We start from the raw sequence: 48,798 nt of genomic DNA, 5'->3' as shown, positions 1-48,798 counted from the left end.
CGGCGGACAGCCGATCCCGCTCGCCCAGGGCATCACCGACGCCCAGTCCCAGGCGGCCAAGGCCAAGCAGGCCGCCGCCGAGGCCGACGCCGCCGCGGCACGGGCCACCCGGGCCGCGGGCACCGCCCAGACCCTGGCCAACCGGGCCGCCGCCGCCGCCCGCGTGGCACGCGACGCCGCCAACAGCGCCGCCGACCACGCCGACAATGCCGCCGCCGCGGCCGACGAGGCTGCGGCGCACGCGGGCCAGGCGGTCGAGTACGCCAAGCGGTCCACCACCTACGCCGCGGCCGCGGTGCAGGCCGCCACCACGGCCGCCAACGCGGTCAAGGAAGCCCAGGAAGTGGAGCAGGCGGCCCGTGATGCGGAGACCGCCCGCATCGCCGAGGACACCGAATTCGGCATCCAGATGGCGCGTCTGCTGGCTCAGGCCGAGACCGACGACGCCAACCGGGCCAACCAGGAGCGCACACAGGCGGACCGGACCGCCACGGAGATCAAGGACCTCATCGCCGCCGCGGAGACGGCGTTGCGGGCCGGAGACACCGCCACGGCTGTCACGACCGGCCGGAAGGCCGCCGTCAAACTCCTCGACTCCAGCGGCACATGGACCCGGGAAGCGGCCGAGTTCGCACTCGCCGGCGCCGACCAGGACATGGTCAACTGGATCGACACCGACCGCGCCCTCGCCCAGCAGCAGGACGACCGTGAGAACGTCCTGACCCTCGCCCAGAGCTCCACGGCCGGTGTCGCCGACGCCGCCCACCAGACGCTGGCCAGTGACGATCCGGGCGCCGCCCGCACCTTCCTCGGCCAAGGGGTCATCGAGGCGGCGGCCACCGAACACCGCCTCACCGTGTTCAAGATCCTGGCCGAGAACCCGGGCACGGCCGTCAAGGCGAAGGCCGAGGCGGCGCTGAACGACGGAAGCGCGACGGCTCTGCACCGCTTCCTCGCCGTCGAACTGGGCCCGGCGGTCAAGGAGGACGACAGCGTCGAGGTGCTCCGTCTCCTCAACACCGGCGGCCCCTACATGCGGTCGGCGGCGCAGATCGTCCTGGAGGGCTCCGCCCGGATGCGGCGTGCCTTCGTCAGCCACGACAAGTACAACATCGCGCGCCTCGACCAGGACCGCGCCGCCCACATCGCCGCCATGCGCGCCGCCATCGCGCACGCCGCGAAGGTCGCCGCGAAGGCGCTGGAGGATGCCGCCCTGGCGTCCAAGGCGGCGGCCGAGGCCCGCCAGGCGGCGGCTGAGGCGACCGAGTGGGCGGCGAAGGCGCAGGACTACGCGGCGGACGCCGCGGATTCGGCGCTGGAGGCGAAGGCGAACGCCGACGCCGCCGACCGGTCGGCAGCCGAAGCGGCCCAGTCGGCGACGAGCGCGAAGCAGGCGGCGACCGTGGCGCGCGGAGCGGCCAAGTCGGCGAACTACTCGATGCGGCAGGCCCTGACGTCCGCCCAGCAGGCGGTGTCGTACGCGTCGGACGCGCAGGCCTCCGCCGCCAGCGCGCGGGCCTCCGCGATCCAGGCCGGCCAGGACGCGAAGGCCGCCGCCGACGCCGCCAGCGAGGCCCACAAGATCGTCATGGCGAAGCGGAAGGCCGAGGCCGCGGAGGCGGCGCGCAAGGCCGCCGAGGCGGCGAAGCAGCACAAGGCGAACGGGACCAGCCCCGTCGACACCGACGGGGACACCAAGTACTGGGGCATGTGGCCCGAGGACGTCTCGGACGCCAAGGACTGGGCGTCAGCCTTCGGGCACTGGAGCACGGTCGCGGGCGGAATCGCCGTCGTGGCCGGTGTGGCGGCCATTTGGTTCCCTCCGGCCGGCGCGGTCGCCGTGGTGGCCGGTGTCGTGTCGTGGGGCCTCCAGGGCGCGAGTGCCATCGCGAGCGGAATCGGGTACGGCTGGAACAGCAGCGAGTTCCACACGGCGCTCGGCCTGTTCGCGCTCGGTGGCCTTTTCGTCGGCAAGGGGTGGCTGTTCAGGAAGATGGGTCTGGGTGACGGGGTCACCACGCTTGCCGAGACGGTCGGCGGGAAGATCTCGGGCGTCGCAGAGGACGTGACGACCACGGTGATCGGCTGGGTCACCTGGTAGTCGGCCCGTGTACGCCGGTGGGGTGGAGCGGGATACGCTCTCGCGCCACCCCACCCGGCCTGCTCGTCCGCGATGGCGAGGAGACGGCATTCATGAGGAGACGGAATTCATGCTGACATCGACGTTCTCCGTCACCGAGTGGTGGATGGCGGCCATCGTGTCCGGCATCGCCCTCGCCCTGGCGGCACGGTCCACCGCGATCACGAAACGGGAGAAGCTGATCGCGACGTCCGTCCCGCTCGTTCTGTGCGCCTTCATGGCCCTGAGTCCGTCGGCACGCGGGGACGAGGAACCGACGCCGCTGATGCTGTACACCCTGACCGCGCTCACCCTGTCGATCCTGAGGGTCGTCTTCTCCAGGTACTTCACCCGTCAGCTCGACCTGAAGCGCTCGGGAAAGCCGATGGAGGAGATGACGGGCAAACAGGTCACGGTCTTCTTCGCCACGTTCGTCGCCGTTGCGGTCTGCATAGCTGTCACTCTGTGAAAAAGGCCGGCGGGAGACGGGGGCGGGGCGTAGGGGCGATGGCCCCCGCCTCCCATGGCCGGGTGCGGTGCCCGGCTCTCAGGTGCCCACGCTGACCTGGAGTTCCTTGATGCCGTTCAGCCAGGCCGCGCGCAGCCGGCGCGGGTCGCCCGCAAGCCGCAGGTCCGGCAGGGCGTCGGCGATGGCGCTGAAGATGAGGTCGATCTCCTGGATGGCGAGGGACTTCCCGAGGCAGAAGTGGGGGCCTCCGCCGCCGAAGCCGAGGTGGGGGTTGGGGTCGCGGGTGATGTCGAAGACCTCCGGCCGTTCGAAGACCTCGGGGTCGTTGTTGGCCGAGGAGTAGAACAGCCCGATCCGGTCGCCCTTCTTGACCTTCTGGCCGCCCAGCTCGGTGTCCTGGGTCGCCGTGCGCTGGAACGAGACGACGGGCGTCGCCCACCGCACGATCTCCTCGGCGGCCGTCGCCGGGCGCTCCCGCTTGTAGAGCTCCCACTGGTCGGGGTGGGTGAGGAACGCGTGCATGCCGTGGCTGATGGCGTTGCGGGTCGTCTCGTTGCCGGCGACCGCGAGCAGCAGCACGAAGAAGCCGAACTCGTCGGAGGACAGGTTGCCTTCGCCCTCCGCCGCGACGAGCTGCGAGACGATGTCCTTCGCCGGACACTGCTTGCGGTCGGCGGCCATGTTCATGGAGTAGCCGATGAGCTCCATGGCGGCCTCGGCGCCGATCTCCTCGGTGATGGCGTACTCGGGGTCGTCGTACGCCACCATCTTGTTCGACCAGTCGAAGATCCGGGCCCGGTCCTCCTGGGGGATGCCGATGAGCTCGGCGATCGCCTGGAGCGGCAGCTCCACGGCGATCCTGGTGACGAAGTCGAAGCTGCCGTCGGCGGCTGCGCTCTCCTTCGCCTCCGCGACGATCTTCCGGGCGCGGTCGCGGAGTGCGGCCTCCAGGCCGCGGATCGCCCGCGGGGTGAAGCCGCGCTGGACGATCCCGCGGACCCGGGTGTGCTCGGGCGGGTCCATGTTGAGCATGATCAGGCGCTGGACCTCGATCTGGTCACGGCTGATGTGCTCGTTGAAGCGGATGACGGCCGTGTTCTCGTAGGACGAGAACAACTCCGGGTGCGTGGAGACGTACTTGACGTCCGCGTGCCGTGTGACGACCCAGTAGCCCTCGTCGTCGAAGCCGGTGGCGCCGCGGGGCTGCGGGCACCACCAGACCGGTGCGGTCTGCCGCAGCTGAGCGAACTCCGGGAAGGGTATGCGGCTCTGGAGGAGGTCGGGGTCGGTGGCGTCGAACCCTTCGGGCAGCGCTGGACAGGGCATGGGGCAACTCCATTGTCTGACGGCCCATCAGAATTGCCCGCAAGGTAGTAACGGGTTCTACAACTGGCAAGGGTCATGGCGGGATCTGTTGCGTGCAAGGTGCGTGCACGACCCTTGCGTACCGGGGGTAAGCCTCATAAGACTGCTCAGAGAACTAGAACGCGTACTAGTTCTTCGCCGTACGCCGCGCGGGGCGCCGGGACGCCCCGTCGATGTACGCCGGCTGTGCGAAGAGAGGACGAGCTCATGGCCGCGGAACCCGTCATCGTCGAAGCCGTACGCACCCCCATAGGCAAGCGCGGCGGCGCGCTCGCCAATCTGCATCCCGCCTATCTGCTGGGCGAGACCTACCGTGAACTTCTCGGCCGCACCGGCATCCACGCCGACTGCGTCGAACAGATCGTCGGCGGCACGGTGACCCACGCCGGCGAGCAGTCCATGAACCCCGCGCGCAACGCCTGGCTCGCGATGGGGCTTCCGTACGAGACCGCCGCGACGACGGTGGACTGTCAGTGCGGTTCGTCGCAGCAGGCGAGCCATATGACCGCGAACATGATCGCGGCCGGCGTCATCGACGTCGGCATCAGCTGCGGGGTCGAGGCCATGTCGCGTGTACCGCTGGGCAGCGGGTCCAAACACGGGCCGGGCAAGCCGTGGCCGGACGAGTGGAACGTCGATCTCCCGAACCAGTTCGAGGCGGCCGAGCGCATCGCGCGCCATCGCGGACTGTCGCGGGAGCGGGTCGACTCGCTGGGGCTGCTGTCGCAGGAGCGGGCCGCCGCCGCCTGGTCCGAGGAGCGCTTCAAACGGGAGACGTTCGCCGTCCAGGTGCCCACGACGGAGGAGGAGCAGCACGCCGGGCAGGGGATGTGGCGGCTCGTGGACCGTGACGAGGGGCTGCGGGACACGTCGATGGAGGCGCTGGCCGGGCTGAAGCCGGTCATGCCCACCGCGATCCACACGGCCGGCAACTCCTCACAGATCTCGGACGGGGCCGCGGCGATCATGTGGGCGTCCAAGCGGATGGCGCGGGCGCTGAAGCTGAAGCCGCGCGCCCGGATCGTCGCCCAGGCGCTCGTCGGGGCGGACCCGCACTACCACCTGGACGGGCCGATCGACGCGACGCGGGCGGTGCTGGGCAAGGCGGGGATGTCGCTCAGGGACATCGATCTCGTCGAGATCAACGAGGCGTTCGCCTCGGTGGTGCTGAGCTGGGCACAGGTCTTCGACCAGGACCTGGAGAAGGTCAACGTCAACGGCGGGGCCATCGCGCTCGGTCATCCGGTGGGGGCGACGGGGGCGCGGCTCATCACGACGGCGCTGCACGAGCTGGAGCGCAGGGACAAGGAGTTCGCGCTGGTGACGATGTGCGCGGGCGGGGCGCTGGCGACGGGGACGATTCTGCAGCGGCTCTGAGGGGCGTCTGCGGGATGCCCGGCACGGATGGTGTACCCGGTACGGGGCGGCGACCCCGTACCGGGCGGTCGGCCCGGGTGTCCGTCCTCAAGCGCCGGACGGGCTGGGTGGTCGGGGTGTGCGTGGGGGCTCGCGCCTGGTGGACTCCTCCTCAGGCCGAGCGGGTGAGCTCGTCGGCGCCGACCCCGTGGGCGAAGGGCAGGCCTGTGGCGTAGCGCTCCACCTCGTCGATCGCCCAGTGCGCCATGCGGCCCAGCTCGTTGCCGAGCGAGCCGGCGATGTGCGGCGTGAGCAGCACGTTGGGCAGTGCGTACAGCGGTGATGCGGCGGGCAGCACCTCGGGCTCCGTGACATCGAGGACGGCGTGGATCCGGCCGGTGACCAGCTGCTCGGTGAGGGCGTCGGTGTCGACGAGAGCGCCGCGTGCCGTGTTGACGAGGGTGGCGCCGTCGCGCAGCAGGGCGATGCGCCGGGCGTCGAACATGTGCCGGGTCTCGGGGAGCTCGGGCGCGTGGATGGACACCACGTGGCTGCGCCGCACGAGCTCGTCGAGCCCGACGAGCTCGGCCCCGAGCCCGGCGGCCTCGGCCGCGCCCAGATACGGGTCGTGCAGCAGGACGTGCAGGTCCAGCGGCCGCAGCAGCTCCAGGACACGGCGACCGATGCGCGAGGCGCCGACGATGCCGACGGTGCGGTGGTAGTTGCCGTGGCCCGCGAAGTACGGCAGGACGGGCACTCCCGCGCGCAGCTCCCGGTAGTGCCTGGCACTGTCCAGCACCCGCTTGTTGGCGAACAGGATCGCGGCCAGGGTGAATTCGGCGACCGGCAGGGCGTTGGCCGCCGCGGCGGTGGAGACCGCGATCCCGCGCTCCCAGACCGCCTCGGTGACATGATGCTTGACCGATCCCGCGGCATGGACGACGGCCCGCAGCCGCGGCATCCTGCGCAGCGCCTCCGCGGTGAGCCGCGGGGCGCCCCAGTGCGTGAAGAGCACTTCGGCCGCGCCGAGGACGGAGTCGTCGACGCCCCCGAAGTCGCTGACGCACTCCGCGACGTCCACCGCCGCGATGCGCGGCAGCCGGTCGAGCGCGCCTTCGGCGAGCAGCTGGGCGTGGGCCTCGCGGCCCATGGCGAGCAGCGTGTACGGACGGCGCGGGGGCGGGGCGGGAAGAGGGTCGTTCAGGACGGTTCTTTCCGGGACGGCGCTTTCCGGTACGAGCATGGTCACTTGCCCTTGAGGTCCGGCAGGGAGGTCTTCATGCCGCCCGCGGACCAGTCGTCCCAGTAGCCCGCGACCTTCCTGGACGTGGCGTCGTCGACGGCTGCGATGGCGGCGATGCGGAACGAACGTGAAGTGCGCGACATTGCACGGCTCCTGCGTGGGACCTCGTACGGAGAGGGGCGAACGCAGGACATCATTTGCGCGAACCCGGTCGTCGTCAAGAGAAAATGAGCAAGACAATCAAAACGATCGATTTCCGATCACGTCGAAGGTTCGCCTTGATTGCCGCCGCACGAAGCGCGCACCCTCAGCTCGGGCAGCAGGTCCAGGTGCTGGCGCGGCGCCGGAACGCGCCCCGTCCTGCGCTCGGCCAGCCGCTGCAGCAGCAGTTTCGCCGCCAGTTCGCCGACCGACCGCTTCGGCGGGGCGATCGCGGTCAGGGGCAGATCGGCGAGACCGGCCACCTCGTCGTCGTACGCGATCAGTGCCAGGTCACCCGGCACGCCGATGCCGCGCGCCTGCAACCTGGGCACCAGCACGATCGCGTCCTCGTCGCTGTGCACCAGGGCCGCCGTGACCCCGTGCTCCGCCATGGCCTTGGCGAGGTACTCCACCGCCTCGTCGTACTCCCCGTGGCCACGAATCATCGGTGAGCCCGGCACCGTCTCGAGGCCCAGGGCCTCCACCGACGCCTGGTAACCCGCCGTGATACCCGCTGTGTGCGGGCCGTCCTGCAGCACGGCGGCGATAGAGCGGTGTCCGAGGGATGCGAGATGGCTCACCGCCAGCGCGGCACCGTGCGCCCGGTCGGTGCGCACCCGGTCGAGCGCCGCCGCCGGATTGCCGGCCGGAGCCGAGCGCTCGACGAGCACGGTCGGCGCCTCGCATTCGAGGAGCCACTTCACCTGGCCGCCGGCGGGTACCCCGCCGAACCAGCTGGGGGCCACGAGGAGCCCCTCGGCCCCACTGGACAGCAGGTGCTGCGCCTGCACCGGGTCCTCGCTCGCGACATAGCCGGTCATGCCGAGCACCAGCCTGCCGCCCTGTGCCTCGACGGCCTCCCGGGCCCCCCGCACGATGTCCGCGAAGATGAAGTTGGTGGTGGGAACGATCATTCCGATCACGGCGCCGCCCGCACCCGGTACGCTCACCCGCTCGTCGGCGGTGGACCCGCCCGGCCAGACCACCGCGCCGTGCATGCGCTGCACCTTGCCCTGGGCGGCCAGGGCCTCCACGTCCCTGCGCAACGTCACGGCGGAGACGCCGAGTTCGGCCGCGAGCTCGGCGACCCGGAGGCTGCCGCGCTCCCGGACGAGTTCGAGCACCCGCTCGTGGCGCTGGTCGACATGCAGCCGCATGGGCTCCCCCTGCTCGCGATGGCCGGACGGAAACACGGAGAGTGACTCCGCGCACGTCACTGTACGCCGTAATCGATTCGATCGGCTGCGATCAATTCGATCGCCGGCTGGTTGGATGCGGCGGGGCAGGCGTGGGGCGTGAGGGGGCGTGGGGGGCGTCAGCCCCCGCACATGGCGCAAGGCCCCGAAGCGGTGTCGCTTCGGGGCCTTGTGTGCCCTCGGGGTGCTGCGTTGCCGGCCTGCGGCTCAGTGGCTCAGTACCAGTGGTTGGTCTGCCAGAAGTTCCAGGCGCCACACGGGCTGCCGTAGCGCTCGTTCATGTACTGCAGACCCCACTTGATCTGGGTCTTCGGGTTGGTCTTCCAGTCGGCGCCCGCCGAGGCCATCTTGCCGCCCGGCAGGGCCTGGACCAGGCCGTAGGCGCCGGAGGAGGCGTTGGTCGCGGTGTGGTTCCAGTTGGACTCGTGCGTCACGATCTTGTCGAAGCACTGGAACTGGTCGGCGGGCATCATCTGCTTCGCGATCTCCTGGGGGGTCGCGCCGGCGGCCGAGGCCGTCGAGGTCGTCCCCAGCACCGCACCGGCCGCACCGAGGAGCACGGCGGTGCCGGCGACAACGGACTTGTTGCGGGCGGCGAAGCGGTTCATCAGCGAGCGAGACAAGGCAGTACCTAACGTCGGGGACGAGGGAGTCACGAGGGCGGGTCCGAGAGCGAACCGTGTGCCGGGCTCGAAGCCCTGCGGTGCCTTGCGACGAGAACAGTTGTAGCGGCGGCGCCAGGGCCCCCGCCGTGACCGGGCTCACCCCGTAGATACGACGTAGAAGGAATATGGCAGGACTAAAGTCCCGAACCGGGCATATCGGGTTTGCGTGCAGGTCAGAATGGGTCGTAAGGGGACGAACGTCCCCAGGATTCGCCTACTAAGCCCGATCGTTTCGGGACCAAGGTCCTGTGGGCCGCCTCACCCCTCCGGAACCCTCCCGGGGGCCTCGAATGTGACCTGGGCCTCGAAGGCCGCGCGACGCGTGGCCCGGCGCAGCGCCTTGAGGAGCGTGGATCCGACGGTCAGGGTCAGTACGGCCGTGAGGACCGCACGCCCCAGGTCCCAGCCGAGCGAGGTCGCCAGGCAGTAGGCCAGGAAACGGACCAGGTTCTCGTGCACCGGGTCGCCGGCGTGGAAGGAGACCCCCGAGGCCAGGCCGGGCACGAGCGTCCAGCCGTACAGGTTCATGACCGTGCCGTACGCGAAGGCCGCGGCGAAACCGTATCCGGCGAGCATCAGCAGCTCCGCGCGGCCCCGGAGGCGGCCCGGGCCGGGGAGCAGCCCCGCGGCCATCGTGAACCAGCCCATCGCGAGCATCTGGAACGGCATCCACGGCCCGACACCGCCCGTGAGCAGCGCGGACGCGAACATCGTCACCGAGCCGAGTACGAATCCGAAGCCGGGGCCGAGGACGCGGCCGCTCAGCACCATCAGGAAGAACATGGGCTCGAGGCCCGCGGTGCCCGCGCCCAGCGGGCGCAGCGCGGCGCCCACGGCCGCGAGGACGCCGAGCATCGCGACGGCCTTCGCATCCATACCGCCGTCGGAGATCGTCGCGACGACGACGGCGACGAGGAGCGGGAGCAGCGCGGCGAAGAGCCACGGGGCGTCCTGGGCGTGGTCCGTGACGGCCGCGTCCGCGTCGGCCAGCAGCGGCCAGCCGAAGGCGACGACACCGATCGCGCTGATCAGGACGAGAGCGGCGAGCGAGCGGGGCCCGAGCCGGACGGGGCGCGCCGTCACAGGGCCTCCTCGACCTGGGCCACGGTCAGCCAGCGCTCCGGGGCGAGGATCTTGGCGACCTGCGGGGCGAAGGCGGGCGAGGAGACCACGACGTCGGCCGTCGGGCCGTCCGCCACGACCTCGCCGTCCGCGAGGATCACCACCCGGTGCGCCAGCTCGGCCGCGAGCTCCACGTCGTGCGTGGCCAGCACGATGGCGTGCCCCGCGGCCGCGAGGCCCCGCAGCACGGTGACCAGGCGGGCCTTCGCGGCGTAGTCGAGCCCGCGGGTCGGCTCGTCGAGAAGGATGAGCGGTGGGCGGGCGGTGAGCACGAGCGCGAGGGCGAGCGCCAGGCGCTGGCCCTCGGACAGATCCCGGGGATGCGTCGCGTCGGGCACGCCGGGCAGGAGCGCGGTGACGAGCTCCCGGCAGGTCCCGGGCGCGGCGCCCGCGTCCGCGTCCGCGGCTGCGCACTCGGCGGCCACGGTGTCCGCGTACAGCAGGTCCCGCGGCTCCTGCGGTACGAGCCCGACCTGCCGGACGAGCTCGCGGGGCGGGGTGCGATGCGGTACGCGCCCGCCGGCGAGGACGCTGCCGGACGTGGGCTCGATCATCCCGACGAGCGCGCCGAGCAGCGTGGACTTCCCGGCACCGTTGCGGCCCATGAGCGCGACGGCCTCGCCGGCTGCGACGGTCAGGTCGACGCGCCGGAGCGCCTCGACACGCCCGCGCCGCACCCCGAGCCCCCGCACCTCGGCCGCGGGGCGACTGCGCCGGTTGGCCGGTGCGGGCGGGTGTGAGGACGGGGTTCCCTCCCGAATCACCGGTGCCCCGCCGGCGGTAGGTGACTCGCCGTCTGCGGCCGCCGGTCCGTATGGCCCGGCAGGAGGCTCCGTCGGCGCCGGGGCCCTACCGCCCTCGGCGGCCGCGGGGCGGCCGCGCCGGAGCAGCTTGCCGAGCATGGTTCGGGCGGCGGACGCCGTCGCGCGGGGTCCGGCGGCCGGCCAAGTCGGTGCCGCTTGACCGCCCCCGCGAGGGAGGCCGGGAGACATGTCCCCGCCGTCGGCGGTCGCCGGGCGGCCGACGGCCGACGGAGTCGGCGACGCCGTGCCCGACCCGCGACGGGGGGCCGGTGGCTTGCCCCCCACGCGGAGGAGCCGCATGTCGACATTGCCGGGACGGGGCGGGGTGGGGGAAGGAACCGCGGCCGCACCGGACAGCCGCGCCCGCAGCCCACCCGCGCGGCGCCGCGCGTCCCGCACCGACAGGGGCAGCGGGGCCCAGCCCGCCAGGCGGCCCAGCGCCACCACCGGCGGGTGGACCGGTGAGACCGCCATCACGTCGGCAGGGGTGCCCACGACCGGCGGCTCGCCGGGACCGGGGAGGAGGATGACCTGGTCCGCGTACTGGACCACGCGCTCCAGGCGGTGCTCCGCCATCAGGACCGTCGTGCCGAGGTCGTGGACCAGGCGCTGGAGCACCGCCAGCACCTCCTCCGCCGCCGCCGGGTCCAGCGCCGACGTGGGCTCGTCGAGGACCAGGACCTTCGGGTGCGGGGTCAGCACCGAGCCGATCGCGACCCGCTGCTGCTGCCCGCCGGAGAGCGTGGCGATCGGACGGTCGCGCAGATCGGCGAGGCCGAGCAGGTCGAGGGTCTCCTCGACCCGTCGGCGCATCACATCGGGGGCGAGGCCCAGCGACTCCATGCCGTACGCCAGTTCGTCCTCGACCGTGTCGGTGACGAAGTGGGCGAGCGGATCCTGGCCCACCGTGCCGACGAGGTCGGCGAGTTCGCGCGGCTTGTGGGTGCGGGTGTCGCGGCCGTCGACCGTGACCCGGCCCCGCAGGACCCCGCCCGTGAAGTGCGGGACCAGCCCGGAGACGGCACCCAGCAGTGTCGACTTGCCGACACCCGACGGGCCCACGAGCAGGACCAGTTCGCCCTCGGGGACCGTCAGATCGATCCCCTGGACGGTGGGCGCCGCGGCGTCGGCGTACGTCACCGAGACGTTCTCGAAGCGGATCACGACGACTCCTTCGGCGATACCGATTCCGATTCCGATGCTGATCCCGATCCCGACACCGGCACGGGAGCTACGAACGCGGGCAGCAGGCCCACCAGAACCGACGCCGCCGGCAGCAGCGGCAGGGTCGGCGCGACCAGCGGTACGACGCCGGGGTGCAGCGCCTCCGGGGCGTACGAACCCGCCCGGATCATCAGCGCCGCGACCGCGACACCCGACCCGGCCACCAGCCACGCCCGCGCACCCCAGCGGTCGGGGCGGTAGCGCGTACGGACCTGCCGGCGCCCGCCGAGCCACAGCCCGGTCAGCGCCGCCGCGAACCCGCCCACCAGCACCGGCAGTCCGTACCCGGCACCCTCGGCCGCGAGCAGTCCGTACGAGCCCGCGCACACCCCGAGCAGCCCGCCCAGGGTCAGCGCCGTGGTCGTGTGCCGTACGGCCGGCGGCACCGCGGCCGTACGCCCGTATCCGCGCGCGTCCATCGACGCGGCCACCGCGACGGAGCGTTCGAGCGCGCCCTCCAGGACCGGCAGGCCGATCTGGAGGATCGCCCTGACACCGCCGGTCGGGCGGCCGCGCAGCCTGCGTGCGGTACGCAGCCGCACCACGTCCGCGACCAGGTTCGGCGCGAACGTCATGGCCACGACGACGGCGACCCCGGCCTCGTACAGCGCGCCCGGCAGCGACTTCAGCAGCCGCGCGGGGTTCGCGAGGGCGTTCGCCGCGCCCACGCAGATCAGCAGCGTGGCCAGCTTCGCCCCGTCGTACAGCGCGAACACCAGCTGCTCGGCCGTCACCCGGCCGCCGATTCTGATGCCCTGCGCCCAGTCGGGCAACGGCACTTCGGGGAGGGCGACGACGGTATGCGTCCCGGGGATCGGCGAGCCGAGGACGACCGAGAAGACGAGACGGATCGCGATGACCGCGAGGCCGAGCTTGAGGAACGCGCCGTACGAGCGGGCCCACGGGGCGTCGGTCCGGCGCGCCGCGACGACGTACCCGGCGACGCCGACCAGCAGCCCGAGCAGCAGGGGATTGGAGGTCCGGGACGCGGCGGTCGCGAGCCCCAGGGCCCACACCCACCACGCCCCGGCGTGCAGCGCGTTGCTCCGGTTCGCCTCGGGCGCGCGCAGGGCTCTGCCGCGGGGCGCCCGCGGCGGGCTCTGGTTCCGCCCCGCCCCCTCCCGGACCGGCGGCTCCGCCCCCGAACGCCCGCGCCTCAAGTGCAGGCGGGGCCGGGATTCCGGGGCTTCGCCCCGAGCCCCTCCCCCTACGCCCTGGCGGGCGTGGGGCTTGGGTTCCTTCGGAGCCGGTCCGGCGATCGAGGACACGGCCGACGGTCGTAGGGGGCCTGGGGCAGCGCCCCCCACGCGGCGGAGCCGCACATCGACACAGTGGGAAGGGCGGGGCGGGGAAGAATCCGCCGCCCGCGCATCCGCGGGCGTCATCCGCGGCGGCGGCGGGACTGCCAGAACGCCGCCGCGCCCAGCGCGAGTACGGCCACGACGCCCGCGACGATGCCGACCGAGGGGCCGGTGGTCTCCTCCGCGGAGGCCTCAGGGGCGGGCGAGGCACCCGGCCCCGACGAGTCGCCCGGCCCCGACGAGTCGATCGGTCCGGACGACTTCGGGGCTGCCGCCGACACCTGCTCGCCGCAGCCCGACCTCGGGTAGGCCGAGATCGCGCAGAGCAGCGCATCGCTGTTGTAGCGCAGCGGCTTCGCGACCGCGGCCAGGGCGTCGGCGCTCGTGGCGGACGGGTCGACCTGGGCGCAGGCGGTGCGCCGGTCGGGCGACGGCGGCGTTTCGCCCTGCGGCGCGTCCGCCGGGGTGCCGAAGTCGATGACGATGCCGACCCGCTTGGTGCCCGCCTTCGCGGGCGTGCCCGCGCAGACGGAGGTGAAGTCCGGGGCGGTGCGCGGCTTCGCCGAGTCCGCGGAGTCGGTGCTGACCGAGAAGCGGAAGCCGTGCACCTCGCCGTCGGCGGGCCGGGCGGTGGCCGGGCCCTGAGTGGCGTACGTCCAGGCGCCGCCGCCGGATCGGCCGTCGGACTGCCAGAACGACCAGTACCGGTAGCCGGCCGCCTGTGCGGGCAACGCCACCAGCAGGGCGAGAGCCGCGCCGAGGACCAGGGCCGCCGTGAATCGCCCCGGTCGCCCTGGTCGCCCTGGTCGCCCTCGTCGTCCTGGTCGCCTGGGCGTCACTGCCTGCTCGGGTGTCACTGCTTGTTCTTCCGGCGGCCGCTGATCACGAAGCCGATGCCCACGCCCGCCGCGAGGCCCGCGCCGATGATCCACCAGATGCCGGCGCTGTCGCCGCCGGAGACCTCGGCCTTGTCGTCGTTCCCGTCCTGCGCGGCCGGCGTCGGCGCGACGGTGGACGCGGGCGCGGGGCCGGTCGCGTTCAGCTGCGCGACCAGGTCGGCGCCGCCGAAGTGCCGCGGGTCGGCGCCGTACGCGTGCGCGGCGAGGACCAGCTGCGCGTAGGCGGCCGGGCCGCCCTCCTTCGCCCAGGCGGCGGAGTTCTTCTCCAGCCAGGCGACGGACGCGGCCGCCTTGTCCTTGTGCCCGGCGGCTGCGAGCGCGACCACCGCGTCCGCGGTGTTGCCGAAGTCGGGCTGCGGGGTGGGGTCGGCGGCGCCGGGCAGCGGCGGGGAGTCGAGGTGGCCGGTCGTGGCGAGAGCCGTCGCGAGGTAGGCCGCGCCGTTACGGGCGGACTGCTCCGGGGTCGCCTCGGCGGGGGTGTCGCACTTGGGGGCGCCGCCCGGCTTCGGGCCCTTGACGACCATGCCGCGGCCGAGCCCGGCGAGCACGCCCGCCGCGGTCGCGTCGCCGTTCGCGAGCAGCTTGCCCGCCTTGTCCGGCTGGTACGCGAACGCCCCGCCGCCCGCCTTGTCCGCGCACGGGATCGCGAACGACACGAGCGCGTCGTACGGGTTCTTTCCGCTGCTCGACGTGATCGTGGCCGGTCGCGCGTCCGCGACCGCGAGGGCGCCGATCACGATCGAGGTGGAGTTGGCGTCGGACGGCATACCGGGGTTGTAGCTCCAGCCGCCGTCCGCGTTCTGCACGGACTTCAGCCAGGAGATGCCCTTTTCGACCTCGGCCTTGTGCCCACCGATCGCGGCCAGGGCCTGCAGCGCCGCGGCGGTGGCGTTGGTGTCCAGCATCGTCTTGGTGTCGCAGGCCTTGGCGACGTCCGCGCGGTAGGACGCGAAGCCGCCGTCCGCGCACTGCTGCCCGGTCAGCCAGGCCACGGCCGTCGCCGCGGGCACTTCCTTCATGGCGTCCTGCGCGAGCAGCGCCAGCGACTGCCGCCAGACACCGTCGTACGTCGGGTCCTTCGTGCCGTAGAGCCCCGAAGGGATCGCGGGCGTCGGCGTGGGCACGGGAGAGGACGCGGCAGTCGCGGCCGGGGCCCAGGCCACGGCCCCACACAGCACGGCGGAAGCGGCGGCGAGCGCGGCTGCGCTGCGGCGAACGTTCATGGCGGGCAGTGCCTCTCCTGTGGGGAGCCGGGCACAGGCGCGCGTTGGCACCAGGCTCCGGCCCCGTATACCTCGACGGTGCCTCCGCCGCCGGGGTGGTCCCGGTGGCAGGAGCCGGTCACGTCCCGGTGCGAGGCATTCCGACTCACCGCCTGCGACGGCGGCTCACGGCTGCGGGTCAGTGCCGGATTCGCACCGGCTTCCCCCCGTACGGGCATGATGACGACTCGCACACTCTACCGGCCCGTATCCGGACGGCCCCTGGGTGGACGGCGGGGCGTGGGTCACACCGCCACGTACGTCACCGGCGCGCTGCCCGGCACCGCCTCCGCCCGCCCCAGCTTCACCAGACGGCGCAGATGGGACTCCGCCTCCGAGACGGCGATGTTGCGCGAGCCGTAGGGGATCTGGTCCCAGGGGCGGTTCCACTCCATGCGCTCGGCGAGCTGCCAGGGGGTCAGCGGCATGGCGAGGAGGTCCAGCAGGCCGGTGAGGCGGGCCTCGTGGTGGGCGAGGAGCTCCCGCACCCGCGCCGGGGCGTCGGTGAAGGCGTGCTGGTGGGCCGGGAGGACCTCGGCGACGCCGAGGCGGCCCACGCGCTCCAGCGAGTCCAGGTAGTCGCCGAGGGGGTCGGTGACGGTGGAGTCGTCCGGGTCCTCGTAGAGGCCGATGTGCGGGGAGATCCCCGGCAGGAGATGGTCGCCGGAGAAGAGGCGGCCGCGGCCCGGGAGGTTCGCCGGATGGTCCTCCTCCAGGTGGAGGCAGACATGGCCGGGGGTGTGTCCGGGCGTCCATATCGCGCGGAGCCGGCGTCCCGCCAGGTCCAGCAGCTCCCCGGGGACGATCTCCCGGTCGGGCAGGGCGGCCCGCAGACCGGGCAGGGTCCGCATCCGGCCGGAGTCGCGGGCCGCGCGCAGCGGGGCGAGGTGCTCCTCGGGGGCGCCGACCGTGGCGAGCTTGCCGGCCAGGTAGTCGAGCCAGGCACCCGGCCGGGCCTCGCGGGTGCGGCGTACGACGTCGGTGTCGGCGGCGTGCATGGCGATCCAGGCGCCGGACGCCTCGCGCACCTGGCCCGACAGCCCGTGGTGGTCGGGGTGGTGGTGGGTGATGACGACGCCGTGGATGTCGGCGACCGAGGTGCCGAGGGCGGTGAGGCCCTCGGTGAGCGCGGTCCAGGAGGCGGGGTCGTCCCAGCCGGTGTCGACGAGGACCGGGCCGCGGTCCGTCTCGAGGACGTGGACCAGGGTGTGGCCGAGCGGGTTGTCCGGGATGGGGACCTGGAGGGACCAGACGCCTCCGCCGTGCTCCGTCACCTGTGGCATACGTCCTCGTCTCCCCTGTGCGGCACGGCCATGGCTCACTATAACGAGAACTGATGGGCCGTCAGAAGTGCCTGGTGGGAACTCGGTACGCACCCTGCTGACCAGCGTCGGGGCGTCGTCATCGGTCGACCGGCCTCGCCCCGACCGTCTTCTGGCTGCTCGCCGTGGGGTTGCAGGCAAGTCTTCCTGTTCCTCGCCCTCTGTGTGCTCCACCGCACCCGGCTCTGGCGGAAGCTGCGCGACGACGCTCTCGATGACCGATGACCGATGACCGATGACCGATGACCGATGACCGATGACCGATGACCGGGCGCCCGGAGCGGCGGTACGGGCGGGTGGGTCGGGACGCTAGCGGAGCTCGTACTCGACCGACTCACGGATCTCGTCCGGCAGGCCGTCGTACGTGGCGAGCCGGGCGAGGGCGGCGCGGCTCTCGGGTACGGACTTGGTGCTGCTGAGCGCGCCCACGGCTTTCGCGGCGGCCATGCCGCGCTGGACGTAGAGCTCGGCGAGGTCCATGAGCCAGGGCGTGAGGGCGGCCTCGTCGTCGACCATGAGGCCGCACCAGTACAGGGTCTGCTCGGCGATCCAGGCGGTGATGCGGCGGGTCCAGACCTCCTGGAAGCCGGTCGTGTCGAGCCCCCGACGGGCGCACTCGGCCTCGGCGTCGGCCATGCGCTCGGCCGTCACGTACCGGGCGTAGGGCATGCGCTCGCGCAGGACGGCACGGATCCCGGTCCACTCGGGGTACTCCTCGTCGGAGGAGTCGTGGACGACCGCCTCCTCCGGCGGCTCGGGCTCGGCGAGCGGCTCGGGCGGCAGGCAGGCTTCCAGCACGGCCCGCGCATAGGCGAGCGTCTCCGCGTCCTCCCTCTCCGAGGTCCAGATGAAGCCGTTGTCCCACGAGTACGGGTAGGCCCGCAGCACCTCCGGCAGCAGCGGCGTTTCGTCGGCGGCGGTCACTTGACTCCCAGGTATTCCATCGCGCTCTTGGGGTCGTTCATCTTGCCGGAGTCCAGCGCCGCCTGCTTGTCGGCGTCGCTCTTGGCGTTCCAGGCGTCGTCCATGGCCTTGATCTGCTGCGGGGTGAAGTCCTGCCCGGCGATGCGGACGTTGAGACCGTTCTCGGCGAAGGTACGGGCCGGGGTGCCCTCGGGGGTGACGTTGTTCTTCCGGTCCGTCTGGTAGCCGTCGAAGATCTTGTGCCAGTCCTTCTGCTGCTCGATCTCGTAGCGGGCGACCCGCGGCGGGGTGGCGCCGTCCTGCTTGGCCCAGTCGGCGAGCCGCTTCGCCTGGGCCGGGACGGTGTACTTGGTGGCGGCGTTGGCGGTGTTCTTGACCTCGACAGCGTGGACGTTGCCGTCCTTCCCCTTGTAGAGGACGTCGACGTCGTCGACATCGCTGACGTCGACCGTGGTTCCGTCGCCCATGTCGACGGACTGGCGGCCCTTCTTGGCACCGACCGCGCCGTAGACCTTGGTGCCGTCGGCGGCCTCGGCCGTGGCCCGCACGGCCGCCCGGACCTCGGCCATCGCCTCGGCCAGCTGGTGCCGGTTGCCGGCCTTGAGGACCGTGGAGGCGAGGGACCCGCGGGTTTGGCTGTCGATGCCCTTGTTCTTGAGCATCCCGTCGAGGTCGTTCAGCGCGGAGGCCAGTTCCTCCTTGCTGTACTCGCCCTTGCTGAGGTCCGGGTCGTCCTTCGCCTTCGCAACCAGCTTGTCGATGCCGCCCTCGTTGAGGTTGAAGCGGTCCTCCTTGGGCGTCTTCTGCTTGTCGCGGCCGTCGACGATCGTCTGCTTGACCTTGTCCGCCACGTCGCCGAGCTCCGCCGCGTCCGCGACCCTGTCGGCCTCGTCGGCCTCCTTCTGCGCCTCGCGGGCGTCGTCCGACTCCGCGCCCTTGCACGGTTCGACGTCCTCCGCGGCGAAGGCCACCGGCATCGACGTCGGCGGGGCCGCGAGGACGCCGGTGCCGTTGCCGGGGACGCCGAGAGGGCGTGGGGTACCGCCGCCGTACGGGACGAGGCGCGCGCCGCCGAGGGCGACGAGCTTGCACTCGCCGGCCTCCTCGACCTTCTTCTTCGCGTCGTCCGCGATCTCCTGCGCTTCGTCGGCCGCGTCCCGCGCGGCCTTGGCGTCGCCCGCGTCCAAGGCCTTCCGGGCCTTGCCGGTCGCGTCCTTGGCCTTGTCGACGGCCTCGGTGATGGCGCCGGCGATCTTGCCGAGGCGGCCGAGCTTGCCCAGCTTGGCCGCGGCCTTGGCCTCGCCGTAGCCGGGGATGAAGAGCGAGCCGACGTTCCAGATGACGTTGGTGACCGCCTGGGTCTCCTCGCCGCGGTTCCAGGTGTCGCGCACGTCGTCGCCGATGAACATGTCGTCCAGCGGCTTCAGGACGACGTCGACACCGCTCCCGCCCCAGTCGGTGAGCGCGTCCCAGTACTCGCCCTTGTCCCACTTCTCCCCGGCGTCCTCGGTGCCCTCGGTCCAGATGTCGCCGAGACTTCCGAAGTAGTCGCCGAGACCCGTGATGCTGTCGATCGGGTGGATGATCGTGTTCCAGGTGTCGGTGAGGTCGCCCCAGATGCCGTCGACGAACAGGCCCTCCAGGACCTGGCCGCCGTAGTCGAAGGTGCAGCCCCAGAAGCCCGAGCAGTCCTCCTTCTTGTCGTCGCCGCCCTTGTCGCCGTCGTCGTCCTTGCTCCCGCTGTCGCCGATCGGCTCGTACGGGTCGGTGGGATCGCCGCCCTCGTCGTCGTCCTCGGAGCCGGGCAGGCCGTTGCCGGATCCGTCCTGGGTGGAGCCGTCGGGGTTCGTGGTGCCCGGGCCCCCGGTCGTACCACCGGTCGCGCCCTCGTCCGTGCCGTCACCCGTGCCGCCGTCCGCGCCGTTGCCGGCACCGCCGTCGGCGCCGTCACCAGTACCCCCGTCCGCGCCGCCGTCGGTGCCGTCGCCCGCCTGGGTCGTCTCGCCGCTGCCGTCGTCGGCCGGGCAGGACTCGCCGACGACGGAGCAGATGGCCTCCTTGATCTCCCCGGAGATCCGTCCGCCTACGCCGCTCAGCAGCAGCGAGGCGATGATGGCGACGACGAGCACGATCAGGCCGGTGTACTCCAGCGCCGTCTGACCGCGGTCGCGACGCCAGGTGATCATGTGCGAGAGGGAGAACCGCGGCCGCTCCTGGCGTTCGGACGGCGCCGAACGGAACCACTCCCGCGTGTCCTTCATGCACAGGAAGACCAGGATCACGACGGGCAGCAGGAGTTGGGTGAGGCCCTGGAGCGAGCCCTCCCGCAAGTTGGCCATGGCGCCGGAAATCAGCCACGCCTGTACGGCGATCAGCCCCCAGCGGATCCCGTTGCCACCCGTCCACGCCCGGCGTGCGAGCAGCCATCCGGCGACGCCGGGGGCCGCCGCGTGCAGCAGGGTGCCGAGCACCAGGCCGCCCAGCGCGTCCACTTGTGCGGCGGAGAGCAGCAGGCCGAGGCCACCCACGATCGTCGCGCCGAACAGGACGTACAACAGCCAGCGCGCGACCACCAGTTGCTGCGGCATGGCGCGTCGCGCGGCTCCGCCCGCACCCGCCGGTCCGGCGACATCAACGTAGAAGGACATGCTCGGTCACCCCCCCCGATCGGCCGAGAATAGATCAGCCGAGCGAGTGCCGCATGGGTCCTCGGACCCAAACGTGGTCCCAATCCCGTTTGTCAGGGCGCTACTTGGCGTGACGTCCCGCGACGAATCCTTGAGGCCGCCCTCCGCTCGTGACCGCGGCCCCGGCTGAGTTTTCAACGAGGACTGATGTGGCGTCAGAATGGCCAGGAGGAGTTTGCCGGAATTCCCGGCCGGCCTGCGCGTCGCCCGCCGTGCCTGTTGAAGGGGACGCCCCCTGGGTCCCGACGGGCGGAAGACCGGTGGCCCGGTGCGCGGGCCGCCCACCGGGCCGCCACCGGCTCCTTTCGGCTCAGGAAGCCGTGGTGTTCGCGGCGTCGGCCTCGGCGGCGTCGGCCTTGGCAGCGTCGGCCTCGGCCTCGGCAGCGGCGGCCTCGGCCGCCCGGCGCTCGCCCGCGGCCTGTGAGCGCTTGGCATACAGGGCGGTCCACACGGCCAGCAGGCCGAGCACGCCGTAGATCATGACGGGGCTGACCACCACCATGGCCTTGGTGGGCAGCGCGTACGCCAGCGCGATCCGCGCCCCCGCCTCGGCGAGGTACGCCACGCCCCAGACCGTGGTCATCACGTTCATGGTCCGGCGGAAGCCCTCGTACTGCCACAGGCCGTTCCACCAGGCGGTGCTCTGGGGGGTGCCATCGGTGGCGAACTTCCGGCCGAAGTAGAACATCAGCGGCCTCGAAGCGAGCAGGGTGGTCAGGCAGAGCAGCCCGAACAGCCCGGTCACTGCGGAGTCCTTGATCAGCAGGGCCCGGGCGGACTGCGTGCCGACCAGCGAGACCACGGCCGTGATCACCAGGAAGACGAGGGTGACGACGGCGAACTCGTCGAGCTTGCGGCGCCAGGCCACATGGACGGCGGTGTCGAGGACGGGCCAGGCGCCACTGACCAGCAGCGCCGAGAACTCGCTCCAGCCCTGGTCGACGAGCGCGTTGTACGTGAGGATCGGCGCAACGACGTTGAGGCCGATGGTCAGGACCCAGCCGAGCGCGGCGGCGGATCCGGAACGGGCGGGCGGCGCCGGGCGCGCCGGAGCGGTGGACATGCTTCCCCCTGAGAAGTGCCTGATGAGTGCGGTCAGGGGGACGCTAGGGGCACCGTGCGGCCCGGCCAAGGGCCCAGCGCCTCAAATGATCACCAAACTGTCCGGAATCCGCGCTTCCCCCGGACAGAGCCCCGCGGCCCATCGAGCCCCGGAACCCGTACCGGTCGTAGGCCGCCGGTCTCCGGGCCATCCGGCTGCACGATGCCCGGCACGGCCGCGCGACGCTGCTCACCGCGGCCGGGGCGGCTACTCGCGTCCTGATGGAGATCGTCGGGCACGGTCGGATCGCCGTGACGATGAACGTCCAGCAGATGGACGCCGCCTGAGCGTCAGCCCGGCCCGCAGACCCGGTGCTCGGTCACCTCGGGCTGCCCGGCCCCGAGCCGCACCCGGAAGGCGGTCGAGGGTACGTACCGGACGGCTGGTGAGGCGCACGACGGCCCAGGCACGGCCCAGGCGGCATGGGCAGGCCCCCGCCGGCGGCAAAGATGCTGGTGGGGGCATATTCGGTCCCGAGTCTGGCTTAGTTCAACTAGAACTGGTATCAGTTCTGAAACAGTGTCAGAAGATCCCAGGGAGATCCCGGCAGCCCCGGCAGATCCCCCGTAGATCCCCGGTGCGCGGGAGGCGGACGTCATGACCGAGCTGGTCGAGCACGGAAAGCTGTACATCGGCGGGGAGTTGGTCGATCCCCTGGGCGCGGACACCATCGAGGTCATCTCCCCGCACACCGAGCAGGTCATCGGCCGTGTCCCGCATGCGTCCGAGGCGGACGTCGACCGCGCGGTCGCGACGGCGCGCGCCGCGTTCGACGACGGGCCCTGGCCGCGGATGACGCTCGACGAGCGGATCGAGGTCGTCGGTCGGATCAAGGACGCCATCGCCGTACGGCACGAGGAGATCGCCCGTTCGATCAGCTCGCAGAACGGCTCCCCGTACTCCTGGAGCGTTCTCGCCCAGGCCCTCGGCGCGATGATGGTCTGGGACGCTGCCATCACCGTCGCCCGGGACTTCACGCACGAGGAGCACCGCACCGGTGTCCTCGGGCCGATCCTCGTGCGGCGCGAGCCCGTCGGGGTCGTCGCGGCCGTCGTGCCGTGGAACGTCCCGCAGTTCGTCACCGCTGCGAAGCTCGCGCCCGCGCTGCTCGCCGGCTGCACCGTCGTCCTCAAGCCGTCGCCGGAGGCGCCGCTCGACGCGTACATCCTGGGTGACATCGCCCGGGAGGCGGGGCTGCCGGACGGCGTGCTGTCGATCCTCCCCGCGGACCGCGAGGTCAGCGAGCACCTCGTCGGGCACCCGGGCGTCGACAAGGTGTCGTTCACGGGCTCCGTCGCCGCGGGCAGGCGCGTGATGGAGGTCGCCGCCCGCAATCTCACCCGCGTCACGCTGGAGCTGGGCGGCAAGTCCGCCGCCGTGATCCTGCCGGACGCCGATCTGGACGCCACCGTCCAGGGCATCGTCCCGGCGGCCTGGATGAACAACGGCCAGGCCTGTGTCGCCCAGACCCGCATCCTCGTCCCGGACTCCCGCTACGACGAGATCGCCGAGGCCTTCGCCGCGGCGGCGGGGGCGCTCGTGGTCGGCGACCCACTGGACCCGGCGACGCAGGTCGGCCCGCTGGTGGCACAGCGCCAGCAGCGGCGTTCCCTCGACTACATCAGGATCGGCCAGGAGGAAGGCGCCAAGATCCTCACCGGCGGCGGCCGCCCGGCCGGCCTCGACCGCGGCTGGTACGTCGAGCCGACCCTCTTCGGCGGCGTCGACAACTCGATGCGGATCGCCCGCGAGGAGATCTTCGGACCGGTCATCTGCCTCCTGCCGTACGGCGACGAGGGCGAGGCGGCCAAGATCGCCAACGACTCCGACTACGGGCTCAGCGGCAGCGTGTGGACGGCCGACGTCGAACACGGCATCGACTTTGCGCGGCAGGTCAGGACGGGGACGTACAACGTGAACACGTTCAGCCTCGACATGCTCGGGCCATTCGGTGGATACAAGAACTCCGGTCTGGGGCGGGAGTTCGGTCCCGAGGGATTCGGCGCGTACTTTGAGCACAAAATGATCCATTTGCCGTCCGGATACGGGAGTGAGAGCTGATGGGTGACCGCTGGCACGTCGAGGTGGACCGGGATGTATGCATCGGCTCCGGGATGTGTGTGAACCACGCGCCGGACGGATTCAAGCTGGACTCGGCCCGCCAGTCGCACCCCCAGGCCGCCGACACCGACGCCAACGAACAGATCCTCGCCGCGGCGGAGGGCTGCCCCGTCGAGGCCATCATGATCACGCTGCCGGACACCGGTGAGGCGGTGTTCCCGCCCGAGGAGTAGCCTCCTGCGGTCCGGTAACGGTGACCAGGGTGGGTAGCGGTGAAGAAGTCCGAGGCCAAGCGGCTGCTGAAGCGTGCACAGGACGCGTTCGACGCCGAGGAGTGGCAGGAGTGCGCGGAGACGTACGAGCAGGTCCTCGCGCACTACCCGGACGAGAGGTCCAGCGCCGCGTGGTGGTACGACGCCGCGCTCGCGTACAAGTTCCTCCGCGACTGGCCCAAGGCGTACGAACTGGGGCGCGAGGCGGCGGCCCGGGCGAAGCGCGGCGACGGGGACCCGGCCTTCTGGAACCTGGGCATCGCCGCCACGATCCTGCGCGAGTGGGAGGTGGCGCGCGACGCCTGGGAGGGCTTCGGTATTCCCCTGCCCGAGGGCGAGGGGCCGGTCGACGTCGACGGTGCGTTCGGCTATGCCTGCGTGCGGCTGGACACGGACGGCGAGCAGGAGGTCGTGTGGGCACGGCGGCTCTGCCCGACCCGGGCGCAGGTGGTGAACGTGCCCTTCACGGAGGGGCGGCGGTTCGGCGAGGTCGTCGTGCACGACGGGGAGCCGAAGGGGGAGCGGGTCTTCAAGGGGCAGAGTGTCAGCGTCTTCGACGAGCTGGTCCTCTTCGAGCCGTCGGCGCTGCCGACGCTGGAGGTGACCGTGAACGCGGCGGAGGTCGCGGACGTCCAGGCGCTGGTCGAGCTGTTCTCCGACCGCGACTTCGGTGCCGAGCCGACGAGCAGCTTCACCATGCACTGCAGGTGCTGCAGCGAGGGCAGCATCGAGTACGAGGAGGGCGGCGGCGTGCACGCGGGTGCGCAGACGGTCGCCCTCGCCGCGCCGGAGGCCGACGCACGGCACCTGCTCGACCAGTGGGCCGCCGCCGTGACGATCGGCCGGAGCTGGAGCGGGCTTCAGCTGATCGGCTGACCGGTGCCGCGGGCCTGCCGCCCGGTTCCGGTGCCGGTTCCGGTGCCCGTGCCGTCGGCCGGCCGACCGGTGCCGGTACCGGCACCGGTATCCCTGCCCGTGCTCGTGCCGCCGGCCGGCCGGCCGGTACCGGCCTGGCGCTGCGGGTCCGTCAGGTCGATCAGCCGGCACACCGTCTCGATGTCGATCTTCACCTGGGCGATCGACGCACGCCCCGAGAGCCAGGTGATCAGCGCCGAGTGCCAGGTGTGCTCGATGACCCGGACCGCGGAGAGCTGTTGCGGTGTCGGGTTCTCCAGGCCCATCGCGTCCAGGATGATCGCCGTCGTCTGGCGCGAGACGGTGTCCACCTCGGGGCTGACGCTGCGGTCGGCGAAGGTCAGCGCCCGGACCATCGCGTCCGCGAGATGCGGCTCGCGCTGCAGCGCGCGGAAGGCCCGCATCAACGTCTCGGCGACCCGCTCCGCCGAGCCGTCCGCGGCAGGCGGCCGCTTGCGCAGGGTCGTGTGGAGGTGCTGGAGCTGGTCCTGCATCGTGGCGACCAGCAGATGGATCTTCGAAGGGAAGTACCGGTACAGCGTGCCCAGCGCGACCTCGGCGGCCTCGGCGACCTCGCGCATCTGCACGGCGTCGAAACCGCCCCGGCTGGCCAGCTGGGCGCTGGCGTGCAGGATGCGGCGGCGGCGGGCCTCCTGGCGCTCCGTCAGGGGAGGGGACGCCGGAGTGGCTGCCTTGGCTTCCGCGGTCATGTCTCCCGTTCCCTGAGTTCCCCGAGTGTCCCCGGGTGCGGACGGACCGTGCAGGACGGCACAGCATGGCAGGCGTCGTGCCGTGGCGCGAATCACCTGATCCAGGCCTTACAGCCGGGCTACCTGCCGGTAGATTCGATGCTCCTTGAGCGATCAAGAACGATCAAGTGTGGAACTTGTTCTAGATTAGCGCGAGCGGTTACGCTCCGGCGGAAGTGCAGTGAGAAGGGGGCCGTGAGTGACCGCTGAGGCCATAGCCGCCGGGCCCCGTGCGGGTGTCGGTGCGGCTGCCGCCGGTGCGGGTGCCGTCGGCGCCGGTGACCGACCACTGCGCATCGCTCTCCTCACGTACAAGGGCAACCCGTTCTGCGGGGGCCAGGGCGTGTACGTACGGCATCTTTCGCGGGAGCTCGCCCGCCTCGGGCACAGCGTCGAGGTCATCGGCGCACAGCCGTACCCCGTGCTCGACGAGGGCGTACCGCTCACCGAGCTGCCCAGCCTCGACCTGTACCGGCAGCCCGACCCCTTCCGCACGCCGAAGCGCGACGAGTACCGGGACTGGATCGACGGGCTGGAGGTCGCCACGATGTGGACCGGTGGCTTCCCGGAGCCGCTGACCTTCTCGCTGCGGGCGCGGCGGCACCTGGCCGCGCGGCGCGGGGAGTTCGACGTCGTCCACGACAACCAGACGCTCGGGTACGGACTGCTCGGCGACATCGGCGGCGCCCCGCTCGTCACCACGATCCACCACCCCATCACCGTCGACCGGCAGCTGGAGCTCGACGCGGCGGCCGACTGGAAGCGGCGCGCCTCCGTGCGCCGCTGGTACAGCTTCACGCGCATGCAGAAGCGCGTCGCACGGCGGCTGCCGTCCGTGCTGACCGTCTCCGGCTCCTCGCAGCAGGAGATCGTCGAGCACCTCGGGGTGCGGCCGGAGCGGATCCGGGTCGTGCACATCGGAGCGGACACCGACCTCTTCTCTCCCGACCCGTCGGTCGCCGAGGTGCCCGGGCGGATCGTCACCACGTCCAGCGCCGATGTCCCGCTCAAGGGCCTCGTGTTCCTCGTCGAGGCGCTCGCCAAACTCCGTACGGAACACCCGGACGCACACCTGGTCGTCGTCGGCAAGCGCGCCGAGGACGGGCCCGTGGCACGGATGATCGAACGGTACGGGCTGGAAGGCGCCGTCCGGTTCGTGAAGGGCATCTCCGACGCGGAGCTCGTGGACCTCGTGCGCAGCGCGCAGGTGGCGTGCGTGCCGTCGCTGTACGAAGGCTTCTCGCTGCCCGCCGCCGAGGCCATGGCGACGGGGACGCCCCTCGTCGCCACGACGGGCGGGGCGATCCCGGAGGTCGCCGGGCCCGACGGCGAGACGTGCCTGGCGGTACCGCCGGGCGACGCGGGGGCGCTGGCCGCGGGCATCGGCAGGCTGCTGGGCGACCCCGCGCTGCGCCGCCGCGTCGGCGCGGCGGGCCGGGAGCGCGTCCTCGCCCGCTTCACCTGGGCCCGCGCGGCCCAGGGCACGGCAGACCTCTACCGCGAGGCGATCGCCGCGCGCGCGGCCGCCGGGGGTGCGCGGTGACGTTCCGGCGCCCCGGATACGGAGGCCTCCGGCCCAGGGCCCCCGAGCGCTCCGCGCTCCCGTGTCCCGGCCGCTCCGCGGCCCCGGGAGGTGTGGACCAGAGGTCCGCGAACACAGCAAGGGGCGCCTCTCGTCAGAGCGCCGTCAACCATTCGGAAAGGCCGGGCCCGTGCTGACCGTCGACTTCTCCCGCTTCCCGCTCGCCCCGGGCGACCGCGTGCTCGACCTGGGCTGTGGGGCCGGGCGGCACGCGTTCGAGTGCTACCGGCGCGGCGCGCAGGTCGTCGCCCTGGACCGCAACGGCGAGGAGATCCGCGAGGTCGCCAAGTGGTTCGCGGCGATGAAGGAGGCCGGGGAGGCCCCCGAGGGCGCGAGCGCCACCGCGATGGAGGGGGACGCGCTGAACCTCCCCTTCCCCGACGAGTCGTTCGACGTCGTGATCATCTCCGAGGTGATGGAGCACATCCCGGACGACAAGGGCGTGCTCGCCGAGATGGTCCGGGTGCTCAAGCCGGGCGGCCGGATCGCCGTCACCGTCCCGCGCTACGGCCCCGAGAAGATCTGCTGGGCGCTGTCGGACGCGTACCACGAGGTCGAGGGCGGACACATCCGTATCTACAAGGCCGACGAGCTGCTCGCGAAGATGCGCGAGGCGGGCCTCAAGCCGTACGGCACGCACCACGCGCACGCGCTGCACTCCCCGTACTGGTGGCTGAAGTGCGCGTTCGGCGTCGACAACGACAAGGCGCTGCCGGTCCGCGCGTACCACAAGCTGCTGGTCTGGGACATCATGAAGAAGCCCCTGGTCACCCGGCTCGCCGAGCAGGCGCTCAACCCGGTTGTCGGCAAGAGCTTCGTGGCGTACGCGACCAAGCCGCACACGCCGAAGGTGGGCGCGTGACCTTCACCGGGGGTGCCCCCGGCGAAGCCAGGGGGAGTACTGAGCACCTCGTCCTGCCCGGGGTCCTCACCGCGGAGCAGGCCGCCGAGACCGTCGCCGGGATCCTCGGTGTCCAGCGTGAGGACGGGGCGATCCCCTGGTTCCGCGGGCACCACCTCGACCCGTGGGACCACACGGAGGCGGCCATGGCGCTGGACGCGGCCGGCGAGCACGCCGCCGCGGCCCGCGCGTACGACTGGCTGGCGCGGCACCAGCTCGCGGACGGGTCCTGGTACGCCGCGTACCACGACGGCAACGCCGACGAGCCGACGGACCGCGGCCGCGAGAGCAACTTCTGCGCGTACATAGCCGTCGGCGTCTGGCACCACTACCTCGCCACCGGCGACGACGCGTTCCTGGACCGGATGTGGCCGACGGTCTACGCCGCGATCGAGTTCGTGCTGCGCCTGCAGCAGCCGGGCGGCCAGGTCGGCTGGAAGCGCGAGTCCCCCGAGGACGGGGACACGCCCGTCGAGGACGCCCTGCTGACAGGCAACTCGTCGATCCACCACGCCCTGCGCTGCGCCCTCGCGATCGCCGAGGAGCGCGAGGAGCCGCAGCCCGACTGGGAGCTGGCCACGGGCGCGCTCGCCCATGCGATACGCAGCCACCCGGAGCGGTTCCTCGACAAGTCCCGCTACTCGATGGACTGGTACTACCCGGTCCTCGGCGGCGCGCTCACGGGCGCCGAGGCGAAGGCGCGGATCGAGGAGTACTGGGACGCGTTCGTGGTCCCCGGGCTCGGCGTGCGGTGCGTGCTGCCGAACCCGTGGGTGACGGGCGGCGAGAGCTGCGAACTGGCGCTCGCGCTCTGGGCGATGGGCGAGTCCGACCGGGCGCTGGAGATCCTCCAGTCGATCCAGCACCTGCGCGCCGAAGACGGCATGTACTGGACGGGCTACGTCTTCGAGGGCAACCGGGCCGTCTGGCCCGAGGAACTCACCACCTGGACGGCGGGGTCCCTGCTGCTGGCCGTGGCTGCGCTGGGGGGAGACGAGGCGACGACGGCGGTGTTCGGCGGGGAGCGCCTGCCGCGCGGGCTCGAGCCCGACTGCTGCGCGTGAACACTTCGGGGGGCGGACGCCCCCCGAACCGCCGCAGCCGCACGGGCTGATCCGGACCTGAGCCGGCGCTGCGCCCCGGCGGGAGGCTGGACGGGCTGCACCCGCCCCGCCCCCGAATCCGACGAGGGCTGGACGGGCTGCGCCCTGAAACCGCCTGTCGCGGGGGTGGATTCGGGGATGGGCCGTGTGGCCCTTGGCGCGGCGCCGGCTCGGGAGCCGTCGCTTCCCCCGGAGCGCACCCGGGCGCGGGCAGTCAGTGCCGGCGCAGGCGGCCGGCCAGGGTGTGGCCGACGACGAGGTAGACGACGGCGGCGAGGCCGTAGCCTGCCACGACCCGCGCCCATGCCTCGTCGAACGTGAACAGGTCGTGCGACCAGCCGGCCAGCCAGCCGGCGACGTCCTGGACGAACATCACCAGGTCGTTGGCCCGGTTCGCGTCCAGCACGTACATAAGGATCCACAGGCCGAGGATGACGGCCATGACATCGGCGACAACAGTGATGACCGTCGCCGCCTGGTGACTTCCACTGCGTTGGCGAAAGGACATAAGCATCGGCTTGCCGTTTCGCGTTGAACCAAACCCGTACCGGGTCGCCCGAGTGGCGGAACGGCCCCTCCCGGGTGACGCTGGCGCGAGAAGCCTCGGGGAGGTCAGGGAGGTCTGCCATGCCCACTCCGGGTCCGATACGCCGCACGGCCCTTGCGTTGCTGCTCTGCTGCGCGCTGCTCGGCACCGCCACTGCCTGCGGCGGCGGTGCCGCCCAAGCGGGCGGTTCGGCCACGCCCACCAGCTCGGCGGAGAAGCAGAAGTACGCCAAGGCCCGCTTCGTGGCCAACGCGGGTCTTGCGGCGGGTGCGACGTACCAGTGGATCGTCAAGCCGTACCGCGCGGGCAAGTTCAAGAAGGGCGCGGAGGGCCAGAAGCTCGCCCTCGTGAAGGCGGGCCTCGCAGCCACGTTCGCGTACAACAGGCTCAAGGCCGCGTCGAACAACGCCAAGGGCGATCCGCTGCTCTCGAAGGCGATCGCGCCGATCACGGCCGGCATCGAGTCGCTGAAGGGCCTCAGTGCCAAACTCCGCAACGGCCAGGCGGGCGATGCCGACATCGGTGCCTTCGAGAACGTCATCAGCCAGGTCAAGGACGCGGGCCAGAGCGCGGGCGCCGAGGTGAAGGACAAGGTGCCGTCGGCCTCGCAGCTCAGCGGCGGCTAGCGCCTTGACCGGCAAGGTTTGCGGGGGGGAGTGAGAGTCGGTGGTGCTGCCCCGGCCTAATCGGCGGACGGGACGCCCACGGAGGGCGAGAGCGGCTGATGCGTCGTGCGCGTGCGGCCCTCGGTCAGCAGCAGGACGGCGGTCAGTACGACGATGGCGGCCGCCGATACATGAACGCTCAGCGCCGTGGTGACCGTGCCGCCATGGGTGACGACCGCGAGCGCGTCACCGAGCGGTATGACGGCGTCGATGAGCACCACCCAGCCGAGGGTCCGGCGCTGCCGACGTCGAGTTCGGCGGCGAGGCCTCACGCGCCCCACTGAAGGCGGCCTTCGGTGAACTCCTCAGCGCGGTCGAGCCGTTTGCCGCCGACCGCGACTCCGACGCGGAGACGCTCACCGAGGTGGTCTGGAGCGCTCTGCAGGGCCTGGCCGCGCTCACCGAGGGCAGCCGACTGCGCCCGCATGAGCACCGGGCACGGGTGGAACTGCTGGTCGACATGGTGGCGGCGGGGGCCTGAAGGTCCGGCGGCGCTCCGGCGCCCCGGCGCAGCGGGTCACCCAAGGAATTCGGTGAGGTCGATGGCGTGGACACGCAGCGGCACGCCGTAAACCGGATGCGTCGTCTCGCGCTCCGGCGCCATGCCGAGCTTGCGCATGACGTTCTCGGAGGCGACGTTGCTGATGTGGGCGATGCCGATGACCCTGTCCAGTCCACGGTCCTGAAGCGCGAACTCCAGGGCGGCGTGGGCGGCTTCGGAGGCGTATCCCTGGCCCCAGAACGGCCTTCCGAGGCGCCAGCCGATCTCCACGGCGGGCAGCACCTCCGGCAGGTACTCCGGGACGGACAGACCCGCGAAGCCGATCAGCTCGCCGGAGGCAATGAGCTCGACGGCGAAGAGTCCGAAGCCCTCCTCGTCCCACTCCTCCTCCCACCGCTCGATGTCCTCGGCCGTCTGTTCCAGGTTCCGGACCGAACCGTCGTCGATCCAGCGCATGACCGCGGGATCCGCATTGATCTCGGCCATGGGGACAAGGTCGTCGTCGGTCCAGCGGCGGAGGATGAGGCGGGGCGTGCGGATCTCGGTCATGGCACCCATCCTGTCGAACACAGCCCCGCGACGGTAATCGGCGGCTGCCACGGCAGGCTCGATCAGGCATTCGCTGTTGGGCCGATCTCGAATCCGGATGCGTCCGCACCTCGCTGCGTTGTCGTCGGTCACCGACTCCCCCGTAGCCCTTCGGGCACGGGAGGTGCCCCCACCGCGTCGATTTCTCCCCCTGCCTTCGGCGGGGGACCCTCACCTCCGCCTTGCGATGTACGGCACCGGACCCCGCTCACTGATCCGGCCTGATCGACCGGACAGGACCTAGGCGTTCAGCTCCGCCAGTACGCGCAGGGTGTGGGGGTCCGGGGCGGTGACCAGAAGGTCCGTCACCGGGCCCTTGCGCCACAACTCCAGGCGTTCGGCGATGCGTTCGCGCGGGCCTACGAGCGAGATCTCGTCGGCGAAGGCGTCCGGGACCGCGAGCACCGCCTCCTCGCGCCGGCCGTCGGCGAACAGCCGCTGGATGTGCCGGGCTTCGTCCTCGTACCCCATCCGTGCCATCAGGTCGGCATGGAAGTTGCGGGCGGAGTGGCCCATGCCGCCGATGTAGAAACCGAGCATCGCCTTGACCGGCAGCAGTCCTTCGGCGACGTCGTCGCAGACGGCGGCCCGTGCCATCGGCGCGATCATGAAGTTGGCGGGGGTGTCGGTCAGCGACGCCTGGTAGACGTCCGTCCGGAGCGGGGACCAGTACAGCGGGAGCCAGCCGTCGGCGATCCGGGTCGTCTGGGCGATGTTCTTCGGCCCTTCCGCGCCGAGCAGGACGGGCAGGTCGGCGCGGAGGGGATGGGTGATCGGCTTGAGCGGCTTGCCGAGGCCGATGCCGTCCTCGCCGGCGTACGGGTGCGTGTGGAAGCGGCCGGCGAGCTCCACGGGGGCCTCGCGACGCAGGACCTGGCGGATGACGTCCACGTACTCCCGGGTCGCCGTCAGCGGGCTCTGCGGGAACGGGCGGCCGTACCACCCCTCCACCACCTGCGGTCCCGACAGCCCGAGGCCGAGCATCATCCGCCCGCCCGAGAGATGGTCGAGGGTGAGCGCGTGCATCGCCGTGGCGGTGGGGGTGCGGGCGGCCATCTGGGCGACCGCCGTGCCCAGCTTGATACGGGACGTGTGGGCGGCGATCCAGGTCAGCGGGGTGAAGGCGTCGGAGCCCCAGGCCTCGGCGGTCCAGACCGAGTCGTAGCCGAGGTGCTCGGCCTCACGGGCGAGGTCGAGGTGGGCGGGGTTCGGGCCGCGCCCCCAGTAGCCGAGTGCGAGTCCGAGCCGCATGCCCCGCTCCTTCGCTGACGGACCGTCAGTTCATTGCCGGGGGGCGACTGTACGGCAACGGCCCCCCGCCCGGAAGGGCGAGGGGCCGCTATGCGCGTGAGCGTCAGCCGCGCTGGATGCCGGACGTGTCCTGGAGGACACCGCGCCGGCCGTCCTGCGTCTGGGCCACCAGGCCGGGACCGCGCTGCTCGACCGCGAGGTACCAGGTGCCGGGCGCGAGCTCGGCGATCGGCGTCGGGGAGCCGTCCTCGGCGAACAGCGGCCGGGCCACCGGCACCGCGAACCAGAACGGCGCGAAGTCCCCTGCCGGGGCGGGCCCGCCCTGCTGCGGCTGGGGCTGGGGCTGACCGGGCTGGGCGCCCTGCTGCGGGTGGCCACCGTACGGCTGCGGCTGACCCGGCTGACCCGGCTGTCCCGGCTGCATGCCGTACGGCTGCTGCTGGGCGCCCGGGTAGCCGTAACCGCCCTGCGGCTGCGCACCGTACGGCTGCGGGGCCTGCGGGCGCGGGGCGGGGAGGAGCGGCGCCTTGAGGGCGGGGACGAGCGGGGAGGCGATGGCCGCGGCGGCGAGCACGATGGTGGAGAGCAGGCCGAGGATCATGCCGGCGCCCGCGTCCGCATCCATGTCGATGATCGTCCAGAACGCCGTCCACAGCGAGAAGACGGAGAACGCCACACCGAACTGGCCGAGGTCGAGGCCCGCGACCTTACGCCCCGGCATGCCGCGGCCGACCACGATCAGCGCGGCCCCGATGATCCCGGAGAGGAACATGCTCATCAGGAGGCCCAGCGAGTCCCAGGCGTTGGCCCGTTCGAAGTTCGAGCAGTCGATGCCGGTCGGGCAATCGACGCTGGCGAGGCTGAGGAACGAGGCGATGAACAGCACCACCGCTGCTCCGATCACCACGCCATCGCCTCGAGTGAGGGAGCGGATGTTCACGTGTAGGTCCTTAGTCCGTTGCGTCTCGTCGGGGCGGTCGTCGGTGCCGCCGGTCGGCGGTGCACAGCGCGAAGCTCGGGGGCGGCACCATCGTACGGATGCATCGTCGCCTGCCCGCAACTACCCCTTCAGGTACATGCTGATGCCGTCCGCGATGCCCTGCGCCGCCTTCTGCCGCCATGCCGGGCTCTTGAGCAGCTTCGCGTCCTTCGCGTCACGCATGTTGCCGCATTCGATGAACACCTTGGGAACGGTGGACAGGTTCAGGCCGCCGAGGTCGTCGCGCACGTCCAACCCGGTGTTCTTTCCTACATAGTTGGAGGGCGCGCTGCCGGTGGCGGCGGTGAACGCCCCCGCGATGCGCTCGCCGAGCCCGCGCGACGGACCGACGATCTTCGAGGTGTCGGCGGCGCCGTCCTTCACCAGGGCGGGGAGGATCACATGGAACCCGCGGTTCCCGGTCGCGGAGCCGTCCGCGTGCACGGAGATCACGGCGTCCGCGGCGGCCTTGTTCCCGATGCGGGCGCGTTCGTCCACGCACGGGCCGAAGGGGCGGTCGTTGTCCTGGGTGAATCGGACCGTTGCTCCCTGTTTCTCCAGCAGGGTGCGAAGACGGTGTGAAACATCGAGGGTGAATTCTGCCTCGGTGTAACCGTCATTGGTGGACGTGCCCGTGGTGTCGCATTCCTTGCTGTTTGTTCCGATGTCCACGAGCTTGGCGATCTCGCGGGTGTGCCGGAAGTTACCGGGGTTGTGGCCGGGGTCGACGACGACGACCTTTCCGGCGAGAGGGCGGCCCGACGCGGCCTGTCCGGCCGGGGGGCTGCCCGGCGGGACGTCGTCGGACGTGGCCGATGTGCTCGGTGCGGCCGGCGTGCCGGAGGTGGGCCGCGTCGTCGACGGACTCCCCACCCCGGCGCATCCGGCCAGGCAGGCCACCGCCAGCCCGGCAACGGCGAAGCGGGCGCCACCACGGGCGGGGCGGCGCCTGTTCTGGTCGTACGGCACGTTCGTCGTCCCGTCGGTCGGCACGTTGGTCGGCACGTCGCGATGCTAGTCGGACCGGGTCAGAACCCCGGCCCCGTGCGACGCAGGACACGCAGCGAGTCCGTCACCGAGACCTCCGTGAACGCGCCGGACTCCAGCGCCCTGAGGTAGATCCGGTACGGAGCCTGGCCGGTCCATTCGTCCACCGGGTCCGGGAACACGTCGTGGATGACGAGGAGGCCGCCCTCGGCGATGTGCGGGGCCCAGCCCTCGTAGTCGTTCGTGGCGTGCTCGTCGGTGTGCCCGCCGTCGATGAAGACCAGCCCGACCTCCCGGCCCCACACCCGCGCGACCTGCGGCGACCGCCCGACGACCGCGATCACGTGGTCCTCCAGGCCGGCCTTGTGCAGGGTGCGACGGAAGGCCGGCAGCGTGTCCATCCGGCCCACCTCCGGGTCCACGACCGTCGGGTCGTGGTACTCCCAGCCAGGCTGCTGCTCCTCGCTGCCCCGGTGGTGATCGACGGTGACGGCGACGGTCCCGGCCTCGCGGGCGGCGTCCGCGAGCAGGATGGTGGACCGCCCGCAGTACGTCCCGACCTCAAGGAGGGGGAGCCCGAGCGCCCCCGCCTCGGCGGCCGCCGCGTACAGGGCGAGCCCCTCCCGTACGGGCATGAAGCCCTTGGCGGCCTCGAAGGCGGCGAGGACCTCCGGCTTGGGGGCGGCGGGGGCGGCAGCCATGGAGTTCCTCCGGCTCGTACACGTGTCTGGGCGGTTCACATCGTAGGCGGCTCGGTCCCTGGCGTCGCACTCGAACCGCACCGTCTTGCCGCGCACCCATCACCGGGTGGACGCGCGGTGGCGTCCGTGTCGGCGGGCGGCGTGGCGATCCCGTACGGCGTGATCCCGTACGGCGAGGCTGGGGCCCATGGACGCCGTACTGCACGCCCTGGCCCTCGCCGGGTCCATGGCCTGGGAGATCACCTGGGCCCTGATCCTGGGCTTCACGCTGTCCGCCGTCGTGCAGGCAGTCGTCCGCAAGTCCACCGTCGTGTCACTCCTCGGCGACGACAGCCCCCACAGCCTGACTGTCGCGGCCGGGCTCGGCATCGCCTCGTCGTCATGCTCTTACGCGGCCGTAGCCCTCGCGCGCTCGCTCTTCCGCAAGGGTGCGAACTTCACAGCGGCGATGGCCTTCGAGATCGCGTCGACCAATCTCGTCGTCGAGCTGGGCGTGATCCTGGCGCTGCTGATGGGGTGGCAGTTCACCGCGGCCGAGTTCACCGGTGGCCCGATCATGATCGTCGTGCTGGCGGTGCTGTTCCGGCTGTTCCTGCGTGAAAGCCTGCTGAGGCAGGCGCGCGAGCAGGCCGAACGCGGGCTGGCGGGCTCCATGGAGGGCCACGCGGCCATGGACATGTCCATCCCGAGCGAGGGCTCCTTCTGGCAGCGGCTGCTGTCCCGCGCGGGCTTCACCGCCACGGCCCATGTCTTCGTCATGGAGTGGGCGGCGATCCTGCGTGACCTCGTCCTGGGCCTGCTGATCGCCGGGGCGGTCGCCGCCTGGGTGCCGGACTCCTTCTGGAGCGCGTTCTTCTTCGAGGGGCATCCGCTGGCCGCGAAGCTCTGGGGGCCGCTGATCGGGCCGCTCGTCGCCATCGCGTCGTTCGTCTGCTCGGTCGGCAACGTGCCGCTCGCCGTGGTGCTGTGGAAGGGCGGGATCAGCTTCGGAGGGGTGATCGCCTTCATCTTCGCCGACCTGCTGATCGTGCCGATCCTGAACATCTACCGGAAGTACTACGGGGCGCGGATGGCCGCGTTCATCCTCGCCACGTTCTACGTCGCCATCGTCGTCGCCGCCTACGCCGTCGAGGTCGTCTTCGGCGCCCTCGGGATCATCCCGGACCACTCGGACGCGAGGATCCCCGACGAAGGGGTGTCCTGGAACTACACGACCTGGCTCAACATCGCCTTCCTGCTGCTCGCGGCGGCGTTCGTCGTGCGCTTCGTGCGCACCGGCGGGCCGGGGATGCTCCGGGTGATGGGCGGTGCGCCCGCCGCCCACTGATCCCTGCGGCTTCTGACCTTCCGTCAGATTGAAACGTGTTCTAGTCTGCCGCGCATGGGGAGCGGAAGCATCGGAATCACCCAGGAGCAGCGCGAGTTGGCGGACTCCGTACGCCGCCGGCTCGCGCGGGCCGTGCCGCCCGAAGCCGTACGGAAGCTGCTCGACGCGCCCGGCGGCGGGACCGGGGGCCGGCCCGGGTACTGGGACCGGGCGGTCGAGCAGGGGTTGCTCGGGCTGCATCTGCCCGAGGTGTACGGCGGCGGGGGCGGCACGCTCATCGACCTCGCGGTCGTCCTGGAGGAGACCGGGCGGGCCGCGCTGCCCGGGCCGTATCTGCCGAGCGTGCTCGCCTCCGCCGTGCTGGCCCGTGCCGGGCGCGGCGATCTGGCGGGGCCGCTCGCGGACGGGCGGCGCATCGGGGCCGTCGCCCTCGGGGCCGGGACACTCACAGCGGCTCCGGACGGCGGCGGACACCGCCTCGACGGGACCGCGCCGCCCGTGCTCGGCGCCGGGCACGCCGATCTGCTCGTCCTCGCGGCTCCTGGCGGCTGGTTCGCCGTGGACGCGACGGACCTGTCGATACGCGGACACGAGAGCGCCGACCCGACCCGGCCCACCGCCGAGGTCACCGCGCATGCCGTCACCGTCCCGGCGGACCGCCTCCTCGACGTCGACCCCGGACTCGTAGGGGACCTCGCCGCCGTCCTGTTCGCCGCCGAAGCCTGCGGGACCGCGGCATGGGCGCTGCACACGGCCACCGAGTACGCCAAGGTGCGCGAGCAGTTCGGGCGCCCCATCGGGCAGTTCCAGGCGGTCAAGCACCTGTGCGCGGACATGCTCGTACGCGTCGAGCAGGCGCGGGCCCTGACCTGGGACGCGGCGCGGGCGGCCGACGACGCCCCGCGGGTCCGTAGCCTTACCGCCGCGCTCGCCGCATCCGCCGCCCTCGACGCCGCGTACAGCTGCGCCAAGGACTGCATCCAGATCCTCGGCGGCATCGGCTTCACCTGGGAGCACGACGCCCATCTCCACCTCCGCCGGGCCGTCGTCGCCCGCCAGCTCCTCGGACCCGGCGACACCCACCGGCTCCAGGCGGTCCGGCTCGCGGCGGAGGGCGCCCGCCGCGAGCTCCGCCTGGAACTCCCGCCCGAGGCCGAGCCGTACCGCGCACAGGCCCGCGACGCCATCGCCCCCGCCCGCGGCCTCGACCCCGGCGCCGCCCGTCGCGCCCTCGCCCCCACCGGCTACGCGGCCCCGCACCTCCCGCCCCCGTACGGCCTCGGCGCCGGGCCCCTCCAGCAGCTCGCCGTCCAGCAGGAGCTGCGGGCAGCAGGGGTGAAGGTCGCCGACCTGGGCATCGCGACCTGGGTGGTGCCCTCCCTCATGGCATACGGCACCCAGGACCAGCAGGACCGCTTCCTCGGCCCCACCCTGCGCGGCGAGGTGCTGTGGTGCCAGCTCTTCTCCGAGCCCGGCGCCGGGTCCGACCTCGCATCGCTGCGCACGAAGGCGGAACGCACCGCGGAAGGCTGGCGGATCACCGGCCAGAAGGTGTGGACGAGCGCCGCCCAGTGGGCCGACTTCGGCATCCTCCTCGCCCGTACCGACGCCGAGGCCCCGAAGCACCAGGGCCTCACCTACTTCCTCGTCGACATGAAGGCCACGGACGGCATCGACATCCGCCCGCTGAAGGAGATCACCGGCGAGTCCCTCTTCAACGAGGTGTACTTCGACGGGGCGCTGCTCCCCGCCGACGCCGTCGTCGGCGAGGTGAACGACGGCTGGCGGGTGGCCCGCCACACCCTCGGCAACGAACGCGTCCACATGGCCGACCAGTTGACCTTCGACACCGGCCTGGAGGAACTGATCGCCCAGGCGCCCGGCCTCGACGACACCTGTCGGGCCCGTATCGGCGCGCTCACCGCCGAGGCGCACGCCCTCGCCTGCATCGGACTGCGCACGACCCTGCAGCAGGTCGACGGCATGGAGCCGGGCCCCGGCGCCTCCGTACGCAAGCTCGTCCAGACCCCGCACCAGCAGAAGGTCGCCGAACTCGCCCTCGAACTCCTCGGACCGGCGGGGGCCGTCCGCGAGGGCGCGGGCGAACGGGCCGTGCACGGACTGCTGATGTCCCGCTGTCTGACGATCGCGGGCGGCACCACCCAGGTCCAGCTCAATGTCGTCGCCGAGCGCATCCTCGGCCTGCCGCGAGACTGACTGAAGGAGCCCCGAAGACATGAAGAGCTACATCGTCGGTGTCGGCATGACGAAGTTCGAGAAGCCCGAGTCACGGGACTGGCAGTACTGGGACATGGCCAAGGAGGCGGGCAGCGCCGCACTCGCCGACGCGGGGATCCCGTACGAGCGCGTCCAGCAGGTCCCCGTCGGCTACTGCTTCCAGGCCTCGACGGCCGGCCAGCGCGCCGCGTACGAACTCGGCCTCACCGGAGTCCCCGTCTACAACGTCAACAACAACTGCGCGACCGGCTCGACGGCGCTCATGATGGCCCGGCAGTTCGTCGCGGGCGGCGTCAGCGACTGCGTGCTCGCGCTCGGCTTCGAGAAGATGAAGAAAGGCGCGCTCGGAGGAGGAGCGGACGGAGGCGACTTCACGACGTCACCTGTGGCCCGGCACTACGGGATCATGGCCGCCGCCCACGGCTTCGAGATGACCCCGCCCACCGCCCAGATCTTCGGCAACGCGGCCCGCGAACACATGGAGCGCCACGGCACCACCACGCGCCAGCTCGCCGCCGTCGCCGCCAAGAACCACCGGCACTCGGCGAACAACCCGAACGCCCAGTTCCAGGACATCTACGACATCGACGAGATCCTCGCCGCCAAACCCATCCACCAGCCGCTCACCCGGCTCCAGTGCTCGCCGACCTCCGACGGGGCCGCGGCGGCCGTCGTCGTCTCCGAGCGGTTCGTGGTCCAACACGGACTGCACGACAAGGCCGTCGAGATCGCCGGACAGGCCATGACCACCGACACCGCCGACTCCTTCGCCTCCGGCTCCTGCATCGACGTCGTCGGCCGGCCGATGTCACGGGCGGCGGCCCGACAGGCGTACGAGGCGTCCGGCCTCGGCATCGAGGACATCGACGTCATCGAGCTGCACGACTGCTTCTCGGTCAACGAACTGCTCACGTACGAGGCGCTCGGCATGTGCGCGGACGGCGAGTCGGGCAAGCTCGTCGAGTCCGGGGCGACGACGTACGGCGGCCGATGGGTGGTCAACCCGTCCGGCGGGCTGATCTCCAAGGGGCATCCGCTGGGCGCGACCGGCCTGGCCCAGGCCGCCGAGCTGACCTGGCAGCTGCGCGGCGAGGCGGGGGACCGGCAGGTGCCCGGTGCCCGGGCCGCTCTTGCGCACAACATCGGGCTCGGTGGGGCGGCGGTCGTGACCGTACTGCGCAAGTCCTAGGCCGCGTCCTAGGACCCCCGGTCCTGCGGTCCGTACATCGAAATCCGGATGTACGGGCCGTCAGGTGCCTGAGACCATGACGGTCATGGTCTCAGCCCCGTCAGACACAGCAGACCCCCGGATAACCGCTCCGGACCGCCGTGCCACGCGTATGTGGGCCGTCGTACTGGCCGCCTGTGCCGGGCAGTTCCTCGTCGTCCTCGACGTGTCCGTGGTCAACACCGCGTTGCCGTCGATGCGGGCCGACCTGGGGCTCAGCGCCGTCGGACTGCAGTGGGTGGTCAACGCGTACTCGATCGCCTTCGCCGGGTTCATGCTGCTCGGCGGGCGGGCCGGGGATCTTTTCGGGCGCAAGCGGATGTTCCTGGTGGGGCTCGGACTCTTCACCGCCGCGTCCCTCGCGGGCGGGCTCGCCCAGGAGGGCTGGCAACTGCTCGCCGCGCGGGCCGGGCAGGGCCTGGGCGCCGCGGTGCTCGCCCCGTCGACGCTGACGCTGCTCACCTCGGCCGTGCCGGAGGGCCCGGCCCGTGCGCGTGCCATCGCCACCTGGACCGCGGTCGGCGCGGGCGGCGGCGCGGCGGGCGGGCTGGTCGGCGGGGTGCTGACCGACGCCTTCTCCTGGCGCTGGACGCTGCTGATCAATGTGCCCGTCGGCGCGCTGGTGATCGTCCTGGGCGCCTGGTGGCTCGCGGAGAGCCGGGCGGGGGAGCGGCGGCGGCTCGACCTGCCGGGCGCGGTGCTCGTGACGGCGGGCCTCGCGACCCTCGCGTACGGCATCGTGCAGACCGAGCGGGAGGGCTGGACCGCCCCCGCGACGCTCGTCCCCCTGGGCGCCGGGCTCGCGCTGCTCGGGGTCTTCGTGGCGGTCGAGGCGCGGGCGAACACGCCCCTGATGCCGCTGAAACTGTTCCGGACGCGGTCGGTGTCGGCGGCGAACGCGGCGATGTTCAGCTGTGGCGCCGCCATGTTCTGCATGTGGTTCTTCATGACGCTGTACGCCCAGAACGTCCTCGGCTACAGCCCGCTGGCCGCCGGGCTCGCCCTGATGCCCAGCTCGCTCGCCGTGATCCTCGGCTCCAAGCTCGCCCCGCGGGTGATGCCCGTCGTCGGCGCCCGCAATGTCGCCGTGCTCGGCGTGCTGGTGTCCGCGGCCGGCTTCGGCTGGCAGTCCACGATGGACGCGCACGGCTCGTACGTGACCGCGATCATGCTGCCCGGCATCGTGATGATGGCCGGCGCGGGTTTTGCGGGGACGCCGCTCGCCGCCCTCGCCACGTCCGGTGCCGCGCCGGGCGACGCGGGCCTCGTCTCCGGGCTGATCAACACCTCGCGCGTGATGGGCGGCGCGCTCGGGCTCGCCGTCCTGTCGACGGTCGCGGCGGCGAGGACGGGCGGGGCGACGGACCCCTCGGCCCTGACCGCGGGTTACGCGCTGGCGTTCAGGACGGGGGCGGGCATTTTGGTGGGCGGGGTGCTGATGATGCTGTTGTGGTTGCCGGGGGACGGTGGGCGTCGCGCCTGACCGGGGGCGACGCCGTGCCCGGGGCCTGTGCGGGGTGCCTCCGGCGGTGCGGGGTGCGGTGTGCGCGGTGCCGGGTGGGCGTCCGGTGTGTCCGTCCTCAAGCGCCGGACGGGCTTGGTGCGGCTGCTGTGGGTGGGTGGTGGTGCGGTGCCCCTCCGGGCTCGCCTCCTCGGAAATCGGTGGGTACGGCGTCGTCCGGTACCACCGCCCGATTTCCTGCGGGGGCGACCCTGCACGGCCCCGCCCCGGGTCGCCCGCCGACTGCAGGTCGGGGGGTGGAAACCATGCCCACCGGGGCGAGCCCCCACCGTTCACCACGCCCGGGGACGCGCAGGGGTCGTGTTCGGGACACTAAAGCGTGATTTGTGGCGCGCGGCATGGGCGATGACTGGTGGGTCCGGGGTGGCGCGCGCCGTAAATCATGCCGTCCCGGATACGAGCCCCGGAGTGGACCCGGACGGCAACCGCCAGGTCCTGGGCACCCCCGACCACCCAGCCCGTCCGGCGTTTGAGGACGGACACACCGGCCCACCCGGCGGTACCGGGTGCACACGACGGACACCCTGGCCCACCCGGCGGTACCGGGCACACGACGGACATCCCGGCCCACCCCGCGGTACCGGGAAGCCAGGGCCGGCGGGCCGGGCAGGGGTGAGGGGCGCCGCCCCTCAGAGCCAGCCCGCGCGGCGGGCCGCACGCACCGCCTCCATGCGGTTGCGCGTACCCGTCTTGCCGATCGCCGCCGACAGATAGTTCCGTACGGTCGACTCCGACAGGTGCAACCTCGCGGCGATGTCCGCGACCGTCGCCCCGTCCACCGCCGCGTTCAGCACCTCCCGCTCACGCGGCGTCAGCGGACTCGGCCCTGCGCTCAGCGCCGCCGCCGCGAGCGCCGGGTCGATGACCCGCTCGCCGCGCAGCACCGCCCGGATCGCCTCCGCCAGCTCCTCCACGGGCCCGTCCTTGACGAGGAAGCCCGCCGCCCCGGCCTCCATCGCCCGGCGCAGATACCCCGGCCGGCCGAACGTCGTCAGGATGAGCACCCGGCAGTCCGGCACCTCGTCCCGCAGCTCCGCGGCGGCGTCCAGGCCGCTGAGCCCGGGCAGTTCGATGTCCAGGAGCGCCACATCGGGCCGTGCCGTCAGCGCGGCGGAGACGATCTCGTCCCCGCGCCCCACCTGGGCGACGACCTCGATGTCCTCCTCCATGCCGAGCAGCAGGGCGAGGGCGCCGCGCATCATGCCCTGGTCCTCGGCGAGAAGGACTCTGATCATTCTGCTCGCTCCCACTCTCTCGGGGCCGGGCTCTCCACCGGGAGTTCCGCGGTCACCCGGAACCCGCCGCGTGCCGCCGGGCCCGAGTCCAGAGTGCCGCCTGCCGCGGCGACACGCTCGGCAAGGCCCTTGAGCCCACTACCTGGCCCACTCCCCGGTGCGCCGGCGCCGCCGCGCCCGTCGTCCGTGACCACCAGCCGGACCCGTTCGGGCGCGCCGCTCACCTCGATCTCGCAGCGCGAGGCAGCGGAGTGCCGTACGACGTTGGTGACGGACTCGCGCACCACCCAGCTCAGCAGCGCCTCGGTGTGCGACTCCAGGGGCGGCCCCGACCGGCGCACGACCGGTTCGACGCCCGCGGTCGACAGGGCGTCGCGGGCCCGGTCGAGCTCGGTGGCCAGGCTGCCCTCCCGGTAGCCGGTGACCGCTTCGCGGATCTCGGTGAGGGCCTGGCGTCCGACCGCCTCGATGTCGGCGACCTGGGCGAGTGCCGCGTCCAGGTCGCGGGGCGCGAGGCGGCGCGCGGCCTCGGACTTGACGACCACCACCGAGAGGGTGTGTCCGAGCAGGTCGTGCAGATCGCGGGAGAAGCGGAGCCGTTCCTGCTCGACGGCGGCCCGGGCCAGCTCCTCACGCGTGGCGCGCAGTTCCTTGACCGTCTCGGAGAGCGCGAGGATCGCCGCGGTGATCATCCCGGAGATGAAGGTGCCGTACGCGATCGATATCCCGCTCCAGCCCTCGTGGAAGGTGCCGACGGCACCGGCGGCCACCGCCAGGGGCAGCACCACGAAGGTGAGGGCCCGTCCCCGCAGGACCGCCCCGCAGGCGAGGCTGAGCAGCGTGAAGAACATCAGCCACCCGCCGCCGTACCCGATCGCGAGCCCGAAGGTGATCAGGCCCATCACGACCAGCGCGGCCCAGGTGGCGGCGGTCTCCCGTTTGCGCCGGTCGAAGGCCCGGAACACCACCGCGATGTAGAGGGAGTTGAAGACGAGCAGGCCGAGGCCGCCGATCCAGGGGTTCGGGGTCTTGCCCTGGAGGAGGTTGGAGACCGCGCCCATGCCCATCAGCAGCCAGGGCAGCAGCGCGAAGCCGCCCGGCGGGCCGATCTCCTCGGGAGCCCGTCCCCTCCGCCTCGCGGTCTTTTCGAAAGACCTCTGCACCTTCCGGTCGGCCTTCGCCTTCTTCGCCCGCCAGTCGGCCTTCCACGCCTCCATCCGCGTGGTGCACTGCCTGCCCACCCAGCCCATCGCCGCCCCCGTCATGACGTCCTCGCCGACCGACGGTACGAGACCACCGCGTACGAGCCGAACAGCAGCGCCCAGAAGGCGAGCACGGCCACGGCGGTGAGCCCGGGCGCGCTGCCGTCGGTCATGGCACGGCCCAGCTCGGCGAAGCGGTTGGCCGGGGTGTAAGCGGACAGACGGCGCAGCCAGCCGGGGAACAGCTCCACCGGGAACCAGAGTCCGCCGACGACCGCGAGCCCGAGGTTGCAGGCCACGTTGACGACGCCCGTGGTCTGGGCGGAGAGCCGGTAGCCGTTGCCGATGCCGAGCAGGGTGAAGGGGAGCGCGCCCAGCCAGAGCGCGACGGCGACCGCCGCCCACTGCCAGACGCCCATGCGTACGCCGTTGACCAGACCGCCCGCCGCAAGCACCGCCGCGATGGAGGGCAGGACGATCACCGAGCCGGTGAGGGCCCGTCCGGTGACCACCTGGCGCGGGCTCATCGGTGTGATCCGCAACTGCCGCAGCCAGCCGATGGACTTGTCCTCGGCGACGCCGGTCCCGGTGGACAGGGCGGCGCCCAGCGCACCGTACGCCGCCATGCCGACCATCGAGGCGGTCCTCCACTCGTGGTCGTCGGTGCCGAGGTTGGTGAACAGCAGATACATCAGCACCGGCATCCCGACACCGAAGACGACGAAGCCGGTGTCGCGCAGGGTGCGACGGACTTCCAGTTTCACGTATGCGGCAATCATCGGACGGTCTCCAGGCCTTCGGAAGCGGCGGTCAGGGCGAGGAAGGCGTCGTCGAGCGAGACGGGGGCGACTTCGAGGCCGCGGGCGGCGCCGAGTCCGACGAGTGCGACGACCGTGGCGTCCGAGTCGTCCGTACGCAGCCGGGCCCGGTCCCCGCGCACCTCGACCGACACGACGCCCGGCAGCAGGTGCAGCCCCTCCGTGGAGCGGCCGGCGAGGTCGAAGGAGACGAGGTTTCCGCCGGCCGCGCGCCTGAGTTCCTCGCCGGTGCCGTCGGCGACGATCCGGCCGTGGTCGATGACGACGATCCGGTCGGCGTGGGCGTCGGCCTCCTCCAGATAGTGCGTGGAGAACAGCACGGTGTTGCCGCGGCGGGCGTAGGAGCGCATGGAGGCCCAGAAGGCGTGGCGGGCCTCGACGTCGAGGGCGGCGGTCGGCTCGTCGAGGACGATCAGCTCGGGAGCGCCGGCGAGCGCGACGGCGAAGCGGACGCGCTGGGCCTGGCCGCCGGAAAGCCGGTCGACTCGGCGGTCGGCGACCTCGCCGAGCCCTGCGAGCTCCAACGCCTCGGCGACGGGCAGCGGGTCCGGATAGGTGCGGGCGACGAAGCCGACCAGCTCGCGGACGGTGACCCGGGGGACCTGTCGGCCCTCCTGGAGCATCGCGCCGACCCGGCCGGCGCGGACGGCGGCGGACGGGGCCTCGCCGAAGAGGCGGACCTGTCCCGCGTCGGGCTCGTCCAGGCCGAGGAGCAGGCCGATGGTGGTGGACTTGCCCGCGCCGTTGCGGCCGAGGAGGGCGACGGTCTCGCCGCGCCGGATGGCGAGGTCGATGCCGGCCACGGCCCGTACGGGACCGAAGGACTTGGCCGTCCCGGCGAAGTGGACTGCTGTCTGCGTCATGGCCACGACGCTACGGAGCGGACCCCGGGTCCCGGCAGATGCGCGTGTACGGATCCGGCGGTGACAAATGTCCTGGGTGAGCGGGCCGACACAGTGATCTGACGTAGCGTCAGGAGCCTTCACAAGTCATGGGGGGTGCGTTATACATAGGGTCCAACCGGCCTAGAACGCGTTCTAGAAGGACCGATGGACGCGGGGGCGGCCGGTCCCGTACGGCCTCGGTGCGGCCGACGGTGCGGACGGCCGCACCGAGGTCTTCCACTCCTCAACCGTCGTAGGAGCAGCATCCTCATGCCCATCGATGCCGCCAAGGCGATCGCGGCCGAGCCACGCAGCGCCGAGATCACCTGGGACCACAAGGACATCCAGCTCTACCACCTCGGCATCGGCGCGGGGGTCCCGGCCACCGGCCCCGACGAGCTGCGCTACACCCTGGAGTCCCGGCTCCACGTCCTGCCCAGCTTCGCCACCGTCGCGGGCGCGGGCATGGGCGTCGTCGGCGGCCTCTCCGCCCCCGGCATCGACGTCGACCTCGCCGCCGTACTGCACGGAGGCCAGACGATCACGCTCCACCGCCCGATCCCCGTCAAGGGACGGGCCACCAGCACATCGCGCGTCGCGGCCGTCTACGACAAGGGCAAGGCCGCCGTCCTCGTAATCCGTTCCGAGGCCGCCGACGAGGACGGGCCGCTGTGGACGAGCGACGCCCAGATCTTCGTACGCGGCGAGGGCGGCTTCGGCGGCGAGCGCGGGCCGTCGGCGCGCGTGGAGCAGCCGGAACGCGAGCCCGACACGATCGTCGAGCGGGCCGTCCGCGAGGACCAGGCGCTCCTCTACCGGCTCTCCGGCGACTGGAACCCGCTGCACGCCGACCCGGAGTTCGCCAAGCTCGCGGGCTTCGACAGGCCGATCCTGCACGGCCTCTGCTCGTACGGCATGACGCTCAAGGCCGTCGTCGACACGCTCCTCGACGGGGACGTCACGCGCGTCCGCTCGTACAGCACACGCTTCGCGGGGGTGGTCTTCCCGGGGGAGACCCTGCGCATCCGGATGTGGACCGGGGAAGGCCGCATCCAGGTGTCGGTGACGGCCGTCGAGAGGAACGACGCCCCGGTGCTCGCCGACACCATCGTCGAACATTCCTGATTGGAGCCGCACCATGCGCGCAGCCGTACTGCACGAGATCGGCCAGGACAAGCTCGACGTCCTCGACGACGTCGAGGCGGTGGGCTTCGGCCCCGGCAAGGTGAAGATCCGCGTCAGGGCGACCGGGCTGTGCCACTCGGACGTCTCCGCGATGAGCGGCGTGCTTCCGCAGCCCGCGCCCTTCATCCCGGGCCACGAGGGCGCGGGCGAGATCATCGACATCGGCGACGGGGTCGGCGGCCTCCAGCAGGGCGACCGGGTGCTGATGTGCTGGCTGCCCGCGTGCGGCACCTGCCCGGCCTGCAAGCGCGGCCAGTCCCAGCTCTGTCTGGCCGGCTTCATGAACGCCGGTACCCCCAACTTCAAGCGTCCCGGAGGGGACGTCTTCGGCTTCGCCGGTACCGGCACGTTCACGGAGGAGGTCGTGGTCGACGCGGGCTGCGCCGTGCCGATACCGGACGACGTGCCGTACGAGATCGCCGCGCTCATCGGCTGCGGTGTGACCACCGGGCTCGGCGCGGCCATCAACACCGCCCGGGTGGAGGCCGGTTCGTCGGTCGCCGTCATCGGCTGCGGCGGCGTCGGCATCTCCGCGATCCAGGGCGCCCGGGTGCAGGGCGCGGCCCAGATCGTCGCCGTCGACCCGGTGGCCTCACGGCGCGAGGCGGCGCTGCGCTTCGGCGCGACCGAGGCGGTCTCGCCGGACGAACTCGCCGACGCCAAGCAGCGGATCACCGGCGGCGAGGGCTTCGACTACGTCTTCGAGGTCGTCGGCAAGTCGGCGACGGCCAGGACGGCGTACGACACGACGCGGCGCGGCGGCACGCTGTGCATCGTCGGCGCGGGCGCGATGGACGACTTCCTGCAGCTCAACATGTTCGAGCTGTTCTTCGACGAGAAGCGGATCCTGCCGTCGATGTACGGCGGCGGGGACGTGCTCCGCTCGTACGAACGGGCCATCGCGCTGTGGCGGGCGGGCCGGATCGACCTGGAGTCGCTGATCACCCACCGGGTGCAGCTGGCGGAGATCAACGAGGCGCTGACCCAGATGCGTACGGGCGAGGCGCTGCGTACCTGCATCGAGATCTGAGGAGGACCCGCTCGTATGTCACTCCCACTTGAGGGCCTGTCCGCGATCGTCACGGGCGCGGGCCGCGGTCTGGGCCGGGCCGAGGCGCTGGAACTCGCCAGGCTCGGCGCGAGCGTCGTCGTCAACGACTACGGCCGCCCCGGCCGGGACGGCTCCGGCGAGGCGTCGGCCGCGCCCGCGGAGGCGGTCGTGGCCGAGATCCGCGCCGCGGGCGGTGAGGCGGTGGCGCACCTGGGCGACGTCTCGGACTTCGAGTCGGCCCGCGCCCTCGTCGACATGGCGACCGGCACGTACGGCAAGCTCGACATCCTGGTCAACAACGCGGGGATCCTGCGGGACCGGATGGTCTTCTCGATGAGCGAGGACGAGTGGGACTCGGTGATCCGCGTCCACCTCAAGGGCCACTTCAACACGACCCACTTCGCGTCGGTCCACTGGCGCGAACGCTCCAAGGCGGCGGGTGGTCCGGTGTACGGGCGCGTCATCAACACCTCGTCGGAGGCGTTCCTGGCGGGCTCGGCGGGTCAGCCGAACTACGCGGCGGCGAAGGGCGGCATCGTCGGTCTGACGACGTCGACGGCGCTGGCCCTCGGCAAGTACGGCGTCACGGCCAACGCGATCTGCCCGCGGGCCCGTACCCGTATGACGGAGGACGTCTTCGCCGCCATTCCAGCAATCGAGAGGGGCGGCGAACCGGACGAGGACCAGGTCGACCCGCTCGCACCTGAGCACGTCTCCCCACTGGTCGGCTATCTGGCGTCCCCGGCCGCGGCCGGGGTCACCGGGCAGCTGCTTGTGGTGCACGGGGGGATGGTGGCGGTGGTGGAACGGCCGCGGGTGGCGGCCAAGTTCGACTCGGCGAAGGACACCTTCTCCTACGAGGAGCTCGACGAGCTCCTCTCCCCGTACTACGCGTCTTGCCCCCCGAGCGAGACCTTCGCGGCAACGGAGGTCCTGGGCTTGAAGCGGGGCTAGGTGTATTGATCACGAGCGTTGTTAACAGTGCTGGGTCTTGATCATGGCGAAGACCTCCGGTGTGGTGGAGGTGTCTAGGCTCCACACCACG

General features: G+C 72.1%; 42 protein-coding genes, 2 pseudogenes and 1 riboswitch. Of the genes and pseudogenes, 18 read left to right on the top strand and 26 right to left on the bottom strand.

What is annotated here, in order from left to right:
• Both ACWCXB_RS33395 and ACWCXB_RS33390 read left to right on the top strand, forming a co-directional pair.
• A partial coding sequence (locus ACWCXB_RS33395; RefSeq protein ID WP_450727700.1) for an ALF repeat-containing protein occupies positions 1-2,101 on the top strand: 2,101 nt, incomplete at its 5' end.
• Positions 2,102-2,210: 109 nt separating this feature from the next.
• Complete coding sequence (locus ACWCXB_RS33390) at positions 2,211-2,588, top strand: hypothetical protein (RefSeq protein WP_450727698.1); 378 nt, start codon at positions 2,211-2,213, stop codon at positions 2,586-2,588.
• Positions 2,589-2,666: 78 nt separating this feature from the next.
• Here the strand turns inward: ACWCXB_RS33390 and ACWCXB_RS33385 are convergent, their stop codons facing one another.
• Positions 2,667-3,914 carry a cytochrome P450 gene (locus ACWCXB_RS33385; RefSeq protein WP_450727696.1) on the bottom strand — a complete coding sequence of 416 codons (1,248 nt, stop codon included), beginning with the start codon at positions 3,912-3,914 and terminating at the stop codon, positions 2,667-2,669.
• Between the two features lie 246 nt (positions 3,915-4,160).
• On the opposite strand from ACWCXB_RS33385, the gene ACWCXB_RS33380 reads away from it, so the two are divergent.
• On the top strand, positions 4,161-5,330 hold the full coding sequence (locus ACWCXB_RS33380; protein WP_450727694.1) for a steroid 3-ketoacyl-CoA thiolase: 1,170 nt from the start codon (positions 4,161-4,163) through the stop codon (positions 5,328-5,330).
• A 151-nt stretch (positions 5,331-5,481) separates the two neighbouring features.
• Here the strand turns inward: ACWCXB_RS33380 and ACWCXB_RS33375 are convergent, their stop codons facing one another.
• From ACWCXB_RS33375 to ACWCXB_RS33315, 13 genes are all read right to left on the bottom strand, one after another.
• Positions 5,482-6,459, bottom strand: a complete 978-nt coding sequence (locus ACWCXB_RS33375; RefSeq protein ID WP_450727706.1) for a hydroxyacid dehydrogenase — start codon at positions 6,457-6,459, stop codon at positions 5,482-5,484.
• Positions 6,460-6,554: 95 nt separating this feature from the next.
• Positions 6,555-6,695, bottom strand: coding sequence for a hypothetical protein (locus ACWCXB_RS33370; RefSeq protein ID WP_450727692.1), 141 nt, complete (start codon positions 6,693-6,695; stop codon positions 6,555-6,557).
• A gap of 117 nt (positions 6,696-6,812) precedes the next feature.
• Positions 6,813-7,910, bottom strand: a complete 1,098-nt coding sequence (locus ACWCXB_RS33365) for a substrate-binding domain-containing protein (RefSeq protein WP_450727690.1) — start codon at positions 7,908-7,910, stop codon at positions 6,813-6,815.
• Positions 7,911-8,164: 254 nt separating this feature from the next.
• Positions 8,165-8,572, bottom strand: a complete 408-nt coding sequence (locus ACWCXB_RS33360; protein WP_450727688.1) for an aggregation-promoting factor C-terminal-like domain-containing protein — start codon at positions 8,570-8,572, stop codon at positions 8,165-8,167.
• 300 nt (positions 8,573-8,872) lie between these two features.
• Positions 8,873-9,697 carry an ECF transporter S component gene (locus ACWCXB_RS33355; protein WP_450727686.1) on the bottom strand — a complete coding sequence of 275 codons (825 nt, stop codon included), beginning with the start codon at positions 9,695-9,697 and terminating at the stop codon, positions 8,873-8,875.
• Positions 9,694-11,703 carry an ATP-binding cassette domain-containing protein gene (locus tag ACWCXB_RS33350; protein ID WP_450727684.1) on the bottom strand — a complete coding sequence of 670 codons (2,010 nt, stop codon included), beginning with the start codon at positions 11,701-11,703 and terminating at the stop codon, positions 9,694-9,696. The genes ACWCXB_RS33355 and ACWCXB_RS33350 overlap by 4 nt, the downstream gene beginning before the upstream one ends.
• The gene (locus ACWCXB_RS33345; protein ID WP_450727704.1) at positions 11,700-12,833 is read right to left on the bottom strand and encodes an energy-coupling factor transporter transmembrane component T; all 1,134 of its coding nucleotides are present in this window, start codon (positions 12,831-12,833) and stop codon (positions 11,700-11,702) included. Before ACWCXB_RS33345 ends, ACWCXB_RS33350 begins: the two co-directional genes overlap by 4 nt.
• Before the next feature lie 311 nt (positions 12,834-13,144).
• Positions 13,145-13,801, bottom strand: coding sequence for an SCO2322 family protein (locus ACWCXB_RS33340; protein WP_450727682.1), 657 nt, complete (start codon positions 13,799-13,801; stop codon positions 13,145-13,147).
• Positions 13,802-13,917: 116 nt separating this feature from the next.
• Positions 13,918-15,186 carry a prenyltransferase/squalene oxidase repeat-containing protein gene (locus ACWCXB_RS33335; RefSeq protein ID WP_450727680.1) on the bottom strand — a complete coding sequence of 423 codons (1,269 nt, stop codon included), beginning with the start codon at positions 15,184-15,186 and terminating at the stop codon, positions 13,918-13,920.
• A gap of 134 nt (positions 15,187-15,320) precedes the next feature.
• A riboswitch (cobalamin riboswitch) is annotated at positions 15,321-15,391 on the bottom strand.
• Positions 15,392-15,470: 79 nt separating this feature from the next.
• Positions 15,471-16,508 (bottom strand): MBL fold metallo-hydrolase, encoded by a 1,038-nt coding sequence (locus tag ACWCXB_RS33330; protein ID WP_450727678.1) that lies wholly within the window; start codon positions 16,506-16,508, stop codon positions 15,471-15,473.
• A 348-nt stretch (positions 16,509-16,856) separates the two neighbouring features.
• Positions 16,857-17,471 carry a hypothetical protein gene (locus ACWCXB_RS33325; protein ID WP_450727676.1) on the bottom strand — a complete coding sequence of 205 codons (615 nt, stop codon included), beginning with the start codon at positions 17,469-17,471 and terminating at the stop codon, positions 16,857-16,859.
• Positions 17,468-20,119, bottom strand: a complete 2,652-nt coding sequence (locus ACWCXB_RS33320; protein ID WP_450727674.1) for a Flp family type IVb pilin — start codon at positions 20,117-20,119, stop codon at positions 17,468-17,470. Before ACWCXB_RS33320 ends, ACWCXB_RS33325 begins: the two co-directional genes overlap by 4 nt.
• Before the next feature lie 349 nt (positions 20,120-20,468).
• The gene (locus ACWCXB_RS33315; protein WP_450727672.1) at positions 20,469-21,221 is read right to left on the bottom strand and encodes a VC0807 family protein; all 753 of its coding nucleotides are present in this window, start codon (positions 21,219-21,221) and stop codon (positions 20,469-20,471) included.
• A gap of 125 nt (positions 21,222-21,346) precedes the next feature.
• Here ACWCXB_RS33315 and ACWCXB_RS33310 point away from each other — a divergent pair.
• From ACWCXB_RS33310 to ACWCXB_RS33295, 4 genes and pseudogenes are all read left to right on the top strand, one after another.
• Positions 21,347-21,526, top strand: a pseudogene (locus ACWCXB_RS33310) (site-specific integrase); the annotation flags it as partial.
• A gap of 331 nt (positions 21,527-21,857) precedes the next feature.
• The gene (locus tag ACWCXB_RS33305; RefSeq protein WP_450727670.1) at positions 21,858-23,321 is read left to right on the top strand and encodes an aldehyde dehydrogenase; all 1,464 of its coding nucleotides are present in this window, start codon (positions 21,858-21,860) and stop codon (positions 23,319-23,321) included.
• A complete protein-coding gene (locus ACWCXB_RS33300; protein WP_450727668.1) occupies positions 23,321-23,554 on the top strand; it encodes a ferredoxin in 234 nt (77 codons plus the stop codon). The genes ACWCXB_RS33305 and ACWCXB_RS33300 overlap by 1 nt, the downstream gene beginning before the upstream one ends.
• A 39-nt stretch (positions 23,555-23,593) precedes the next feature.
• Positions 23,594-24,469, top strand: coding sequence for a tetratricopeptide repeat protein (locus ACWCXB_RS33295; protein WP_450727666.1), 876 nt, complete (start codon positions 23,594-23,596; stop codon positions 24,467-24,469).
• Positions 24,470-24,609: 140 nt separating this feature from the next.
• On the opposite strand, the pseudogene ACWCXB_RS33290 reads toward ACWCXB_RS33295, so the two are convergent.
• Positions 24,610-25,218, bottom strand: a pseudogene (locus ACWCXB_RS33290) (TetR family transcriptional regulator); the annotation flags it as partial.
• A gap of 238 nt (positions 25,219-25,456) precedes the next feature.
• Here ACWCXB_RS33290 and ACWCXB_RS33285 point away from each other — a divergent pair.
• The 3 genes from ACWCXB_RS33285 to ACWCXB_RS33275 all read left to right on the top strand — a co-directional run bounded on the left by ACWCXB_RS33285 (position 25,457) and on the right by ACWCXB_RS33275 (position 28,804).
• Positions 25,457-26,800: a glycosyltransferase family 4 protein gene (locus tag ACWCXB_RS33285; protein ID WP_450727664.1), complete on the top strand. Its 1,344-nt coding sequence runs from the start codon at positions 25,457-25,459 to the stop codon at positions 26,798-26,800.
• A 169-nt stretch (positions 26,801-26,969) separates the two neighbouring features.
• Positions 26,970-27,701, top strand: coding sequence for a class I SAM-dependent methyltransferase (locus ACWCXB_RS33280; RefSeq protein WP_450727662.1), 732 nt, complete (start codon positions 26,970-26,972; stop codon positions 27,699-27,701).
• Positions 27,698-28,804, top strand: coding sequence for a prenyltransferase (locus tag ACWCXB_RS33275; protein ID WP_450727660.1), 1,107 nt, complete (start codon positions 27,698-27,700; stop codon positions 28,802-28,804). Before ACWCXB_RS33280 ends, ACWCXB_RS33275 begins: the two co-directional genes overlap by 4 nt.
• Before the next feature lie 253 nt (positions 28,805-29,057).
• On the opposite strand, the gene ACWCXB_RS33270 is transcribed toward ACWCXB_RS33275, so the two are convergent.
• The gene (locus ACWCXB_RS33270) at positions 29,058-29,351 is read right to left on the bottom strand and encodes a hypothetical protein (protein ID WP_450727659.1); all 294 of its coding nucleotides are present in this window, start codon (positions 29,349-29,351) and stop codon (positions 29,058-29,060) included.
• 119 nt (positions 29,352-29,470) lie between these two features.
• On the opposite strand from ACWCXB_RS33270, the gene ACWCXB_RS33265 reads away from it, so the two are divergent.
• Positions 29,471-30,016, top strand: a complete 546-nt coding sequence (locus ACWCXB_RS33265; RefSeq protein ID WP_450727657.1) for a hypothetical protein — start codon at positions 29,471-29,473, stop codon at positions 30,014-30,016.
• A 56-nt stretch (positions 30,017-30,072) separates the two neighbouring features.
• On the opposite strand, the gene ACWCXB_RS33260 is transcribed toward ACWCXB_RS33265, so the two are convergent.
• The 6 genes from ACWCXB_RS33260 to ACWCXB_RS33235 form a co-directional block, all read right to left on the bottom strand.
• Positions 30,073-30,327 (bottom strand): DUF4267 domain-containing protein, encoded by a 255-nt coding sequence (locus tag ACWCXB_RS33260; protein WP_450727655.1) that lies wholly within the window; start codon positions 30,325-30,327, stop codon positions 30,073-30,075.
• A gap of 245 nt (positions 30,328-30,572) precedes the next feature.
• Complete coding sequence (locus tag ACWCXB_RS33255; protein ID WP_450727653.1) at positions 30,573-31,106, bottom strand: GNAT family N-acetyltransferase; 534 nt, start codon at positions 31,104-31,106, stop codon at positions 30,573-30,575.
• A 279-nt stretch (positions 31,107-31,385) separates the two neighbouring features.
• A complete protein-coding gene (locus ACWCXB_RS33250) occupies positions 31,386-32,396 on the bottom strand; it encodes an LLM class F420-dependent oxidoreductase (protein WP_450727651.1) in 1,011 nt (336 codons plus the stop codon).
• 103 nt (positions 32,397-32,499) lie between these two features.
• Positions 32,500-33,336 (bottom strand): hypothetical protein, encoded by an 837-nt coding sequence (locus tag ACWCXB_RS33245; protein ID WP_450727649.1) that lies wholly within the window; start codon positions 33,334-33,336, stop codon positions 32,500-32,502.
• Between the two features lie 120 nt (positions 33,337-33,456).
• On the bottom strand, positions 33,457-34,344 hold the full coding sequence (locus ACWCXB_RS33240) for an N-acetylmuramoyl-L-alanine amidase (RefSeq protein ID WP_450727702.1): 888 nt from the start codon (positions 34,342-34,344) through the stop codon (positions 33,457-33,459).
• 59 nt (positions 34,345-34,403) lie between these two features.
• On the bottom strand, positions 34,404-35,063 hold the full coding sequence (locus ACWCXB_RS33235) for a class I SAM-dependent methyltransferase (RefSeq protein ID WP_450727647.1): 660 nt from the start codon (positions 35,061-35,063) through the stop codon (positions 34,404-34,406).
• Between the two features lie 187 nt (positions 35,064-35,250).
• On the opposite strand from ACWCXB_RS33235, the gene ACWCXB_RS33230 reads away from it, so the two are divergent.
• The 4 genes from ACWCXB_RS33230 (at position 35,251) to ACWCXB_RS33215 (ending at position 41,339) form a co-directional block, all read left to right on the top strand.
• A complete protein-coding gene (locus tag ACWCXB_RS33230) occupies positions 35,251-36,390 on the top strand; it encodes a permease (protein ID WP_450727645.1) in 1,140 nt (379 codons plus the stop codon).
• Positions 36,391-36,444: 54 nt separating this feature from the next.
• On the top strand, positions 36,445-38,607 hold the full coding sequence (locus ACWCXB_RS33225) for an acyl-CoA dehydrogenase (protein WP_450727644.1): 2,163 nt from the start codon (positions 36,445-36,447) through the stop codon (positions 38,605-38,607).
• A 19-nt stretch (positions 38,608-38,626) separates the two neighbouring features.
• Positions 38,627-39,817 carry a lipid-transfer protein gene (locus ACWCXB_RS33220; protein WP_450727642.1) on the top strand — a complete coding sequence of 397 codons (1,191 nt, stop codon included), beginning with the start codon at positions 38,627-38,629 and terminating at the stop codon, positions 39,815-39,817.
• A 76-nt stretch (positions 39,818-39,893) separates the two neighbouring features.
• Positions 39,894-41,339 carry an MFS transporter gene (locus tag ACWCXB_RS33215; RefSeq protein WP_450727640.1) on the top strand — a complete coding sequence of 482 codons (1,446 nt, stop codon included), beginning with the start codon at positions 39,894-39,896 and terminating at the stop codon, positions 41,337-41,339.
• A 668-nt stretch (positions 41,340-42,007) separates the two neighbouring features.
• Here ACWCXB_RS33215 and ACWCXB_RS33210 read toward each other — a convergent pair.
• The 4 genes from ACWCXB_RS33210 to ACWCXB_RS33195 are packed head-to-tail and all read right to left on the bottom strand — an operon-like array spanning position 42,008 to position 45,496.
• Positions 42,008-42,613 (bottom strand): response regulator, encoded by a 606-nt coding sequence (locus ACWCXB_RS33210; RefSeq protein ID WP_450727638.1) that lies wholly within the window; start codon positions 42,611-42,613, stop codon positions 42,008-42,010.
• Positions 42,610-43,878: a histidine kinase gene (locus tag ACWCXB_RS33205; RefSeq protein ID WP_450727636.1), complete on the bottom strand. Its 1,269-nt coding sequence runs from the start codon at positions 43,876-43,878 to the stop codon at positions 42,610-42,612. Before ACWCXB_RS33205 ends, ACWCXB_RS33210 begins: the two co-directional genes overlap by 4 nt.
• Complete coding sequence (locus tag ACWCXB_RS33200) at positions 43,875-44,594, bottom strand: ABC transporter permease (RefSeq protein WP_450727634.1); 720 nt, start codon at positions 44,592-44,594, stop codon at positions 43,875-43,877. Before ACWCXB_RS33200 ends, ACWCXB_RS33205 begins: the two co-directional genes overlap by 4 nt.
• The gene (locus tag ACWCXB_RS33195) at positions 44,591-45,496 is read right to left on the bottom strand and encodes an ABC transporter ATP-binding protein (protein WP_450727632.1); all 906 of its coding nucleotides are present in this window, start codon (positions 45,494-45,496) and stop codon (positions 44,591-44,593) included. Before ACWCXB_RS33195 ends, ACWCXB_RS33200 begins: the two co-directional genes overlap by 4 nt.
• A gap of 291 nt (positions 45,497-45,787) precedes the next feature.
• Between ACWCXB_RS33195 and ACWCXB_RS33190 the strand changes: the two genes are divergently transcribed.
• The 3 genes from ACWCXB_RS33190 to ACWCXB_RS33180 are packed head-to-tail and all read left to right on the top strand — an operon-like array spanning position 45,788 to position 48,707.
• Positions 45,788-46,642, top strand: a complete 855-nt coding sequence (locus ACWCXB_RS33190; RefSeq protein ID WP_450727630.1) for a MaoC/PaaZ C-terminal domain-containing protein — start codon at positions 45,788-45,790, stop codon at positions 46,640-46,642.
• Positions 46,643-46,655: 13 nt separating this feature from the next.
• Positions 46,656-47,732 carry a Zn-dependent alcohol dehydrogenase gene (locus ACWCXB_RS33185; protein WP_450727628.1) on the top strand — a complete coding sequence of 359 codons (1,077 nt, stop codon included), beginning with the start codon at positions 46,656-46,658 and terminating at the stop codon, positions 47,730-47,732.
• 15 nt (positions 47,733-47,747) lie between these two features.
• Positions 47,748-48,707 (top strand): 3-oxoacyl-ACP reductase, encoded by a 960-nt coding sequence (locus ACWCXB_RS33180; RefSeq protein WP_450727626.1) that lies wholly within the window; start codon positions 47,748-47,750, stop codon positions 48,705-48,707.
• The last annotated feature ends 91 nt before the right edge of the window (positions 48,708-48,798 follow it).

The organism is Streptomyces sp. NPDC001514, assembly GCF_053597075.1.
The sequence above is the reverse complement of the archived record's forward strand: the minus strand, read 5'-3'. Positions and strand labels throughout refer to the sequence as shown.

Coding starts and splice junctions, on each gene's coding strand:
- ACWCXB_RS33195 (WP_450727632.1), bottom strand. CDS start 45,496: ATGACGCAGACAGCAGTCCACTTCGCCGGGACGGCCAAGTCCTTCGGT.
- ACWCXB_RS33390 (WP_450727698.1), top strand. CDS start 2,211: ATGCTGACATCGACGTTCTCCGTCACCGAGTGGTGGATGGCGGCCATC.
- ACWCXB_RS33180 (WP_450727626.1), top strand. CDS start 47,748: ATGTCACTCCCACTTGAGGGCCTGTCCGCGATCGTCACGGGCGCGGGC.
- ACWCXB_RS33220 (WP_450727642.1), top strand. CDS start 38,627: ATGAAGAGCTACATCGTCGGTGTCGGCATGACGAAGTTCGAGAAGCCC.
- ACWCXB_RS33255 (WP_450727653.1), bottom strand. CDS start 31,106: ATGACCGAGATCCGCACGCCCCGCCTCATCCTCCGCCGCTGGACCGAC.
- ACWCXB_RS33300 (WP_450727668.1), top strand. CDS start 23,321: ATGGGTGACCGCTGGCACGTCGAGGTGGACCGGGATGTATGCATCGGC.
- ACWCXB_RS33230 (WP_450727645.1), top strand. CDS start 35,251: ATGGACGCCGTACTGCACGCCCTGGCCCTCGCCGGGTCCATGGCCTGG.
- ACWCXB_RS33185 (WP_450727628.1), top strand. CDS start 46,656: ATGCGCGCAGCCGTACTGCACGAGATCGGCCAGGACAAGCTCGACGTC.
- ACWCXB_RS33235 (WP_450727647.1), bottom strand. CDS start 35,063: ATGGCTGCCGCCCCCGCCGCCCCCAAGCCGGAGGTCCTCGCCGCCTTC.
- ACWCXB_RS33320 (WP_450727674.1), bottom strand. CDS start 20,119: ATGTCCTTCTACGTTGATGTCGCCGGACCGGCGGGTGCGGGCGGAGCC.
- ACWCXB_RS33370 (WP_450727692.1), bottom strand. CDS start 6,695: ATGTCGCGCACTTCACGTTCGTTCCGCATCGCCGCCATCGCAGCCGTC.
- ACWCXB_RS33200 (WP_450727634.1), bottom strand. CDS start 44,594: ATGATTGCCGCATACGTGAAACTGGAAGTCCGTCGCACCCTGCGCGAC.
- ACWCXB_RS33305 (WP_450727670.1), top strand. CDS start 21,858: ATGACCGAGCTGGTCGAGCACGGAAAGCTGTACATCGGCGGGGAGTTG.
- ACWCXB_RS33210 (WP_450727638.1), bottom strand. CDS start 42,613: ATGATCAGAGTCCTTCTCGCCGAGGACCAGGGCATGATGCGCGGCGCC.
- ACWCXB_RS33225 (WP_450727644.1), top strand. CDS start 36,445: ATGGGGAGCGGAAGCATCGGAATCACCCAGGAGCAGCGCGAGTTGGCG.
- ACWCXB_RS33335 (WP_450727680.1), bottom strand. CDS start 15,186: ATGAACGTTCGCCGCAGCGCAGCCGCGCTCGCCGCCGCTTCCGCCGTG.
- ACWCXB_RS33330 (WP_450727678.1), bottom strand. CDS start 16,508: ATGCCACAGGTGACGGAGCACGGCGGAGGCGTCTGGTCCCTCCAGGTC.
- ACWCXB_RS33375 (WP_450727706.1), bottom strand. CDS start 6,459: ATGGGCCGCGAGGCCCACGCCCAGCTGCTCGCCGAAGGCGCGCTCGAC.
- ACWCXB_RS33215 (WP_450727640.1), top strand. CDS start 39,894: ATGACGGTCATGGTCTCAGCCCCGTCAGACACAGCAGACCCCCGGATA.
- ACWCXB_RS33250 (WP_450727651.1), bottom strand. CDS start 32,396: ATGCGGCTCGGACTCGCACTCGGCTACTGGGGGCGCGGCCCGAACCCC.
- ACWCXB_RS33205 (WP_450727636.1), bottom strand. CDS start 43,878: ATGACGGGGGCGGCGATGGGCTGGGTGGGCAGGCAGTGCACCACGCGG.
- ACWCXB_RS33380 (WP_450727694.1), top strand. CDS start 4,161: ATGGCCGCGGAACCCGTCATCGTCGAAGCCGTACGCACCCCCATAGGC.
- ACWCXB_RS33270 (WP_450727659.1), bottom strand. CDS start 29,351: ATGTCCTTTCGCCAACGCAGTGGAAGTCACCAGGCGGCGACGGTCATC.
- ACWCXB_RS33190 (WP_450727630.1), top strand. CDS start 45,788: ATGCCCATCGATGCCGCCAAGGCGATCGCGGCCGAGCCACGCAGCGCC.
- ACWCXB_RS33265 (WP_450727657.1), top strand. CDS start 29,471: ATGCCCACTCCGGGTCCGATACGCCGCACGGCCCTTGCGTTGCTGCTC.
- ACWCXB_RS33315 (WP_450727672.1), bottom strand. CDS start 21,221: ATGTCCACCGCTCCGGCGCGCCCGGCGCCGCCCGCCCGTTCCGGATCC.
- ACWCXB_RS33385 (WP_450727696.1), bottom strand. CDS start 3,914: ATGCCCTGTCCAGCGCTGCCCGAAGGGTTCGACGCCACCGACCCCGAC.
- ACWCXB_RS33365 (WP_450727690.1), bottom strand. CDS start 7,910: ATGCGGCTGCATGTCGACCAGCGCCACGAGCGGGTGCTCGAACTCGTC.